The sequence below is a fragment of the Microcoleus sp. T2B6 genome (assembly GCF_036700475.1).
Classification (GTDB): domain Bacteria; phylum Cyanobacteriota; class Cyanobacteriia; order Cyanobacteriales; family Microcoleaceae; genus Microcoleus.
The window spans coordinates 1-57,671 of the sequence record NZ_JAUBOZ010000033.1; the positions used below are offsets into that span (position 1 = coordinate 1).

Consider the following 57,671-nt stretch of genomic DNA (forward strand, 5'->3'; position numbering starts at 1 on the left):
CAATTGCTGAAATCAGCATTTTATAGGATTCGTATGTCTATTTTCAGAATCCTATCAATAAGCGTTCAACACTTCTGCCTCAACGCGGCTGAACTCGCGGGTATTGTGAGTTACAAGAATTAGGTTGTTGGCAAGAGCAATAGAGGCAATCAAGAGGTCATTAGGGCCGATAGGTGTCCCAGATGCAGCTAGCCCGGCGCGAATTTGACCGTAAATTAGGGCAGACTGGTCATCAAAAGGCAAACTTACAAACTCATTGAAAAAACGTTCTAGTCTAGCTAGATTGCTATCTTGACGAGAACTTTTAAAAGCACCCCAGTAAAGTTCTGCTTTAACTACAGAGCATATTGCTACATCACCTGACCGAATCATTGCTAGTCGGCGAGATACCGATGAGTTGCGGTCTGGATTTAACAAACGGATGCAAGTATTGGTGTCTAAAAGATAAATCACAGCAATTCTTCCCGGATTTCATATTCCAACTGATCGGGACGAACAAGCGGTTCTCCTTCCCAACTTCCTATTACTGTCTCAAAAAAACCGGGAGACCAGCCTAAATCTTCCGGTTTTTTAGCCTCAGTTGCTGGTGTTATGCGCTGGAAAACTACAATAACTTCTAAATCTGTATCTTTTATCCCAACCGGGACTTGCAAATGCAACATCCCGTCTGATCCGACGTGCGATCGTACTTTAATGCTTTGCATAACTCTTGCCTCCTTAAGTTTGTAGTGAAAATTAATCTTGTCAGGACTTACGCATCTATGCCCAAGAAACCGGGTTTTTTACCGAATCTGTGGGTGAGTGCGAAAGATTTTCGTAAAAAAACCCGGTTTCTGACCACCCGTGCGTAATTCCTACTTGTAATAACCTCAATCTTCATCCCACTTATCTTTAACTGCTTTGCCTTTTAGATTGAGAAACTCAACTGACTACAATACTTCTAATCCGGGCATTCAGGCTACCTCTATGTTAATGATAGGATAACTTTTGCTATCCATTCTAACTGATATCTTGCACCATTCTCAATTAGGCCTTTATGAACAGGCAAGATGCCTGTTCCACAAGAACATTGAATTTTTGTGGAACAGGCATCTTGCCTGTTCTTGAGAATGGTGCAAGATATGAGTTCTAATCAATTTGCTTCTCGCTTGCTGCGCCAAACCGTATGGAAAAAAGGTCGATCGCACCCAGCCAACCCCAGCAACCTGAACCGCAGGTGAGGCAATCCCCCCGCAGCCCCCGCTTCTCGACGCGGTACAATAAGTGCAATCATACTTAACGCTTATATTGAAAAAGTTACACACAACGCCACAGGAGACAACTGACGCATGGGTAAAGTAGTTGGCATTGACCTCGGAACAACAAACTCAGTAGTAGCCGTCATGGAAGGCGGCAAACCGGTTGTGATTGCCAATGCAGAAGGGATGCGGACAACTCCCTCGGTAGTCGCTTTCACAAAGGAAGGAGAACGCCTTGTGGGACAGATGGCCAGACGCCAGACTGTTCTCAATCCGCAAAACACCTTTTACGCCGTCAAGCGGTACATCGGACGCAAATATACCGAACTGACTCCAGAATCAAAGCGCGTCCCTTACACAACTCGCCGCGACGAAAACGGGAACATCAAAATCAAGTGTCCCCGCCTGAAAAAAGATTTTGCCCCAGAGGAAATTTCGGCGATGGTTTTGCGGAAACTGGCTGATGAAGCCAGCCGCTATCTGGGACAAGAGGTGACGGGGGCTGTAATTACTGTTCCCGCTTATTTCAACGACTCGCAGCGACAGGCGACGCGGGATGCTGGACGAATTGCCGGACTTGATGTCAAACGGATTTTAAATGAGCCGACGGCGGCTTCTTTAGCTTACGGTTTGGAGAGGCGAGAAAGTCAAACTATTTTAGTGTTTGATTTGGGCGGCGGTACTTTTGATGTGTCGATTTTAGACGTGGGAGACGGAGTATTTGAAGTCAAAGCAACTAGCGGCGACACTCAATTGGGCGGCAATGATTTTGACTCCAAAATTGTGGATTGGTTGGCAGAACAATTCTTAGAAAAAGAAGGAATTGATTTGCGACGCAACCGGCAAGCTTTGCAGCGCTTGATCGAAGCGGCCGAAAAAGCCAAGATTGAACTGTCGGGAGTCGGTGTCACCGAGATTAATTTGCCATTTATCGATGCGAATGAAGACGGGCCTTTGCATCTGGAAACGCGACTAACTCGCGGTCAATTTGAGGGGCTGTGCACAGATTTGGTGCAGCGGCTACGGCGGCCGGTGAAACAAGCTTTGGCTGATGCAAGTTTGAGTCCTTCTCGCATTGATGAAGTTGTGCTAGTCGGCGGTTCGACTCGCATTCCTTTGGTGCAGGAAGTTGTTCGCAGTTTGATCGATCGAGAACCGAATCAAAATGTGAATCCCGATGAAGTTGTGGCGGTGGGTGCGGCAATTCAAGCGGGTATTTTGGGTGGGGATGTCCGCGATGTGCTGCTGTTGGATGTGACGCCGCTGTCGCTGGGTTTGGAAACTATCGGCGGGGTGATGAAAAAACTGATTCCTCGCAATACTACTATTCCCGTCAGGCGATCGGACATTTTTTCCACTGCTGAAAACAACCAAACTGTGGTAGAAATTCACGTCATCCAAGGGGAACGGGAATTAGGCAGAGATAATAAGTCTTTGGGACGGTTTAAACTAACTGGAATTCCGCCGGCACCGCGAGGGATTCCGCAGGTGCAAGTAGCTTTTGATATTGATGCTAACGGGATGCTGTTGGTGACAGCTTTGGACAAAACTACCGGCAGGGAACAAAGCATTACTGTGCAAGGTGCTTCGACGCTGAGTCAGCAGGAAGTGAATCAAATGATTCGCGATGCGGAACAGTTTGCTCAAGCTGATAAGTTGCAGCGGGAAAGGGTAGAAAAACGCAATCGCGCTGAAGCTTTAGCTTATCAAGCTGAGCGGCAGTTGCGAGAAGTTGCGCTCGATCGCGGAATGCAGTTTGCTCAAAGAAGCCGCCAGCGAATTGAAACTTTAATTCGGGAATTGCGAGACAGTTTGGAACGCAATGATGAGCGGGGAGTTGACCAAGTTGGTTCGGATTTGCAAGATGCTCTTTACGATTTGAGCCGGGAAGTTTCAGCTTTTGCTGATGATGACGATGATGATGATTTCTTTGAGTCTGTGAAGCGGACTTTTACGGGCGACGGTACCAAGCGGCGCAGCGATGACAACAGCTATTATCAAAATGCTAAACCGTACAGGCGATCGACTGTCGATCCAATTCCCGATCGTCCCTACGATCGCACCGGCGATCGCATGGGCGATCGCACCGGCGATCGAATGGGCGATCGAATGGGCGATCGTATGGGCGATCGTAGAAGCAGTGCTAATCGCCCCACTCGCCCTTATCAAAATCAAAGCGACGATTGGGATGATGACGACGATTGGCTCTAATTAGTGGTTAGTCATTAGTCCCTAGTCATTAGTCCCTAGTTTGAAGCAGGGAAGCAGCATGACTAATGACTAATGACTAATAATTAATGACTAATGACTAATGACTAATAACTAATGACTAATGACTAAATATGCAGAATTTTCGCAATTACTATCTAATTTTGGGAGTGCCCAAAGATGCCACGGCAGATGAGATAAAAAAAGCCTATCGACGGCTAGCCAGACAGTTGCACCCTGACGTAAATCCAGGGGATCAATCTGCTGAAGATAAGTTTAAGGATATTAATGAAGCTTATGATATTCTTTCCGATATCGAGAAGCGCGCTCAATACGATCAGTTTAGTAAATTCTGGAAACAAAAGGGATTTCAAGGAAAGCAAGGGGTGCGACTTCCCAATTTCAAAACTTGGGGAAACACTAAAAATACTCGCAAAAAACCGACCGAAGATGTCGATTTTAGTGATTACTCGGATTTTAATAAATTTCTCGATCAAGTGCTCGGAAGGCGCCGAGAAGTGAGGATGGCGACAGCGAATGATACACAGGGAGTAGCCTCCTCGGAACCGTGGAGTACGGCTTCTAAGAAAACGAGTTATGTGGCTAATTCTCGCCCACCTAGAAGGGATTTTGACGATCGCGAAATGCGACGAGAAACAGACGATCGCGAAATGCGACGGGAAGCAGTCGATCGCGAAATGCGACGGGATATGGACGATCGCGAAATGCGACGGGAAGCAGTCGATCGCGAAATGCGACGGGAAACAGTCGATCGCGAACCCAGAAGAGACATTGAGGCCAGACTAACTCTGCCTTTGGAAAGGGCTTATTCGGGCGGTACCGAGCGAATTCGTCTGGAAGATGGGCGAGCGATCGAGGTGACTCTGCCTCCTGCTATGGTATCAGGCCAGCGGATTCGCTTGCGAAATCAAGGTATTGCTGGCGGGGATTTATATTTGAAAATCACAGTTTCTCCCCATCCATTTTTTCGCTTGGAAATGTCGGATATTTGCTGCGAATTGCCACTGACTCCCAGCGAAGCGGTGTTGGGGGGAGATATTGAAGTACCGACGCTAGACGGCTTGGTAAAGATGAAATTGCCGCCGGGAGTAACGTCTGGAAAGCGGTTGCGGCTGGCTAACAAAGGCTATCCGACAGGAAATGGCGATCGGGGCGATCAATTGGTAGAAATTCAGGTGTTAATCCCCAAGGAAATTAGCGAGGAGGAACGGGAATTGTACGAAAAATTGCGGCAGATAGAATTTTTTAAACCGCGTCAAAATTTGTCGGTTTAATTCTGTAGCGTGCAATGCACACCAGAAGTTTGGTTGCTATAATCTAGTAGGGTGCGCCTCCCGCACCTGAAGACTTAACTATTACAAATTTACCCTTACCAATATGTTCACATTCATCAATCCTAAAACTGATTTTGCTTTCAAAAAAATATTCGGTTCTGAAAATAGCAAAGACATTCTCAAGAGTTTTTTGAATGCCTTGCTGTATGACAGTCAGCCCACCATCGAAAGTTTGCAAATCCTCGATCCTCATTCACTACCGCTAATTCGAGGTCTTAAGGATACTTACGTCGATATTAGAGCTCAGTTAAATGACGGCACAAATGTAATTATCGAGATGCAGGTTTTGAACGTAGAGGCTTTTGAAAAGCGGATTTTGTACAATGCAGCCAAAGCTTATTCAACGCAATTAGAAACAGCAGAACAATATGTAATGTTGAATCCAGTGATTGCCTTGACCATCACTGATTTTGAGATGTTTGAGGATTTTAGGAAAGTAATTTCGCGGTTTGTCCTGAAAGAAAGAGAGTTCTTGAGCGATTATCCTATTTTCGATTGTGAATTGGTTTTTGTTGAGTTACCCAAGTTCCAAAAAAGTTTGAACGAGTTAGAAACATTAACCGATAAGTGGATTTATTTTCTCAAAACTGCTAGGGACTTAAACGCAGTACCTGCAACAATGGAAGAGGTGCCAGAGATTAGTCAAGCATTTGCAATAGCGACTAAAGCTAATTTGAGCTATGACGAATTAAGCGAGTTGCAAAAACAGGAAATTTACATCCAAGACCGTCGGGGAGCAATCACTAAAGCCGTCAGCATAGCAACAGAAAAAGGCAGACAAGAAGGAATTAAGGAAGGACAAATAGCACTGATTGTTCGTCTGTTGGAACGCCGTGTAGGTGCTGTCACTCCCGAAGTTCAAAGTCTAATTGGGGAATTGTCGATCGACCAATTGGAAAACTTAGGAGAAGCCTTGTTAAATTTTAACGACATATCAGATTTAACAGCTTGGCTGCAAACACAAGATTTACCCGCAGAATAGCCGTTAGCGGAGCCCTCGAAGAGGATCGCACTTTCAGCAATCCCGGATCGCATAAGTAAAATTACTGTTGTGATTATTCCTGAACTAGCAGAGAATTAAGACTAAGGTAATTTTCCCACAATCAGGAGCAGTCTGCCGCGATGACTCAAATGCCCCCTCAATGCAACAATCTGCAAGAGCAAGTTGACTCTTTACTGCAACTGCTGCGTCAGGAATCCTCTTTGCGACAACAAGATATCACGGCGGTACAAGCTTCTCTGAAAAAGGCAATTTCTCCTGAGTTTGAAATTGTGTTTGCTGGCGCTTTCAGTGCGGGAAAATCTATGTTAATTAATGCTTTGCTGGAGCGGGAATTGCTCTACAGTGCAGAAGGGCACGCGACAGGTACTGAATGTTATATCGCCTTTGCTGAGCCGGAAAAAGAGCGCGTGGTTCTCACTTTTTTGAGCGAGTTTGAGATTAGCCAGCAAGCTTCTGTGCTTTGCCATCAGTTAGGTTTAACTACTGAACTTAATATTAATCAAACAGATGTAGTGTCGCTGTTGTCTCAGGGATGTAACATAATTATTGAAACGGAAGGCGGCGAAAATAAATCCGAACTCGCCAAAAAAGCTAAGGCTTTGATGCTGCTGTTAGAAGGTTTTGAGGCAAATCGCGATCGCATCCAAACTCTCGAAAATGCTACCTACTCGATGGAACAGTTTAACTTTTCCAATCTCAAGGAAGCTGCTAGTTATGCCCGTCGCGGTAGTAACAGTGCTGTACTCAAGCGAGTTGAATATTACTGTTATCACCCGCTGCTGCAAGATGGCAATATTATTATCGATACGCCGGGAATTGATGCGCCGGTGCAGCGGGATGCAGAATTGACTTATGATAAGATTGAAAGCCCGGATACTTCGGCGGTTGTGTGCGTTTTGAAAGCGGCTTCGTCTGGGGAAATGACGACGGAAGAGACGGAGTTGATGGAAAAGACACGGGGAAATCCGGGAATTCGCGATCGACTGTTTTACATTTTTAACCGCATTGACGAAACTTGGTACAACACGCAACTGCGACAGCGCTTAGAAAATCTGATTAATTCCGACTTTCGCGATACTGCCAGAGTTTACAAAACTAGCGGATTGTTGGGATTTTACGGGAGTTTGATTCGAGGGACAACAGGGCGCGATCGCTTTGGTTTAAATACAATCTTTGCCAGCAGTCAAGGGCGAGTTTCGGGAGATGATAAATTAGATTCAGATTTTTTTAGTAATAGTGAAGAAACTCCGCAATTTGTTAGTGAATTTAATCGCTACTGTGCGAATTCCGGCAAACTGTCTCCGAGCAAATTTCGCATTTCAGTGAACAGCTACGAAACACCCAATGAAAACTACGTGCGGATTCTTGCAGAACAAGGACAACCATTAATTGCTCAATTAATTCAAGATAGCGGCATCGAAGATTTTCGCACATCCATCACCCGTTACCTCACAGAAGAAAAACGCCCGCAACTGTTCAAAAATTTAGCTGACGATTTAGAAGATTTGTGCATTCAACTGCGGAAACATTACCAAACAATTCAGCGGAATTTGGACAGCCAGCCCCGCGAAATTGAAGCAATGAAAGCACAGGAACTTTTGCGACTAAATCAAGAGTTGCAGCAAGTCGGACAGGATTTTCGGGAACATATCGCCGAAGAAGTCAATGAAATGATTATGAACAGATGCGATATTTTCGATATAGACTTTCGGCAACTGCAATCTCGGATGATCCGGCGCTTGGATGAATTGTTAGACGGATTTTCTGTTGAGGCGGCTTACGGACGCACTTTGCGGAATCATCCCCGCAATGCCACAGCACCTTTAATTGCTGTTTTAGTTGAAGCGCTTTATTATTTAGCGAATCAGTTGGAAGATATTTTAGTAGAGGCTACTAAGTCACTGGTTGATAATTATTTTCAGTATTTGAAAGATAGCGTTCGCAAGTCGGAATACTATCGATTACTCTATCGGTTGTTAGGGAACGACGGGGGAATTGAACAGCAGTTAGAGGAGTTATCAAAGCGGGTTTCTGATGCTTTGGTAAATGCGGCGGGCGTTGAGTGCGATCGCTACGTGCGAGAAAGTCCCCGTTTTTACGACGAAGGCACATTTTCAATTTATCAATTCCGGGAAACTTTGCAGCAAACTTCTCAAGGTTTCGACTGCGAAAACATGGTGGACGCCCAACCGGCAATTAGGCAATTATTGCGGCTAGATTTTGAGCCAAAAGTATCTAGAACTATTCGGCAAACTTTCCGCCAAACTGTCAACCAAACCCTGAAAGAGCATTTGTTGCCGCTGGCCCAAAAGCAAGCTGATGATATTTTACAGAAATACAGTCAAGCCCGCGATTATTTGGAGCAAACTTTGGCACAGGAAGCGGAGGAAAAGATTGCTGGGAATCTGCGGCGGCAAGCTGAGAATGAGCAGAAGATTCAAGAGTACGATCGGGCAGTTTCTGGGATTAATAGTTGTTTGCAGGCGATGAAGTTGCACGAGCATTTGTTGCCTGTAATTGCACAAAATGATAGTGTTTCGCTGGATGGTGAATAATTGCAATTTTGGCGATCGGAATTACGGCGATTGGAAATCGCGGCTACACAGACAAAACCCGCCTTCGCGGGTTGAAAAAAAACATTCTTAGTCCGCGCAGGCGGACATTGTTTGTGTAGACGCGAATTCTATTCGCCCGGTTCTTGCCAAAAATGAGGCGATACCCGATAATCGTTAATAGAGTCTTTTGAAAAAATCAACCATCAATATGCAAAAACATATTTTTCTCGAAAATTACGGAAATGATGATGTTTTTTCCTTTGAATCTAAGATATTTAAAGTAAGTACGCTTAGGGCAGAAATGAGCAACTCATTTTTGCCTCGGCTAGAATCTGCACTTCAGGAGTTATGTAAGACTCCTGGATTACAAATAAATACCAGTAAATATGATCCGCATTTTAACCGTACCCACCAACAACAATGGTTTCGTGACGGGATAGACTGTGAAGCCTTAAAAATAGGGGCTAAAGGTTGGCAAAAAGGTAAAGTTAGAATCAGAGTCACTATAGAATTTTGCCCCGACGAACCCGAAGTCGAAGAAACACCAGAAAACAACGAGTCAGAAACTAGCCAACCAGAATCCCCCCTCGATGATTTGCGTCGCCAACTTCTCAATCAAGAAAATCAACCGAACAATTCATGAGCAAAACCCCTAGAATCCCCATTCCCCCCGAAGTCAGAAAATACGTATTCGATCGCAATAAATACCAGTGCCAAAGCTGCGGCCAAACCAAGCTAGAAACCCAACTGACGATCGATCATATCATCCCCCTAGCGCGCGGCGGCAGCAACGACATCAGCAACTTGCAAACCCTCTGCAGCGCCTGCAACCAAAAGAAAACCGACAAACTAGACCCGCGCTTCCGCCGTCACTTTGACCTTTGATTTTTAACAGTATTAGGACTTACGCACCGGACTCCAGAAACCGGGTTTTTTTACGAAAATACTTCGTTGCAAACCACAGATTTAGTAAAAAACCCGGTTTCTTCGATGATCGAAATGCGTCCCGGACTAAATTATTCATCTCTCTCTTCTCTTCCTCTGCGTCCTCTGTGCCCTCTGCGGTTAAAAAATCCTACCATCTATAATACCGATAAGGATCATCCCCCTTCTCAAAATCCGTTCTGTAATCCCAGTGATAAAACTCCCGACTCGAACCGCTAAACACAGATCCATCCGCCTTAAAACTAGCCCCTAAATTAGCCAAAATCTGAGCATTTGCCCTGGTTTGCCGCCAGCGAGTAAAACGCAAATAAGTCTTAGTATCAGCATTCAAACTATCCGGTTCAATCTGAGAAAAAATCGCCACACCCTTGCCAACTTTGACCCGACTTAACAAACCGTCAGCACCGATTTCTCCCCCAGACTTAATCAACCAAGTATCATAAAAAGAGCGCGATCGCAAATCTGAGGCACTAACCCCCTTCACCTCATCCCAACTCGGAACCGCCAGCGAACCCCCAAAATCCTGCGCTTGCTGCAAACCCACGCCCAAACCCGCAGCAGGCACTTGACGCGGCAAGAAAAACGCCTTCCCACCAGCATTCAAATAACCGCGCAAATCTGCATCTTTCAGATTCGATTCTCTCCCCACAATCACCAAACCAACATCATTAGAAAGCGAACTAGCGCGCTGATAAATTACCCCCAAACTGTCCAACTTTTGGGCATCTTCATCTCCCCCAATTAAAACCACTTGTTCCGGCTTTCCAAGTACCGGAGAATTTATCCCGTAACTCACAATTTTTTGCACTAACAGCGCCGCCCCAGCATCTACAGAATAATGGTCTTCCAAATCCAACTCGTTTAAAATCAGTCGCCCTTTTCCGTAATCCAATTCCATCAGCGGCGAATAAGCTAAATCAAACTCAGATTCCAAAATGGGGCGCCAACCGCTGCGGTGCGGCTTCTCAATAGAAGCGCTACTGACACCGCCGCGATTTCCCCAACGCCAGCCGTACCAATGTTTATTTGCCTGAGTCAAATTAGGGCCAGTTTGGATCGTATTTGGATAAGCTTCAAGCAGCGTGCTTTCCCCCACCCAATCCCGCAAATCTTCACTGTCTAAACCGCTAATTGCGGGATGGTTGCTGTCAACTGGAAAAGCGCGGCGGCTGACGTGGGCAGCAACCCGGAAACCCGTATTTTCCAGCCAGTCCCGGCGCTGAGGAAACACAATGGCTTTGCCGCCGTTTCGGACAAAACTTTCTACACTTCCCGGCAAATTTTCCCCGCTAGAAAATGCTTCCCTACCGATAATTAATAGCGAGGAGACTTGCGAACCATTCCACGGTACAAGCTGATAACCTAATTGTTTTAACATTGCCGATGTTTTGCCCGCTGGATCGAAAATTGTCACCGAATCTTTGATGTTGGATTGTTTGGGAAAAACGCGGAAAGCAAATGTATCAGAATGCGATCGCTCGCCCACTCGCGCAGTCAAGCGAATTTCGCCGTCAGCCTTGCTAGAAATGGTATTTGGCAATTTTACGTCTATTGGGAAAAACAGCGTTCCTGCCGCCTCAATCCTGCCTTTTCTATCGCCTTTTTTTACTTCTTTACCCCCCACCAAAACCCGCCAATTAAACGAAAATTCTTGCGCCGTCCGCGTATCGTTAATTAACACTACTTGCTTGGCCAGTTTTCCGCCCACAAATAAATTGTGATCTTTCGCAGTAAAAACCGGGCTAGCACCAGCAATCCAAGCCAAAGTCGAGCTATTATTATTCATAATTGCCTCGCCCCCAGGATGAACCGTATAAGCTTCTGGCTGGTAATAATTCAAAAGATTATTCGATACTTGCTTCAAATAAACTCCCCGGCGGCCCGGTTGAAATGCCCCAATATCCACCTTTTTTCTGCCAGCTTCGGAAACTTCCCAACCATGTCCGTCATTCCAAGGAATCATCCCCCCAGACATTCCAAAAGTCCGCCAACTCCGCCAAGTATTTGTACTGAATAACTGCTGCAACTTTTGAAAAGCTGGTGCAAAATCTAACTCGTTTTTAAAATGCCAGCTTTGATATTCCTGACCCTTGACAAATTGCTGGCGAATTGTAGTTTTATAAGCGGCAGTTTCCAACTCGTAAGCCTGCTTGCCAAAATAAATTGCCGCAAACTCAGTCATCCAAGGTTCGCTGAGAATTGCCTGACCAAAACCTTTGCGGCCCCGCATCATCGTTGCGTGCAGAGGAGTGCCAAACTCGACTGCCATGTAGGGCTTTTCCCCGGTTTTGCTCCACTCAGAAATCCACTCTTCCCGTTCTTGCAAGGGAATCATATTTAAATAAGAATTCAGCGCATAAACATCGCCGAACTGTGCGCCTTGGTGTACCATTACAGGTCTGGTGGGGTCAGCGGATTTAATCGTCGCTATAGCGTCATTTCCTAGGGGAGTGTTGACCCGCAAACGCTCGTTGTCCGGCGGACTGAGAGTTCCTTCTACTTTAGTTTGGCCGATGCGACGGGGATTTTGGTCGTCACCGTTGCCGAAAAAATTAGGACTTGTCGCCCACATTAATACTGATGGATGATTGCGGTAGCGGCGCATTTCAGTCACCATTCGGTCTTTCCAGCGGTTTTTCCACAGGGGGTTCTTCCACTTGCCGTTCCAAGCGATAGGACGAATGTCTAAGGCGGGAGCCATAATTGGAAAACCTTTGAGGTCTGCTCTTTCCGAAAATAACTCTCGGAAGTGCCACTTACCCCGTTCGTCGTGATTCCAAGGCCACATTTCTGTTATGTTAAAACCTGCTTTTACGTAGCCATCAATTAGCCTGTCAGCAACTTCAACTGTCCCGGTTTGCCAAGACTCGGAGTGCAAGTTTGGTCGCAGCCGCAATTCGGTTCCGTTTAAGAAAAATTTGCGCCCTTCTATCCAAAATTCGCGGAAGCCAAAAGGTTGGTTGTATTGCGTGTCAATGCCGCTGCCTTTTACTTCTAATTTCAGGGTGTAAAGGTTTGGTTGCCCGACATCCCAAAGACGGGGATTTGACCAATTCCACTGAACTTGTACGGTTTGAATGGGTTTAGCTTGAACCTTGGCAGTGCCTGTAAATTTTTGTTCTACTTTGCCTTTTTCGTCGAGCATTTGCGCGATTATTTCTACTTGACCGCTTTGGGCAACGTCTTTGAGTTCTACATCTAATTTAACTTGCTTCTTTCGGGTGGAAGTTTGGACGAATACGTCCCTAATTAACGGGCCTGGGGGAAGGATCAGAAGCCTTACCTCGCCGATGATTCCCCGCGATTCCAATTTGGATTTTTCTGTGTATATTTCTGTGGGGCCCATGATGACGGCTTTTTCCTTTTCATCAGATACTGCGACCACTAAAATAGATAGGGTGTTTTGACCTGGTTTTGCTGCTTTGGTAATTTCAATAGTGCCGTAGGGCCAGGGGATTTGACCGCAGTTAATGCCGTTGACAAAGATGACTGCATCGGTGCTGACTCTGGCTAAGTCGAGAAAAATTCGGCGGTTTGTCCAGTCGCCGGGAATTTCTATATTTCTCTGATACCAAGCTTTTGATAGTTGTTTACTGTTGAAGTTTTCCCAATCTTTGCCGCTGCCGCGAGTGATGATTCCGGGTACGGATTGGTGGTTTTCTTTTTGCCAGTCTCCCGGCACCCAGATGGAACCCCAATTTGGGGAGAGGGGGGGGTTTTGGGGGTTGCCAACTGCAGGGACAAATTGCCAAGTTCCGTTAAGATAGATTTGGGAGCGTTTGTTGTCGATCGCCCCGACGGCCGCGGTGGTAAGATTGGGGAAGCCGATCGATATCGCTGAGCTGCTGGCGAAGTCGGGATTTTGAAGCGCGTAACCGACGAATCCAAAGAGGGTGGCGGCTGCGAAAAATAATCCGATAATTTTGGCCAGCTTGTGATTCACTCGCTTATTTCTCCCAGAAATTAGATAATCTAATTTGTCCCTGGCTCTATGATAGCAGTTGATTCAGCAGAAATCCCCCTCCCAATCTGCCTCTGGGAAGATGGCACAGAGCCGACAAATGTGGTTTTGTATAGAAAAAATAAATACTTAGTTTTAACTAAGTTTTAAAAAGGTTGTTTCATCGACATAAGCAATAGTGCGATCGCGCCATCGCTACAGGTCAACAAAAATGAGCCAGTTTGAGGTCTTGCCCTTACCCCTTAAATCTTACAGTATTGCTACATTTAGTGCCGGCACGGCTTTACTGCTGACAACTCTGTTACTGTTTTCCTTCCAGGCAACTCCTGCAATCTTACTGTTGGCCGCTGCCGTTATCGCTTGGTATGCTGGCTTAAAGTCTGCACAACAAGAACTAGAAATAGAACGTAATATTATTTCAAAAGTAATTGACACGACAGCTTGCTTGATTGTAGTTCTCGACAGCCAAGGACGGATTCTCCGGTTTAACCAAGCTTGCGAAAAAACTACAGGCTACTCGGCAGCAGAAGTTGTTAATAAATATGTTTGGGATTTGTTCTTAATTCCCGAAGAAATAGAGCCAGTTAAAACAATTTTCACCCAGCTAAAAGTCGAACATTTTAACAGCGAATATCAAAACTATTGGCGCACTAAAAACGGCTCTAAGCGCTTAATTTCTTGGTCGAATACTGTGACGACCAATAGCGATGGTTTGGTAGAATATGTGATAGGAACTGGTATAGATATTACTGACCGCCACAAAGCAGAAATAGCCCTGGCTTTATCCTACACCAAACTAGAAAGCCGCGTCAAACAGCGGACAGCAGAACTGACAGTAGCTAAAGAAGCGCTGCAAGCTCAAGAAGAACGATTTCGCTGTTTAAGTTCCTGTTCGCCGGTCGGCATTTTTATGGCTGATTTTGAGGGGCGCTACACCTATGCAAACCCACGCTGTCAGGCTATTTGCGGCTTGAGTTTGACAGAACTTTTAGGAGACGGTTGGGAGAATTGCATTCACCCGGAAGACTGCGATCGCGTATTGAGCCGATGGCTAGATTATACTCGGCAAGGTGGGGAATATGCGATCGAGTATCGCCTGCAAACACCAGAAGGGATTGTGCGCTGGATTAACGTTTGTTCCTCGCCGATGTTCTCGGACTCCGGCGAACTCATCGGATATGTGGGCACGGTGCGAGATGTCACCGAAAGACAACAAGCGCAAGCAGCTTTGGCAAACAGCGAACAGCAACTGAGAACGCTGCTAGAAAATACGCCAGATATCATTATCCGCACTGACCAAAATCTGCGTTATATTTATGTCAATCAAGCAGTTGAAAGAAGCCAAGGAAAACCAATTTCATTCTTCCTCGGTAAAACCAGTCAAGAAATAGGAATACCGCCGGAACAGTGCCAGATGTGGGATGAAACCCTGCACAAAGTGTTAGAAACCGGTTGCGAAGAAATTATCGAATTTCAGGCTTTATCAATCAACGGCATCCGAAGTTATCAATCCCGCGTAGTTCCAGAATTTGACAAAAATGGCGTACCAGAATCAGCCTTAATTGTCGCCCGCGATATCACAGAAATAAAACTTGCCGAAACTCAAAGATTGCAGTTAACAATCGAGCAAACAGCAAGGGAAAAAGCGGAAAGAGAACAGCAGCGCTCGGCATTTTTAGCTGAAGTCAGCAAAATGCTGGCTGATGCGTTTGACGGGGAAACGGTGCTGCAAAAGGTAGCAGAATTAGCAGTAAATTCGATCGCCGACGGGTGCTGCATTCATTTGACCGAAACGGGGTCAAAAGTGCGTCTAGTCGCTGTGGCTCACGCAGAACCCTCTATGGTTGAGACTATTAATAACTTCAGCATCCGAAGTTCGATCGCCGACAATGCTGTTAACGGCTATCCGCTGGTAATCCGCACCGGAAAATCCGAACTAATTGCCGAAGTGGATGAGGAAATTTTAGCAGCACTCGCCGAAAATGCAGCAGAAAAGGAAAAATTGCGCTCGCTCAATATCGGATCTCACGCTTGCGTACCGCTGAGAGCTCGCGGGCGGGTAATGGGTTCCATCACTTGCTTTACCTCAAAGTTGGGCCGCCGCTACAGTGCAGAAGACATGGCAATGCTAGAAGATTTAGCATATCGCGTGGCGATCGCCCTAGACAACGCCAGACTTTACGCAGAAGCGCAGCAAGCACTATCTCAAACATCGCAATCCTTCGCCTTAATTGACTCGCTGTTAGAAGCATCTCCCCTAGCGATTTGCTTTATGGATCGCGAAATGCGCTTCATTCGTATCAATCAAGTATTAGCAGAACTCAACGGTTTGCCGATAGAACAGCATCTCGGCCAAGACTTCCGGCAATTGTTGCCAGAACATGCAGCCAAATTTGCGCCGATAATTCAGCAAGTTTTAGAAACCGGCGAGCCTGTTTTAAACTTAGAAATGAGTGGCGAACCTGATGGGAAACCGGGATATTTCGGTTACTGGCTAGCCAACTACTACCCAGTAAAAAATGAAAGAGGAGAAATAATCGGAGTCGGCCTAATTATCACAGATATTACCGCAGCCAAACAAACCGAATTAGCTTTGCGGGAAAGCGAAATGCGCTTCCGCAGTGTGGTAGAATCTAACATGATCGGCATCGGTTTCTGGGATGGCAACGGGGAAGTTACGGACGCTAACGACGCCTTGCTGGAAATGATCGGATATACGAGGGAAGACTTAGTTTCGGGACATATCCGATGGCTCGATATCACGCCGCCGGAATACGGAGAACTAGATCGCGCCGCCCTAAAGCAAGTCGCAGCATCAGGAAGTTGCGCGCCTTATGAAAAAGAATTCATCCGCTCTGACGGTACGCGCTTCCCAGTTTTAGTCGGTGGCGGAAACTTCCAAGGATGCCAAGACAAAGGAGCATTCTTCGTACTAGATATCACCGATCGCAAACAAGCCCAAAACCAACTTCGAGAAAACGAAATACGCCTTCGCCGCCAACTAGCAGAACTCGACTTAGTTTACAAAACCACACCAGTCGGGCTGTGCTTTGTCGATACCAATTTGCGCTACATCCGCCTGAACGAATGCCTCGCTGCGATCAACGGCCGATCGATCGCAGAGCACATCGGGCGCACCGCTAGAGAAGTAATTCCCGAAATGGCCGATATGGTAGAGCGGATTTACCGCCAAGTGCTGGCGACGCAAACCCCCGTGCTCGACTTGGAAGTTAAGGCTGAAACCAAGCAACAGCCGGGAGTTTTGCGGGATTGGCAAATCAGCTTTTACCCAGTGATCGATGAATCAGGAACACTGCTGGGAGTCAGCACCGTGGTAGCCGAAATCACCGATCGCAACCAAGCAAAACGAGTAATACAGCAAAGCGAAAGCATATTCCGGCGGCTGTTCGAGTCAAATATTTTCGGAGTCGCGATCGGTGATTTTAGCGGCCGCATCGCCTACGCCAACCAATCCCTGCTCAACATGGTCGGCTACACCCGCTCAGACTGGCTCTCCGGTAAAATGCGGTGGGACAGAATGACCCCCTCCGAATACCTGCACCTGGACGCCTTAGCAGCCCAAGAACTGCGGGATAAGGGAGTCGCAACTCCTTTCAAGAAAGAGTACATCCGCAAAGATGGCAGCCGCGTGCCGATTCTGATGGGCGGAACCACCCTGTGCCCGGACGATCGCGAACCAGAGACGATCGTCGCATTCTACATCGACTTGACCGAGATATCGCGGGTGGAAGCAGAACTCAAACACAATCAAGAACGGCTGCAAATCGCTCAGCAAGCAGGCAAAATCGGAACTTTTGAATGGAACGTCCAAACCGGCGAGGTCGCGTGTACGCCGGAGTTTGAGGCTTTGTACGGGCTGCCTGCAGGCGGTATCGACAGCTATCAAAGTTGGGTGGAAATGGTGCATCCAGACGATCGCGCTGTTACCGAACTGCAGGTGCAAGCTGCGAGGGCTTCCGGGGAGGAATTAAACATTGAGTTCCGCATTTGCCGCCCGGACAAAAGCGTGGGCTGGATTGCTTGCAGGGCTAAGATGTTTCCCGACGATCGGGGTTTGCCTTTGCGGATGATCGGGGTGAACGTTGATATCAGCGATCGCAAACAAGCAGAAGCAGCGCGATCGCACATCCATCAAACTTTAGAAGCCTTGATTGAGGCTTGTCCCCTAGCAATTACCGTTTTGGACTGCGACGACGGGACTGTGAAAATGTGGAACCCAGCCGCCGAGAGGATTTTTGGCTGGCATGAATCAGAAGCGGTAGGTCAATTTGTGCCCTGCGTTCCCGCAGACAAGCGGGAGGAATTCACGGCTAATTTGAAAAAAATTCGCAAAGGAAAGGCGATCGCCGGCATGGAAACCCAGCGCCAAAAGAAAGACGGCAGCTCGATCGACATCAGTTTGTGGGCAACTCCAGTCCGCGACAGCAACGGCAATATCAACTGTATGTCGATCATCGCCGACATCAGCGATCGCAAGCAAGTCGAGGCCCAACGCGCTCAGTTGCTCGATCGCGAACAAGCCGCGCGGGCGGAAGCAGAAGCTATCAGTCGCCGGAAAGACGAGTTTCTAGACTCTCTTTCCCACGAATTGCGAACGCCTTTAAATGTGATTCATGGGTGGGCACAGGTCCTGCGCGCCCACCCCTACAACGAAGATAAATTAGCTTCGGGTTTGGAAGCCATTGAGCGTCAGTCGAAGGTGCAAAGCCAGCTAGTGGAAGATTTGCTTGACGTTTCCCGGATTATTCAAGGCAAGCTGATCCTGAAACCCGGCTGGTTCTACATGGTAAAGACGATCGAGGCGGCTCATAATTCAGTTCGTTTGGCAGCCGAGGCCAAGTCTGTCACCGTTTCGTTAGAACTTGACCCCTCAGTCAGCTTGATGTGGGGCGATGCTCAGAGGTTGCAGCAGGTAGTGTGGAATTTGCTGACTAACGCCGTCAAGTTTACGCCTTCGGGGGGAAATGTGCAAGTGCGCTTGTCTGCGGTAGCTGTTAGCGATTCCTCATCACCCAATTACGTGCAAATTACTGTCAGCGATACCGGAAAGGGCATTCCTGCTGAGTTTCTGCCCTTTGTGTTCGATCGCTTCCGACAAGCAGACGCCTCGAAAACTAGGGCTGACAGCGGTTTGGGACTGGGATTGGCGATCGTCGAGCACTTGGTGCAACTCCACGGGGGCACTGTGACGGCGGAAAGCCCCGGTAAAGACCAGGGTGCGACATTTACGGTGACACTGCCACTCAAACAGCCTCGGAGTAAGAAGGGGCACTTGAGATGAGTCGCCGCCGGATATTTTAGTCCGTGATATCGCTATGCCCGTTGAGGACGGCTACTCGCCGATCCGCAAAGTGCGATCGTCCGCATCCGACAAAATCAAGCGCTTGCCGGCCGTGGCGCTGACAGCTTATGCTAGCGAAGAAGACCGCGATCGGGCGATCGCCGCTGGTTACAACTCACATCTTGCACCATTCTCAAGAACAGGCAAGATGCCCGTTCCACAAAGAGTAGATTTTCTTGTGGAACAGGCATCTTGCCTGTTCCTAAACAAGTAATTGAGAATGGTGCAAGATGTCAGTTACAACTCACATCTTGCACCATTGTCAAGAACGGGCAAGATGCCCGTTCCACAAAGAATGAGTTTTCTTGTGGAACAGGCATCTTGCCTGTTCCTAGACAAGTAATTGAGAATGGTGCAAGATGTGAGTTACAACGAACACTTAACAAAGCCGATCGAACCCGCTCTCTTCGCCACCGTTTTAGCCAAGTTAACAAATTTGCATTAGGGCGATCCGCGAGATACTGCAAACTCTGACTGCTGTATACTAAACAACAAAGAGTGTGAGAGTGAAGGAGCAAAGATTATTCCTACAGCAGCGCAGTTACTCAAATGCTTTGTAGTTTGCTACGAGTTAACAAATATGTATCAGCCTATCTACATAGTGCGGCTCGATGAACGCACAAATAACGTCTACATTTTGGCTGGTGAAACTATCGAAATAGAGATTTATCCTAACGGGCAATGGAGATACTCTGATGAACCGACCTAATTTTCAAACTATGAGCAGAAAGGAATTGCGAGCTTACGTACTTGCTCACCGAGAAGATAATGAGGCTTTCTATGCTTTTGTCGATCGGCTGCATGAATCTGTAGCCGTAACAGAGGCAGCAGTTGTTAAATGGTTGCACTTCCAGCACCCGAATCAAACTATTAATAAACTTCCCGAAAGCTACTCTAGCTGGGCTTTGACAGATTCAGAGGGAAATCAAACAGAAGTTAAAATTCAAAATATGGGCAGTTCTCTGCCAACCAATAAGCCATTTATAGAGCTTTTAATTAACGACATGATTGCCGAGAGACACAAAGAAATTAGAAAAGTTATCACAGTTTTTGTAAGTAAAAATGAATCAAATGCCAAACAGCTAGAAACAGAACTGACAGAAGCAAATTTTGACAGCAGGGCCCAATCTTCGCTGATAGTTGGCTATATTGAACCCGGAGGAACATTTCAGAGCCTGTAGGGCGCGCCAATTGCCGGGGGTAAAGGCAGACTATAGCAGTTAAAATACGATCGCCAGCACAATTGGTTCACACCCATGCCCATTTATCACTTCAACCGCCTAACCGCCAAATTTTTTAGCAAGCTGCCGCTGCGAACGGTTCTGATTGTGCCGTTTGTTTTGCAAACGGTAAGTGTAGTTGGGCTAGTGGGCTTTCTTTCTTTCAAAAGTGGTCAGGAATCAGTCGAGGATGTAGCGCATCAGTTAATCGAACAAGTAGGAGAACGTACCCGCGATCGCCTCACGGATAATGATGGGCCCTCGGCAATCAATACCTTTCTGGCTAGGCTGCAATTCTCGGCTTCAGGACAAGCTTTTATTATGGATCGATCGGGCAATCTGATTGCCACATCCACACTAGAAACACCCTTGGTGACACCAGCCAAAAAGCAACCGACGCCATTGCTAGCCACCAACAGCAAGGATGCGCCAACGCGAGATATTGCTCGACAACTGGCCAACCGATTTGGCAACTTCCGCACGCTGCAAACAACCCAGCGATTTACCTTGGCGAACAAGGGCGATAGGCAGTTTGTCCGTGTCACTCCCTATCGAGATTTCCGTGGCTTGGATTGGTTGATTGTGGTGGTGGTGCCAGAGTCGGATTTCATGGCTCCGATTCAAGCAAATACGCGCAATACATTCTGGTTATTGACGGGTACACTGCCGCTGGCGATCGCGATCGGATTGTTGACTTCCCGTTGGGTAACAAAGCCAATTATGCGTTTGAATACGGCAGCCAAAAATGTTGCCAAAGGAAAATGGGAGCAACCTTTAGAAAATAAACGCTGGGATGAAGTCGGAGAACTCGCCAATTCCTTCAATTTTATGGCCGCGCAACTGCAACAGGCTTTTGCAGACCAAAAATCTTTAAATGAAGCTTTAGCGCAAAGAGAGAGCCAACTCAAGCAATTTATCGAAGCCATACCTGCGGGAGTATCTATCCACGATGCCTCCGGTAAAGTCGTGTACTTCAACGAAACTGCCAAGCATTGGCTGGGCGTAGAAACTATTCCCGATTCGACTTTAGAAGAAGCAGTAGAAGTTTATCAAATCTACCGCCAAAACCAGCTTTATCCCACTGAAGAACTGCCCGCATTCCGAGCACTGCGCGGGGAAACGGTATTCCTTGAAGATGTAGAACTTTATCGAGATGGGAAATTTATTCCTTTTGAGGTGCGCGCCACACCAATTTTCGACGAAGGCAGAAACATTATTTATGCCATCACTGCTTTTTCTAACATCGCACAGCGCAAACAAGCTGAAAAAATATTAACTGACTACAATCGCACTTTAGAAGCCGAAGTGGTCGAACGTACCTGCGCCTTAGCTCGTGCGAACGAACTATTACAATCTGAAATTGCCGAGCGCAAATTGCTCGAACAAAAACTTTCCACTTCTACTGAGCAAGTTGTGAAAATATTTGAGTCAATTACAGATATTGTATTGATTTTTGATATTCAAGAAGAAACTATCCAAATTATACCCACCAAGGGAATTTTTCAATACAACTATCAGACGAATCAGATCGACTCCATCATCGAACAATTTTTTCATGAGCCAAGAGAGGAGATTTATTTTGCTCGAGTTCGACAGGCATTGGAAACCCAACAAACTATTAGTTTTGATTACAGTCTGCCGATTAATAACCAAGAAGTTTGGTTTGCTGCTAAAATTTCGCCACTGTCGGATAGCTCTGCTGTTTGGGTAGCGCGCGACATTAGCGATCGCCAGTTAGCCGAATCCCGACTGCTGGAAGCCCAAAAAATTGCCCGTATTGGCAGTTGGGAATACGATATCGCCACAGAAACAACCACTTGGAGTCAAGAACTATATCGCATTTATGAACTCGATCCGACTCAAAAACCGCTGCCAAACGAACAATTAATCGAGCGCTTTCATCCAGAAGATCGATCGCGCTATCTGACAATGGTGCGCGATCGAGCTATGTCGGGGCAAAGCTTTGAAATTGATCTGCGGCTAATCCGAAGAGATGGCTCGATCGGTTACATTGAAGTTCGAGGGAAACCGGTTTATGATGAAAAAGGGCAGTTGCTCCGTTTGTTGGGCACTGTTTTGGATATTAGCGATCGCAAAGAAGCCGAGTCAGCTTTGCGAGAAAGCGCCCAGGGAGAACAAGCCATCGCCCGATCGATCGATCGCATCCGTCAATCCTTAGATATTGACACAATATTCAAAACCACAACATTTGAACTGCGACAAACCCTAAAATGCGATCGAGTCGGTATCTATCGCTTTAATCCTGATTGGAGTGGGGAATTTGTTGCCGAGTCAATGGCTGCGGGCTGGATATCTCTGATGCAACAACCCGACGATTTTAATGTGCCAAACAATCTCGTCGAAGACTCTCGCTGTACCGTGAAAACTATGCAAGCCTCCGGTGAACCAGTGCTGGATACCTATCTACAAAGAAATCAAGGTGGTATGTATGCTAGAGGCGTTCCTTACCGCATAATTGAAGACATATACACCGCTGGGTTGAGTCCTTGTTACCTAGAACTGTTAGAGCAATTTCAAGCTAGAGCCTACGTTATTTTTCCCATATTTTGCGGCAGTAAACTTTGGGGTTTGCTCGCCAGCTATCAAAATTCTGCACCCCGCAGTTGGCGCGAAGCAGAAATCAATATTGGGCTGCAAATTAGCACTCAACTAGGAGTCGCCTTACAACAAGCTCAATTGCTCGAAGCCACTCAACAGCAAGCAGTACAGCTTCAACAAGCCGCCTGGGCTGCAGAAGCCGCCAACCTTGCCAAAAGCACTTTCCTGGCAAATATGAGCCACGAACTTCGCACCCCGCTAAACGCCATTCTGGGATTCTCCCAATTGATGCAGCGCTCTACCAACCTCACTCGCGAACAACAGGAAAATATCCGCATTATCAACCGCAGCGGAGAACACTTGCTAGCTCTGATCAATCAAATATTAGATTTAGCCAAAATAGAGGCGGGACGCATTACAATCAACCCAACAAAATTTCAATTAAGCAGCCTGTTGAACGATCTAGCAGAGATGTTTCAGCTCCAGGCAAAGGAGCGACAATTGCAGTTAATATTTGACTGCTCTAGCGAAACTCCCGAATACGTGCAAACAGATCAAATGAAGTTGCGCCAAGTTTTAATTAATCTGCTTTCTAACGCCATTAAGTTTACTAAACAAGGAGTAATTTGGTTAAGAGTAAGTGCATTTATAGACCGTGGAAATCAGGATTTACCAATCAGTAATTACCAATTACATTTTGAAATAGAAGACACGGGTGCCGGCATAGCTGCTGATGAGTTAGATAAGCTTTTTCAAGCCTTTGTGCAAACCAAAACAGGAACAAAATCTCAGCAAGGAACAGGCTTGGGGCTGGCTATCAGCCAACAGTTTGTCAAGCTGATGGGCGGCGTGATTACTGTACGCAGTGAAGTTGGACGCGGCACCACCTTCGCGTTTGATATCCCCGTCAGCGCCGTTGATGCCCCGGCGACTCAACCCGTACAGCCACCGCGTCGGGTGATAGCCCTCGAACGCAATCAGCCACGCTATCGTATTTTGATTGTGGACGATCGAGCCGACAACCGCCAACTGCTGATCAAACTCCTCGCTGGCTTTAACTTTGAACTCGAAGAAGCCACCAATGGCATGGAAGCTATTGAAATGTGGTCGAGTTTTGAGCCACACTTAATTTTTATGGATATGTGGATGCCCGTGATGGATGGACATGAAGCTACCAAACGCATTAAAGCCACCCTTAAAGGTCAAGCTACGGCAATTATTGCCGTGAGTGCCGGTAACGCCGAGGAAGCGCAAACCGTTACTGTCTCAGATGATTGCGATGACTTTATTCACAAACCCTTTCGAGATACAGAAATTTTTGCCACCCTCCACAAACATCTGGGAGTGCGTTACATTTACGATGAACCGGAGAGTGTTCCCGAGTCAACTCAAATCGAGCCTCCGACTCCAGAGACTCTGGCAGCTTTACCCGCAGATTGGCTGGCAGCTTTAGAGAAAGCCACAATTGAGTGCGATTTAGAGTTAATTCTGATCCAAATTGAGCAAATTCGCGATCGCAATGACGCTTTAGCTAGCGCCCTAGCCGCATTGGCTAACGAGTTTCAGTTCAATCAAATACTAGCTCTCATCCATCCCGAAACGAAAGAGAATTGATATTACAGCAGATAGCAGGTTTATGAAGTACACCCCAGATATATCTTATATATCTATCCCCCCGTAGGGACACCGCACCGTGCCCATTGGTGTCCATTTAAGGTAAAACCAATAGTCCCACAGGGATTGAAACTCCTGCCTCAAAGCGAAAGTCTTCGCTATGAGGACTTAGAAGAAGAATTTTTAAACTCATTAGTCGTCTTTGAGAGGACTTTCGCTATAAGCCCCGTGGAATTCATTCCCGCTAAGGACTGCCGGGTAGGCGGAAGGACTGGCGGACAAAAAGCTTAAGTTAACACCTATGGGCACGGTGCGGTGTCCCTACTTCATAAACCTGGGATACTACAAACCTATAAAGGTTATTTAACCAAACTAGATATGAATTACGAACCAACTCCCGTCTTAAAAGGGAATATTTTAATTGTTGATGATATTCCGACTAATTTGCAACTTTTAGCTCAAATACTCTCGCAGCAAGGGTACAAAACACGCACCGCACCCGACGGCCAACTAGCGCTACGGTCGATCGAGTTAACTCCTCCTGACTTAATTTTGCTCGACATCATGATGCCCGGTATGGACGGCTACCAAGTCTGCCAAGCCTTGAAAAATTCTCCCAAAACCAAGGACATTCCAATTATTTTTATCAGTGCTTTGAATGAAGTATTAGATAAAGTCAAAGCCTTTGAAGTTGGTGGTATAGATTATATCACAAAACCGTTTCACGAACAAGAAGTTCTCGCCCGCGTCTCAAACCAACTCGTGCAGCGGCAGTTGTTCCAGCAAACACAATCCTACGCCAAGCAACTCGAACAAACCGTAACTGAACTAAAGAAAACTCAAGCTCAGTTAATACAGAAGGAAAAAATGGCTTCTTTAGGTCAGCTAGCGGCAGGAATTGCTCACGAAATCAACAATCCCGTCAGCTTTATCTACGGCAATATTGCTCTAGCGGCGGACTATGCACGAGATTTGCTTCGCCTCGTCGAATTGTACCGACATTACTACCCGCAGCCCGTTGCAGAAATTATCGGCCAATTGAACGAGATTCAACCCGAATTCATCGCAGAGGATTATCCAAAACTGCTGAATTCGATGACAGAGGGTGCTTCTCGGATTAGCGAAATAGTGATGTCTTTGCGGAAATTCTCCCGCCTTGGCGAACAAAAGTACAAGCCAGTGGATATCCATGAAGGCATTGACAATACTTTAGTTATTTTGCAGCACCGGCTGAAGGGAACAAACAAAGCTGGTGAGATAGAGGTCATTAAAGACTACAGCCAACTGCCCAGAGTCACCTGTTACGCCAGTGAATTAAATCAGGTGTTCATGAACCTGCTAAGTAATGCTATTGATGCCCTGGAAACTCAACCATCTCCCCGAAAAATTACCATCAGCACTTCAGTAAGTTGTGTGTCAGAATCGGCCCTGCACAATCAAGATTCAAAATTAGCCACTCACCACTATAAATCCGTTGTTATTCACATTGCCGATAACGGTTGTGGGATGAGTGAGGAAGTGCGCCACCAGATATTTGACCCATTTTTTACAACGAAGCCTGTAGGCCGTGGTATTGGATTAGGGTTGGCAATCAGTCACGATATTGTAGTGGAAAAACATCGAGGTCAAATCAGTTGTATTTCTGCTCCGGCTCGAGGAACCAAGTTAATTGTGCAGATTCCGATATCTGTTAAATTTTAATAAATTTCAACATTTTAAAATTTAACAGACCCAGAGGATATATCAGATAGATTGTACGCAAGCATCTGTTTAAGGTAAAACCGATAATCCGTCAGTCCGTCAGGGGTTGAAACCCCTGCCTCAAAGCGAAAGTCCTCTAAAAGAGGACTGAATAATTTATTAGTCCTCTTTTAGAGGACTTTTGCTATTAGACAGGGAATTCATTCCCTGGCGGACTGCCGGGTGAGCGGGAGGACTGGCGGACTAAAATCTTAAGTTGAGACTAATGGGCGCGGCGCCGTCTCGAAAGCTGTGGGTAATATTAATTACCATGCTACGGGATTTGATAGAAGTCCTCATTACAAACCGGGGCTGATTGTGGGGAATTGACCAGAGAGCGTATTTACTTTAAATCCAACAATCCGCTCGTTTTCAGCTTGGGATTAAACCGGATTTCTTCAGTTACGCCGCGAGCTTTCAGCAGCGCGAAAATTTCATTTTCCACGCGCCGCGCGACATTTTTCAACAATTTATCTTTGGCAATTTCATCGGCGAAGATACCTTCATAATTTGCCGTTTCTTGGGCAGTCATTACAGTTTTGGTGTCGATGGGATCGTTCCACTTGCCAGCATCGGCACCGTTACCCTGGGGTTGGGAACCGTTTTCGGCAATCCAACTTTCTCTAATGCTTTCTAGGATAGTGCGGCTGGGCTTGTCAATAGTTTGGACTTTCAGCCAGTAGCAATATTGGGTTTGGCGTACCAAATGCTGTTTAAGGCTGAGGTAAATGTCGCGAGAATAGCCGACAAATTGCAGGACTTTCTCGCTGTCAAAAATCGCGTAAACGCCGATTTTTCCCTGTACAAAATCGGGCAATTTCCCCTCGGAGTCTATGTAGGGAATGAATTCTAAGCTGGCGAGAGATTGAATGTCTTCTGTCATCCGATTTTAGATTTTAGATTTTAGATTTTAGATTTTAGATTAAACCACAGATTAACCAGCCTTTACCTAACTCTTGAAAACTCGATAAACGGCACAGAGGCGACTGGGTTTAAATATTTTGGCTTGGAACATGAAATTAGGCGGGACGTTGACGATCGCAAAATCGGTCGATTGATGATACTTTTCAAATTCCGCAGGCATTCCCTTGGGCGTCTCGCTGCTGTAAGGGACTGGCTGGAAAAGTAACTCGGCAAACTCAATGCGGGAGCATTGCAATTGTAGCGCTACTTGTTTGACAAAGCTTTCACCGGTTAATAAACCGAACAGTGCAGTTTTAGCATCGGGTTCGAGGACAAAACTGCTATCGTAGCTTTCAATAATCTTAAGACCCATTTTCTGTATACTCCTGACAGACGGCGGTGAACGCTTATTGGTTAACTGTTGAGCGATCGACTTAATCCTGAATTTTACCTGAGACTGACCGTTTTAAACGCACAAGGTATCCGGCAGGAGGTCAATCGATTTTAGATTTTAGATTTTAGATTAAAGAATTGAAGCATTGACCCCACGGATGAATCCGGGGGCTTGTATCCTGGATGCTTTCGGTCAATAAAAATACCACAATCAGGAAATTTTGACCACTAGCCCTGATTTATTTGCCGATCGCTTTTATCATGTCGGTATCGCCATCTATCCGACTACGACTAAAAGGCTATGCAGAAGATTGAAAAAGCATCATTCCCAGCTTCCAGAAGTGCCCCGAACCAGCCGGACTGGCTAGAATTGGTAGAATACGCCTCAGTTGCTGGTTCAGCTATTGGCACAATTGCTGCAGGATTGTCGGGCCAAATTGTCTACGCTGCCGCCCCCTTAACCGCAGCACTCTCCATAAATCTCGCCAATCGCCAGCGTTTCGAGCAACAAATGCAACAAAAGGCAAATTCTGCGATCGCGGAGGTACAGGCCTCCGTAGAACCTCGCTCGCAGCAAGTTCAGATACTACCTGGAGAACCTGCGGAACTCTACACCGCCGTCTCCGACTTGCAGCAAAAACTCCTGGGCTTGGAATCCGGCGTCATCGCCGAGGTACAAGCTGCCGTAGCCTCCCTCGAACGCCAAGCCCAGGCGCTGCCTGCCGACTCTCAGGATTTCCACACGCAACTGTCAGATTTGCAGCAAAAACTCCGCATTTTGGAAAATAGCGCCCTCAGAGAGCATGATTGGGAAAATGTCAACGTCCGATTTTTATTGATGGGCGAACAGTTAACTGAAGTTAAAACTATTACGGCTCAGTTACAGGAGCGATCGAACGAAGTAGACTTGGATCAAATCCAAGGTTCTCTCAAGCAATTGCAGGACTTGCTCGATCGACCCACAATAGACACAGGGATGCTGCAAACCGAGATTCAGAATTTGCAGCAGCAAGTGTCCGAGTTGCAGAGACAAAATCAAGAAATTGTCAAGCCTTATTTGCAGCGTCTGACTCGTGCCGTGAAGAAACTGAGTCAGTAGTCAGTAGTCAGTAGTCAGTAGTCAGTAGTCAGTAGTCATTAGTTAGTAGTCAACTGTCAACTGTCAACTTCAACTGTCAACTGTCATTGTAGCCTTAACCTTGTTCCCAGGCTCTGCCTGGGAATACATACCCGGAGGCTCTGCCTCAATTACCAATTACCCGTTAATAAATTTTTGCCAAGCTTGCCAGAAAACATAAATCGATAACACTGCCAAGAGCGATCGAAAAGCTAAACTAACAATACGATCGGGCAATCTCGGCAAAAACCGCGTACTCACCTGCGCGCCCAACAAACCGCCGCCGCCAAGAATTAACCCCACAACCCACAAAACATTCCCGCGCGCCGCGTGTCCCGCCGTCGCAGAAATTGCCGTGATGACGATGACGCCCAAGCTGGTTTGAATTGCGGTTTTAATGCTTTCTCCTAACAGCAAAATTTGCAGGGGAACCATAATCACGCCGCCACCTACGCCGAACAAACCCGCTAATAAACCCGCCGCACTGCCAGTAGCAATTTTAGCAAAAGTTGGATGGAATATAATATTTGAATTATTGGGTAATTCGTGATTGGTAATTGGTAATTGAGCATTTTCTCCTTGTCCCGCTTGTCCTCCCAGTTCCCCTTGTTCTAGTTCCGCTTTCTTCTTAGCTGTCAGGCGCTTGCGAACTTCAATCAAATAAATATTCAGCCACAGCAACAGCCCAAAAGTAACTAGCACCAAGTAAGGCGGAAATATCGTCGCCCAATAAACACCGATTTGTGCTGTAATGACGGCAGGAAATCCGATGCCGGCGACTTGGCTCAAGCTGAGGTAGCCCATGCGCCAATTCTGGATGCTGCCAGAAATAGCTGTAATGACGATCGACAAACCGCTAGTAGCAACCGCTTGCACCGGAGCGTAATTGAGAGCCACCAATAAAGGCACGAGCACCGTACCGCCGCCGATACCCAAAAATCCAGCTAGAATTCCCGCAAAAATTCCCGCCGCACCCAACATCAATAATTCAGTGATACTCATTAGTCAGTAGTCAGTAGTCAGTAGTCAGTAGTCATTAGTCAGTAGTCAGTAGTCAGTAGTCAGTAGTCAGTAGTCAGTAGTCATTAGTGAACAGTGAACAGTCAACAGTGAACAGTCAACAGTGAACAGTCAACAATCACCAATCACCAATCAAATTTTAAGAATCATTAGTCGTGCCGTCTGGCATAATTGCCCGCCTCAAATCTGCATCGCGGAAGTTAGTTCGATTGAGATTAGCATCAATCAAAACCGCTTCCACCAAAACAGCCCCGCTGAAATTAGACCAGCACAGCTTTGCCCGGTACAAATTAGCACCGCTCAAATTAGCTCTTGCCAGCGTTGACCAACTCACATTAGCAACTCTCAAATTAGCATTGCTCAGATTAGCGTCGGTGAGATTAGCTCCAACCATCGTTACTTGGCGCAAGTCTGCACCAGCCAAGTTGGCCCCGCTCACCATCGCCCCGCTGAGAATTGCCTGAGTCAGATTAGCTCTTTCTAAAAGCGACTCGCTGAGGATGGCATTTGTCAGGTTTACCGCCTTGAGAGTTGACCAACTCAAATTTGCCTTCATCAAATTAATACGAATCATGCTAGCGTCGGTTAAGTTGGCCGCAAACAAATTCGCTTGGGTAAAGTTGGCTTCGGTCAAGTTAGCTTCCGTCAAATTAGCCTTGGTCATGTTGACTTCTCTCGCCATTGAGCCGCGCAGGTTGGCTCCCATCAGGTTAGCCCCGCTGAGATTGGCGCCGCTCAAATCGGTACCGATGAGATTTGCTTCGCTGAGGTTGGCTTCCGTCAAGTCCACCCCTGCCAATTTCACCTCGCGCAAGTTCGCTCCCGTCAGGTTAGCGCCTTTGAGGTTTGCGTCTTGGAAATTCGATCTGGTAAAGTTAGCCTCGCTGAGGTTTACCCCTTTTAAGTCGGCCCCGGCGAGGTTAATTTCTCGAAAAATTCTTTCTCCGGCCGCATATTGCCTCAGAATTCGATCGGCCTCCATGTCATTCGCCTCGCAATTTTTTTTAAACGTTAGAGTGATGGGTGTTACCACATCATCCCAGATAACCACGGTATTCACTCTGCACGCTGTAGTATCTGTAGAATCTTTGCATTGCTTTCCGGGCACTGCTGTGCCACTCCCTCTTAAAGGGCCTGACCGAAGAACGAGACGCAAGCCCCCGGCCCGGGCCGTGGGGATAAGTCGGTAGCGGTTTCAACCGCCTTCAGTGTTTGATATAATTTGAGTAGCAAGTAAGAACAACCATCTACGTGAGGAATCATTCTAGTACGGAGGAATCCCGGCAACGGAGATATCCGCCTTTGATGCGGAATACTTAAAGGGCAAATAATGGCAGAGTGAGGAGCGTACCTATCTGGCTTTTGTGGTGGACTCAGAAAGCGAAAAAAATTTGAAAGTAAGCGCAATTGCAACACCGCTGGTGCTGGTAGTTGTTTTGAGCGTCTAGGGGGACTTTTGCCTGTCCCTTTCAACTTCGTCTTGAAGAATCCCCCGGCCCCGGCCGTGGGGAGTGTCAAAAATATCAACGCTTCTGAGAAAATTAAAATAGCGTAAAACTCTCGGCACTGGGCAGTCAACAGCCAGCAGCAAAGAAAAACAGACAACAGACAACTGACAAAGGAAATTTTAAAATGCCTGAAAATTTGAGAAGCCAAGCTGTGACTGGAGGCGTGCAGCGCGCGCCCAACCGAGCAATGCTGCGGGCAGTCGGTTTTGGTGACGGCGATTTCACTAAGCCGATTGTGGGGATTGCCAACGGGTACAGCACGATTACGCCCTGCAATATGGGATTGAACGAGCTCGCTTTGCGGGCTATTGCGGGTGCAAGGGAAGCCGGCGCCATGCCGCAGATGTTCGGTACGATTACTATCAGCGACGGGATCTCGATGGGAACTCAAGGGATGAAATATTCTCTGGTGTCGAGAGATGTGATTGCGGATTCGATAGAAACAGTTTGCAACGGCCAAAGTATGGACGGGGTGCTGGCTGTCGGCGGTTGCGATAAAAATATGCCGGGGGCGATGATTGCGATCGCCCGCATGAACATTCCTGCTATTTTTGTTTACGGCGGCACGATCAAACCCGGACACCACAACGGACAGGATTTAACTGTTGTCAGCGCTTTTGAAGCAGTCGGCCAATTCAGCGCGGGCAAAATTGACGAAACAGAACTCAATGCAGTCGAACAAAAAGCTTGTCCGGGTGCGGGTTCTTGCGGCGGAATGTTCACCGCAAATACGATGTCTAGCGCTTTTGAAGCGATGGGCATGAGTTTGCCTTATTCTTCGACAATGGCTGCTGAGGATGCCGAAAAAGCTGACAGCGCTGCCGAATCTGCAAAAGTTATGGTGGAAGCTGTCCGCAAACAGTTGTTACCGAGCCAAATTTTGACTCGCAAGGCCTTTGAAAATGCGATCGCGGTCATCATGGCAGTCGGCGGTTCAACCAACGCTGTGCTGCATTTATTAGCCATTTCCAATGCGATCGGCGTTGAGTTGTCCCTCGACGATTTTGAAACTATTCGAGCAAAAGTACCGGTGCTGTGCGACCTCAAACCCAGCGGCAAATACGTAGCAACCGATTTGCACAAAGCCGGCGGCATTCCTCAAGTAATGAAAATGCTGCTAGAACAGGGTTTGCTGCACGGAGACGCGCTGACAATTACCGGTCAAACTGTTGCCGAAGTGTTAGCAGATATTCCAGCCGAACCCCGCACCGACCAAGATGTCATCCGCCCTTGGAACAACCCGCTTTACGCCCAAGGACATTTAGCAATTCTCAGGGGAAATCTGGCAACAGAAGGAGCCGTTGCTAAAATTACCGGCGTTAAAAAACCACAAATTACCGGCCCAGCGCGCGTATTTGAATCTGAAGAAGATTGTTTGGATGCAATTCTAGCGGGCAAAATTCAAGCCGGAGATGTGATTATCATCCGCTACGAAGGGCCCAAAGGCGGGCCGGGAATGCGCGAAATGTTAGCACCAACTTCGGCAATTATTGGCGCTGGTTTAGGCGATTCTGTCGGGTTAATTACTGACGGCCGCTTCTCTGGCGGAACTTACGGCATGGTTGTCGGTCACGTTGCACCAGAAGCACAAGTTGGCGGGACAATTGCTTTGGTAAAAGAGGGCGATTCGATTACGATTGATGCTCAAAATCGCTTGTTGCAGCTCAATGTTTCTGATGCAGAATTGGAGCAGCGGCGGGCTCTTTGGCAGCCTCCTAAACCTCGCTATACTAGGGGCGTTTTGGCTAAATATGCTAAGTTGGTTTCTTCTAGCAGTATCGGTGCTGTTACTGATTTGGGTTTGGGTTGATAATTCTTGTGATATCCCCGACTTCTTAAAGAAGTCGGGGATATGCGTATTATGTTTTTAGGTTGTGCTTACCGTAAAGGTGGTTGTTTCCTACAAAATACGATATGATTTAGTTTTTGGTAACTCACATGAAAAATAAATGATCAGAGATCCAGAAGATCCAGATTTAAGTTGGGAAGATTACGAAAAATTACTTGCAGCCAATCCAGACAGACCGTTTTATGTCCCTGGCAAAACCTTTATAGAACAGTTTTATAAAGCTCAAGAGCGCTGCGACAAATACGAACGCCGAGCACAACATCACAGTGATTGTACACTCGGAATTTACTGGACTTGTGAAGAGGATAAAACTGATGAATAAACAACAATACAGACTACGTTCGCTGCCAAAAGACCACTGGATACTGGCACTGTGCCTAAACCTAGTGTACAAACGAGAAATGACCCCAGATAAGGCGATTGGTTGCATAACTGAAGCCAATATCCCATTCGATTTGATGTACCAGTGGAGTGCCAAACGGGAGGAGATTGATGTTTTGGCAGTATTTTATATGGCTCGACTTGAAGATATTCCACTTACAGACGAGCAACATCTGTTTCTGTGGGATTTGTTTGGGAATGAAAGCTTGTTAGGCATGGGAGCGGGTAGTATTCGAGACTACGAAAATATTTCGGTTCGCGCTCACATAGAAAAAGTCAATGATGCGCCGCCAAAACCGAACTGGTATGTCAACCTTGGAAAATCCCCGCAAACTGTATCCTCACACTAACAATACCATAAGGTGACGAGAAGGAACGGATTTAATCAATTTATAAAATTGGTATATAGCAACCTTCTTGGTAATTAGGATGTTTTTAATTGCTGAAACCATTGATTTGATTGCTTCTTCCTTATTCCTTTAAATCCCCGATTTCTTCAAGAAGTCGGGGATTTGGGTGTTATGTTTTGTCAACCATCAACAATTAACTACGCTGATTCAAAAAGCGGCCTGCCATCGACATGGCGTCAGTAATATCTACATCGCCGTCTCCATCTGAATCTAAAAACGTATTCAAAACGGGATTGCTGCCTTGGGCTGGGTTTTGGGCGTTGCCGCCGGTTTGTAGCAAATTCAGTATGAGCGGCACCAACACAGGTATCATCGCCTGCACTGTGGCGTTATTCAAACCGGTTCTGTGGGCGATATCGTTCACTATCTGCGTCAGTTGGCCTGCGCCGAACAAACTCTGTACCGCTTGCGGATTGGGATTTGTGCCGCTAAATTGGTTGACAACTTGTTGAGCTTGTGCGTCTCCTGACTGCGATCGCACGTTTTGCAATGCCGATCGCACGTATCCGCCCAAAACCGACATTGCTAGCTGAGTCGTACCCGCATCGACGCCCTGGTTGCCGCTCAACTGCTCTACCGCACCGATAATGTTGCCCAACTGATTGGGATTTGCTTGTTGGTTGGGATTGTCGATCGCGCTCAAAATTTGGTCAAATAGTCCCATAATTTTCGCTCCGTACAGTTGTTTCTCAACTTTAAATTATAGCAACTCCTGTTTTTCAAGATTACGGAAAATAGTTGTGATTTGGGTATTGTCACTCATTTAGTGGGGTAGCGACAGCCAGTCAATCGATTTTAGATTTTAGATTTTAGATTTTAGATTTTAGAATTGAAGCATTGAAGCATTGACTTGCGCGAGATAAATTCGGGGGCTCCTTTATCGGATACAGGTTTTTTATTTCTGGGCCCTGAGTCTGCGCGTTGGAATGAATCACGTGGCGGGTATCCTTGATGCTTTCGGTCAGTAAGCAATCTCATACAATTTTAGATTTTTGATGTGAGATTTTTGATTTGGCATGAATTATGACATCAGAGTTTAGATTGCGGGCTGAGAGTGATCTTCTTTTTTGAAACTGATATAAAAACTGAGAATTTTTAAGTTTTTACAGTTCCTCTATCCTCGGACTTGGTTGGCGTTCCCGTTGCAGAGCGAATTATAATCGCGAGAAATTGGAGGTTTTACCTGCGTATTTTGCATCAAATCCTCATGCTTAATCGGCAGGGCGATCGAAAATTCCGTCCCCGTTCCCACCTCAGACCAAAAGTTAATTGTCCCCCCGTGTTTATTAACGATAATTTCGCGACCAATTGCCAATCCCAAACCAGTACCTACACCTCTGGGTTTAGTAGTAAAGAATGTTTCAAACATTTTTTCTTGGCTCTCTGGTGCTATTCCCGTACCGTTATCAGAAATTCGCACTACCACTGAGTCGTCGTCCAAGTATTCTGTCGCAATCACAATTCTCGGCGAAAAACTCGGTGTTTTCTGTTGGCTTGAGTCCGAAGCCGATTGTTTTTTCGCATCCTCAGAGCTGGTTTTATCAATTTTTGCTTTCTCTTCCACAGCATCTAGTGCATTGTTGAGAAGGTTCACAAACACCTGGTAAAGCAAACCCATATAGCCTTCAACAGTCGGAATGTTTCCGTAATTTCGCACCACTTCAATGCCCTGTTTGATGCGGCTGTTGAGAATCAGCAAACTGCTGTCTATGCAGGCGTGCAAATCGACGGGATGAGGGGCTGCCTCATCGAGGCGAGAAAAATCTTTCAAACTTAAGATAATAGCTTTTGCTCTTTCAGATCCTACTTGCATCGAGTCAAATATTTTGATCAAATCTTCTTTGAGAAAATCGATGTCTATTTCTTCGCCTTTCTCGATCACTGCCGCAGGCGGGTTGGCAATTTCTGTTTCGTAAGTTTTGAGCAAATCTAAAATATCTTCAACATAATTTCTGGCTGGGTCTATATTGGCATAGATAAAATTGATTGGGTTGTTAACTTCGTGAGCAACACCGGCTAACATCCGCCCCAAAGTTGCCATTTTCTCATTTTGAAGTATCTGGCTTTCTTGTTCAGATTTCAATTCTTGAAGCAACTGATTTACTTTCTGAATCAGTTGATTCAGCGAAGCTGCTAATACTCCCACTTCATCGGTGCTGGTAACTGGTACTTGCAACTGAAAATTAGATTCTTCAGTGACTCGCTGAGCAATTTTAGTTACAGCGGCGAGGGGTTTGGCGATCGCCCGACTGGTGAAGCCCGCCAGCACTGCTGCAACGACGATCGACAGTACCATGCTACCCAAAATTATTTGCACCCGCAGCGCCTGGGCTCGCAGCAGATCCTCCCGCCCTGCATCTTCTTGTTGTTGGGCGCGATCGATAATTGCTGCTATATCATTGACAGCCCTATCTAGTTCCAACCCTATTTTATCTCGATCTAAATTCGACAGCAACTTACGTTTTACACGTTGTTGAGCGGGGTTATTTGGCAATTTACTGATTTTTTTATTAACTATTTCTAATCGAAAAAGATAATTAGACAATAGCGAATCGCAAGTTTTTTTAAATTGTTCTATGCCTTCTATGTCTTCCATGTATTTAGATTTTTTGACTTCAGATAGCAAAACCTTCAAACTGTAAATATTATTTTGTAGCTGTTGGTATTTGGTGTCAAAAATTTTGGGCTTTTCGAGCCAGTTAATCAGCCCCTCTTGGGTGTTTTGCGTTCGCAGTAAAGCCACCTGCAACTTATTTAAAAGCTGACTTTCTCGATCGATGTGTACTTGATTGTTAGTTCTGCGATAGTAATGAGTACCCACCAACATCCCGACAGTCGTTCCCCCAATCGCAACACAAAGAGCCAATGCGTACCCACTGCTGATTTTGTCGCGAATACTGAAGTTGCCCAAGGAACGGGCTATGTGAGCGAAATAATTGGGCTTTGGTGGCTGGCTGTCTTTGATGTTATGCTCGCAAGAGGTAGAGAGTTCTTGTGAAGGCTGATTTAGAGGTTTGAGCTGCATAGATGCTAACCTGTGAATAATTCACGCACTGACAATTCAGTCTAACTTAACTCGCGGCTGATTTGAGAGTACCGCATGGATACTTAATTTGATAATTTTTGTAAATTAGGACGCTTTTACCCTGCCTAAGAAACCCGGTTTCTCGTTTCGCCTTTCAGAGCTTCCAAGACGCACTTACGTTAAGAAACCGGGTTCCTGACTACTTAATGTGATATTTGTTTCTTAATAAAAAAGTATGGCTCGAATTGCGAGGGAATAAATCACCGAATAAATAAGTATAGTCTTTCTCAGAAAGATCAGGTACTATAGGGCATAGGGTATAGGGCCTCTGGCATACCTCACCACGCTTGAGAACCGCTGTAGTTCGGTTTTTTCACGCCGATTTACTAAAACTATATTTGAGTGTTGACCTCGTTGAACATAATCGGTTGTATTCCCTTTCTTGGGATTTCATAATTAATCAACAATAATTATAAAAATTTATTGTCCGGCTAGTTCTTGTAGGGGAGCATCTCATATTTGTAAAAACACTTCTTCTGGCTCCTTCCTTCTTCCTTCTTCCTTCTGACTCTTTTCTCCTGGCTCCTGACTCCTGACTCCTAACTCGAATTTCTAGCGGAGGGCGGCTTTCATTGAGATGCTCTCTCTTGTAGAATAAGGTTTAACCTAGCTCTTTCAAGCCTTCTAATTTTCAAGTAATTCGCTTAGAAAATACCAGAGTTTTTGTTCATTGCTTAATCCCACTACACGAGATATTGCTGGTAGTGTTTTACGCTTCATATTAGAAAATTCCCACATGAAAGTAATTAAAAGCCTCACAACTTCTCACTTATGGAAATAGTATTTGGTAGGCTTTGTATAAATCACAGTAATCGTCGATCCTCAACAAATTTTATCGTTACGGCGGGTTCTCCGAGCTTCAACATAGTCGTAAAGGGTTTACGGCACTTTCTATTTTTATGATCTCAGGAAAGTGATGAAAGAGCGTTACCTTAGAGTCGCCGAATATCCCTAACTAATTTTATGCAGGAGCCAACAGTAAGTAAATATAATATTTAGAGAATAATGTCGTGCACCTAAGTAACTATTCTCGTTAGTATGGCTGACGCCAGGCTAGGCTATCAGCTCATGTGTTTAAGGCGAAGTGTTAAAAAAAAAATCAGCAATAAAACCCTATAAACTCATGTTCATGCGTACTACGGCTCTCACTCCAATAGAACTCAGGACTGCGATCGTCCGGCACCCCTTGGTGGTTTCGCTCGATACGACGGTGATGGATGCGATCGCCCAAATGAGCGGCGTGCGATCGCTCTGCAACACCGCTAGAACGGCGGATGGTCAACTCGACGACCTCCACAAGGAGGCGCGATCGAGTTGCGTGTTGGTAGTGGAAAACGAGCAATTGGTCGGCGTACTGACCGAGCGAGACGTGGTGCGGCTGAGTGCCCAGCAGCGTTCCTTGGAGAATTTGGTGATCCGGGAGGTGATGGCACACCCCGTCGTCACCCTCCGCGAGTCCGCCTTCACCGATTTATTTTTTGCGATTAATCTGCTCCTGCAGCACCACATTCGCCATTTGCCCATCGTGGACGAGCTCGATCGCCTAGTGGGCCTAGTGACTCACGAAAGTCTGCGCCAAATATCTCGACCGATCGACCTGCTGCGGTTGCGTATCGTAGCAGAAGTGATGACCCGCGAAGTGATTTGTGCTGCGCCAGATACTTCCCTACTGGCCATCGCTCAACTTATGGCAGAGCATCGCGTCAGTTCCGTGATGATTGTGCACCCAGGCGGAATCTCTGCTGAACCGCTACAAATGCCAGTGGGGATTCTCACCGAGCGGGATATTGTGCAATTTCAGACATTGGGCTTGAACCTGGAAACCTGTCTAGCTCAGGCGGTAATGAGTACGCCGATTTTTGGCGTTAGATCCGACGATTCGCTCTGGACTGTGCAGCAGATCATGGAGCAGCGATCGATCCGTCGGTTGGCGGTGACAGGGGAGCTAGGAGAACTATTAGGCATCGTCACCCAGACCAGTTTGCTGCAAGCCCTCAACCCGCTGGAGCTATACAAGCTGGTCCAGAAGTGGGAAGAGAAGGTGGTGCGCCTAGAGGCGGAAAAGGTAGCGCTGCTAGCAAATCGCAACCTTGAGCTCGAGCAACAGGTGGAAGCTCGGACAGCCGCTCTCAACACCAAGGTACAACGAGAGAAATTACTCGCAGACTTGGCCACCCAAATTCGCTCGTCCCTAAGCCTGCAAACGATTTTGGATACGACTGTGCAGCAGGTGCGGCAAGTGATCGGCTGCGATCGCGTCAATATTTGGCGGTTTGAAGCCAATAGGGAAATCATTGTCGTGGCAGAATCCACCGACTCGTCCCTGTCTCTGTTGGGCGAACGGGTCAATGAGACCTGCTATAAGCAAGACAATCCTGAGATTTATCGTCAGGGATATGTTCGCGTCGTACCAGATATCTCCACAGCCAACATATCAGACTGTCATCGGCAGATGCTGAGCCGCCTCCAGACAAAAGCCAAACTTTTGGTGCCGCTACTGTGTGGCGATGAGTTATGGGGCTTGCTCAATGCCAGCGAAAGCCAGCACGCCCGCGCCTGGCAACCGGAAGAAGTCGAACTGGTACAAGCCTTATCAGTGCATCTGGCGATCGCCATTGGGCAAGCCACGATCCACCAAAAATTGCAGAAGGAACTGGTAAAGCGACAGCGGATCGAAGCCACCCTGATCGAGAGCGAAGAACGCTACGCCGCCCTTGCCGCAGCCGCTCCGGTGGGGATTTTTCGCACCGATGCGGAGGGGCTATGCACCTATGTCAACGATCGCTACTTTCAGATCAGCGGACTCACACCAGGAGCCACTATCGGACAGGGATGGCAACGAGGAGTGCACCCCGACGATCGCGATTGGATCATTGCCCAATGGGAGCAATTCATCCAAGGTAACGACTCTTTTGAACTCGAATATCGCTTTCAACGTCCCGACGGTGAAGTAAGGTGGGTTTATGGGCAGTGCGTCGCCGAACTCGATGCCAATGGACATCGGAGCGGCTCTATAGGCACCATTACCGACATTAGCGATCGCAAACGAACAGAAGCCTTCCTGCAAGAGAGCGAAGAACGCTACGCCACCCTCGTGGAAGTCGCACCAGTGGGGATTTTCCGCACCGATCCTGGGGGCAACTGCATCTATGTTAACGATCGCTGGTGTCTGATCACCGGACTCAGCCCAAAGGCCGCCATCGGGGAAGGATGGCGACAAGGGCTGCACCCCGAAGATCGCGACTCGATCGCGGTCGAATGGCAAAAATCTGTCCAAGAAAATCGCCCTTTCGGGCTCGAATATCGCTTTCAACGTCCCGACGGTGCTGTGGCTTGGGTATATGGGCAGTCCGTTGCCGAACTGGATGCAGACGGGCAAGTAGTTGGCTATGTAGGCGCTATTACAGACATTAGCGATCGCAAACTTGCCGAAACCGCCCTGATCCAGAGCGAAGCCCAGAGCCGAGCCATATTAGCAGCAGTTCCAGACTTCATGTTTCGCATGGGTGCCGATGGTATTTATCGGGGGAGGGTGACAGCCCATCGTCCGCTCGACTTCCTGGGTACAGATTTCGATAGGCCTGGTGTGGCGATGGTGGATCTTATTTCAGGAGAAATTGCGACCCGACATCTACACCACCTAGAGCAAGCCTTACGCACAGGAGAACTGCAAGTTTATGAACAGCAGGTGCACATTGGCCCGCGCCTGCAATATGAAGAGGTCAGAATTGTCAAGAGCGGCGAAGATGAAGCCTTGTTTATGATTCGAGACGTTACGGATCGCAAACAGGCCGAGCGACAACTGTACCAACTAAACCAACAGCTAGAAGCCAAAGTCGAAGAACGCACCCAAGAGCTTTGGCAAGTCAACAGCCTGCAACGCGCCATCCTCGATGGTGCTGATTACTCCATCATCTCCACTAACCCAACAGGCATCATCCAGACCTTTAATGCTGGAGCCGAAAGGATGCTCGGTTACAGTGCAGCAGAAGTGGTCGGCAAAGGTACGCCCGAACTCATCCACGATGCAAATGAGGTAATTGACCGGGCAGCATCACTCTCTGCCGAACTAGGGCAAAATATTCCCCCCGGCTTTGAAGTTTTTGTTGCCAAAGCACGCCAAGGTGTTCTCAGCGAAGAAGAGTGGAGCTATATCCGCAAAGATGGCTCTCGATTTCCTGTGTCGCTATCCATCAGCGCCCTCAAGGATGTCAATCAGCAAATTATCGGCTTTTTAGGTATCGCCAAAGATATTAGCGATCGCAAACGTGCAGAAGCAGAACTACAGAAAGTATCGGATCGCCTCGCTTTGGCCCTCAAATCAGGGGCGCTCGGCTGTTGGGACTTCGATCTTGTACACAACACCGTCTTGTGGGATGAGCGGATGTACGAACTGTACGGTGTCACAAAACAATCTGATTCCCTTGTGGTTTACGACATTTGGGCAAGCCGGCTACATCCCGAAGACCGCACCGCCACCGAAACATTGCTCCAGCAAGCCGTCTTAGGAGAGGCAGAATTTGATACCGAGTTTCGAGTGTTGCATCCCGATGGCAGCCTCCACTTTATTAAAGCCTATGCTGTCGTCGTGCGAGATGCCCAAGGCAATCCCCAGAGCATGATTGGGCTCAACTTTGATATTAGCGATCGCAAACAAGCTGAACTCGAACGACAGCAGTTAATTCAAGAATTATCAGCCTTTAAACAGGCCTTGGATCAGTCTGCCATCGTGGTCATCACCGATCGCGAAGGGGTGATATCCTACGTCAACGATCGCTTCTGTGTAGTCTCTGGCTACTCCCGCGATGAACTCATGGGCAAAACCCATCGCCTAGTCAACTCTGGCTATCATCCCCCTGCGTTTTTCCAAGACCTGTGGCAGACCATTGCTAGCGGTCATGTTTGGCGCGGTGAAATTTGCAACCAGGCAAAAAACGGTAGCCTGTACTGGGTTGCCAGCACCATTGTCCCCTTTTTGGACGAAGGCGGGCGACCTTTTCAGTATCTAGCCATTCGCTTCGACATTACCGATCGCAAGTTGGCCGAAGCAACGCTTCGGCAGGAAAATACTTTCCGTCAACAAATTGTAGAAAACATGACAGAAGGGCTGTGCGTTTTCTATGAAGTTGAGGAGTTTCCCTTTCTGTGCTTCACAGTCTGGAATCAGCAAATGCAAGCGATTACGGGTTACACCTTAGAAGAAATTAACCGTCTGGGGTGGTATCACAGCTTGTACCTGGATAATCAAGAATCTCAAAAACAGACGATTGCCGACCTGAAAAAGATGCGACAAAGGGGCAACTTAATCGCTCTGGAAAGGGAAATCCGGCGCCAAGATGGACAGTGCCGTACTATCTCCATTTCCACCTCTATCCTATCGATGGATGATAAACATCTCTATGTGCTTGGCCTGATCCAAGACATTACTGAGCGTCAACAGACAGAGCGAGAAAATCGCCTGTTGAAAGAACGCCTCGAATTTCTTCTAGCCTCCAGTCCCGCCATGATCTATAGCTGTAAGCCCTATGGGGACTATGGAGCAACCTTCATGAGCAAAAATATCGAAGCCATTTTGGGCTACAAACCAGAAGAATTTTTATCGGAATCTGGCTTCTGGGCTAACCATATTCACCCAGAAGATGCCCCTAGGGTTTTTGCACATATATCCGCTCTCTTTGAACACAACACTCATCAGCATGAATATCGATTTTTGCATCGCGATGGTCACTACGTTTGGCTACGGGATGAGCTGCGCCTGGTGCGAGATGAACAAGGCAAGCCAACCGAGATTATTGGCTATTTTGCAGATATTAGCGATCTCAAACAAACCCAAGAAACCCTAAAAAGACAACTGGCGGCAATTGAGGCGGCGATCGACGGCATTGCGATTATCCAAGGAGAGACCTACCTCTATGTGAATCAAGCCCATCTAACACTGTTTGGCTACGAACATCCCCAAGAACTGCTGGGCAAAACCTGGAAACTTTTGTATTCCCAACAGGAGTTAGAACGGTTTGATCGGGAAGTCTTTCCGGTGCTGATGCGCGATCGTGCTTGGGAGGGAGAGGCGATCGCCACCCGCAAAGATGGCTCTACCTTTGCCGAAGGGCTATCCCTCACCCTCACAGACGATGGATTATTGATTTGTGTATGCCGGGATATCAGCGATCGCAAACAGATCGAAGCCGAATTAGCAGAGAGTGAAGCTAAATTCCGGCGGCTGGTAGAAGGGGCTAATGATTTGATCTGGTCATGTGAACCCGATGGCATACTCACTTATGTGTCACCGCAATTCACGACCATGTTTGGCTGGGATGAGCGTGCATGGATTGGTGAGTCGTTTCTACATCTGGTGCATCCAGACGATCGCTCTTTGCTGGTTACATATTATCGGGAGAATCTCAAATGTGGTAAAAAGTCAAGTGATTATGAGTTCCGAGTTCGCCACCGAGATGGCAATTATGTCTGGGTGAGAAGCAGTCCCACACCCGTTATAAATGCTGAAGGGGAATTGATTAGCATCCAGGGAATTTTATCGGATATCAGCGATCGCAAACAAGCTGAACTCGCCAGGGAAAGCAGTGAAATCCGCTTCCGCCGGGTGTTTGAGTCCAGTGTGAGCGGCATGATATTTGCCGATTTTCAGGGGAACATTATCGATGCCAACGATCGCTTCTTACAGATGGTTGGCTACACGAGGGAGGAACTAAATGCGGGGCTAATTCATTGGGATGCCATGACCCCCCCCGAATATGTCCACGCTGATGTTGTAGCGATGGAGCGCGTGATGCAGGATGGCACGAGCGAGCCCTGGGAAAAGGAATACTACCGTAAGGATGGCAGCCGGATTTCTGTCCTGATGGGAGCCGCACTCCTCCCAGACTCAGACGATCAAACTATTTGTGTATTAGTAGACATCACCGATCGCAAACAGGCCCAGAAGGCTTTGCAGGAATCTCAGCAGTTTCTGCAAACGGTACTCGATACCATCCCGCTTTCGGTGTTTTGGAAGAATCGAGAGTCTGTTTTTTTAGGATGCAATCAGCAGTTTGCCAAAACTCTAGGCTTGCCATCTACGACTGAAAGTATAGGTAAAACAGATTTAGATATTTGCCACGCAGAAGTCGAGGCGAACGGTTATTGTGCGATGGATCGGCGGTTAATCGAAACGGGTGAAGCTATATTAGGGATCGAAGAAACGCTAACCCTACCCAATGGTAAACCAATATTTCTCGAAACCCACAAGGCTCCCCTGCGAGACTGCTCAGGTAATATTATTGGTCTGGTAGGCACGTTTCAGGATATCACCCATCGCAAAGAATCCGAACTGAGATTGCAACAACAAGCAAAACAGGAGCGTTTGCTGGGAGCGATTACTAAACGGATGCGATCGTCTCTGCATCTGGAGGAGATTCTCAATAGCACTGTTGAGGAAATCCATCAGGTATTGCAATCAGACCGAACCCTGGTTTATCGGGTTTATCCTGAAGGGACGGGGGCTGCCATTGCTGAATCTGTTTCGCCAAATACGTCTAAGCTCTTGGATATCCTCTTCCCTGAAGAGGTTTTCCCCGAAGAGAACTACGATCGCTATATCCAAGGAAAAGTTTATGCCCTCAACGATAGGGAAGATGAAAACGAGTCAATCTTACCCTGCTTGGTTGAATTCCTCGCAGAAATCCAGGTCAGAGCCAAACTCGTAGTTCCAATTATTCAGAATCAAATCCTCTGGGGATTGCTGATTGTTCATCAATGCGATCGTCCGCGCCAATGGCAAGAGTGGGAAATCAATTTACTTAAACAAATTGCTAATCAATTAGCGATCGCCATTCAGCAATCTTACCTCTACGAACAGGTACAATCAGAGCTGGCTATCCGCAAGGAAACAGAAAAGGCGATCGCTTTACAACTGCAACGGCAGCGAACTTTGGGAGCGATCGCCCAGCAAATTCGCGAATCGTTGGATATTAACGAAATTTTGGCGACTGTGACACAGCAAGTCAAAGAAATCTTGCAAGGCGATCGAATCATCGTAATCCGGCTATTTGACAATGGCAGAAGTCAAATAGTTGAAGAATCTGTGTTGACCGAGTTTCCCGCGCTCAAAAACCTTTACTGGGACGACCAACTGTGGTCTCAAGAAATCCTCAACCACTATTGCCAGGGCAATCCCCGTATCGTCCCCGATATAATCACCGATATGGGGACTAATTGCTTGGTGGAATACGCAAGCGTTGGTCAAGTCAAGTCCAAAATGGTTGCACCTATCCTGCAAGAAGTCCGAAGCAGCGAAAGCCATAGAGGGGTTGCCCCCGGGCAAACCAACAAGCTCTGGGGGGTTTTAGTTGTCCATGCTTGCCGAGAAAAGCGAGTCTGGCAAGAGTCGGAAGCACAACTCCTGCAACAAATTGCTAACCAGTTGGCGATCGCGGTTCAACAAGCTAGCCTATTTGAGCAGTTGCAGCAACAACTCACCGAACGGCAACAAGCCCAGCAGCAACTCACCGAGCGCAACCAACAACTGGGAGCCTCTAACGAAGAACTGGCCCGTGCTACCCGTCTCAAAGACGAATTTCTTGCCAACATGAGCCACGAACTCCGCACGCCCCTTAACGCCATTCTGGGCATGAGCGAGGGGCTACAAGAGCAAGTATTTGGCATCGTCAACCAACAACAAATCAAAGCTTTACAAACCATTGAGCGCAGTAGCTCTCACTTGCTAGAGTTAATCAACGACATTTTGGATGTCGCCAAAATTGAATCCGGTCAAATGGAGCTCGATTGCACCCCAGTTTCAATCAATCATCTCTGTCAATCCAGTCTGCCATTTATTAAACAACAAGCCCTGCAAAAACGCATCCAACTAGAGATTAAAGTGCCACTCAATCTGCCCGACTTATTGATGGATGAACGGCGGATGCGCCAAGTCTTGATCAACCTGCTCAACAACGCGGTAAAATTCACTCCTAGCGGAGGACGCATCACCCTAGAAGTCAGCCGTCAACAGCGCCGGGCCGACCCAGATTCTGCCGATTCCCCACCCCATTTTTTGGTCAAAGAGACTCTGCGAATTGCCGTCATCGATACAGGTATTGGTATTGCCCCAGAACATATCAACAAACTGTTTCAGCCCTTTATCCAAATCGATGGCGCCCTGAATCGTCAATATCAGGGGACAGGCTTGGGGCTTGCCCTGGTGAAACGCATTGTCGAACTCCACGGCGGGCAGGTGTTGCTCACCAGCGAGGTGGGTGTAGGAAGTTGCTTCACGATCGAACTCGAGGGCAGGCACGGGGGCATCGAATTGGAGGGCAGGCACGGGGGCATCGAATTGGAGGGCAGGCACGGGGGCATCGAATTGGAGGGCAGGCACGGGGGCACTGCCCCTACTGGTGCGCCCTCCTCTGTTGCCCTGGAATCCCAGACAGAGCCCCGCATCGAACCCAGCGGGCCCCAACAGCAGGGAGGCTCTCCCTTAATCTTGCTGGCGGAAGACAATGAAGCCAATATCACTACGATTTCGAGCTACCTGAAAGCTAAAGGCTATCGCATTCTCTTGGCTAAGAATGGAGAGGAGGCGATCGCCCTGGCCAAGTCGGAAAACCCCAATCTAATTCTGATGGACATTCAAATGCCTGGTATGGATGGTCTAGAAGCTATGCAGCAGATTCGCTGCGATCCAAACTTAGTTGATCTGCCGATCGTTGCCCTAACTGCCTTAGCCATGACGGGCGATCGCGATCGTTGCCTTGCCGCCGGAGCCAATGATTACCTCACCAAACCCGTCAAGCTGAAGCAATTGGCAAGCACTATTCAACAACTTTTAGCTTCTAAGTAAGGATAACCCGTGAATAGACCATCCGTTTTAATCATTGACGACGAACCCAATAATTTTGATGTAATTGAAACCCTCTTGAGTGAGCAAGACTATCAATTGCATTACGCTGCCAGCGGGCAAGAAGCGATCGCATCCCTCGACATATTTGATCCCGATCTTATTTTGCTGGATGTGATGATGCCAGGAATAGATGGTATCGAAGTTTGTCGGCAAATCAAAGCCATGTCAAAATGGCAAGCCGTTCCCATCATTATGGTGACAGCATTAAACTCAAAATCAGACCTTGCCCGTTGTCTCACTGCCGGCGCTGACGACTTCATTAGTAAACCTGTAACTGCTCTTGAACTGCGTGCCCGAGTTCACTCCATGCTGCGAATTAAGCACCAGTATGACGACCTGCAAAGCTTACTAAAATTGCGGGAAGATATGGTTAAAATGGTAGTCCACGATTTACGCAATCCCCTGGCTGGTATCTTGCTTGGCTTGGAACTCCTAAAAAGCATAGAGTATCCTAGAGAACAACAACAAACCCAACTGGAGCGACTTTACTCATCAGCACAAGCTATACAGCTATTAATTGATGATTTATTGCAAATGGCTTTACTCGAAGCAGGTGAAAATCGTCTCAATTACGCAGAGGTTTATTTGTGCGATATCATAGAGTCTGCCATATCAAACTTTGAAGTAATCGCTGCTAAAAAAAATCAGTTGCTGGTCGCTCAGTTACCTGAAGAAACCAGTAGGAAAGTCTCGGTTGATGCCACCCTGATACATCGAGCGCTGGATAATCTCCTCTCGAATGCCATTAAGTTTTCCCCACGCAATAGTCAAATCATAGTGAATGTAGAATTCCTCACATCTGGCCATGCAAAAATCCAGGTTATCGACTCTGGACCGGGTGTTCCTGATACATTGCGACACAAGATTTTTGAGAAATACGAGATTGGAAATCTGATGTCGGAGGTCTCTCAAATAGGGTTGGGTTTAGCTTTCTGCAAAATGGTCGTTGAGGCACATGGGGGCGAAATTGGTGTGAGAAGCAACCAACCAAAAGGTGCCATTTTTGAAATCACTTTGGCAGCCTAGCTGACGGGTATCACCTGAACTCATAAAACTTTCTACATTATTGGAGTCGTTAAAATTATGTCTCAATTCTCTATCTTAATTGTTGATGATGAGCCGGATAACTTTGATGTGATTGAAACCCTGTTATCAGAGCAGGATTATCAATTGCATTATGCTGCCAGCGGGCAAGAAGCGATCGCATCCCTCGATATATTTGATCCGGCTCTTATTTTGCTGGATGTGATGATGCCGGGAATAGACGGCATCGAGATTTGCCGGCAAATCAAAGCCATGCCAAAATGGCAAGCCGTTCCCATCATTATGGTGACAGCATTAAACAGAAAGTCAGACCTTGCCAACTGTCTAACTGCCGGAGCCGACGACTTCATCAGTAAACCTGTAAATGCTATTGAAATGCGTGCTCGCGTGCATTCCATGCTCAGAATCAAGCAACAGTATGATAATATCCAGAACTTATACCACATCCAAGAAAATACCATCAATGCCTTGGAAAGCACCCTCAATGAGCTGCGTGGGAACTTAGCTTCTAGTCTATCCCACGAACTGAATACGCCCCTCAATGGCATCTTAGCCACGATCGGGTTGCTCAAGGACGATATCGAAGACATGGATATCGCCGAAATCCGTGAGATGTTAGGGTGGGCCGATGAATCTGGCCGTCGCCTAGAAAAATTAACGAAAAAATTCCTGATTTATTTAGAATTAGAACTATCCGCAAGTCGCCAGCACAAGATCGAATCTGCCCAAACTCTATTTTCAGCTTCCGCCATTGAAGCCGAGTTGAAATACCAGGCTCAGAGCGTCAATCGTAGCAACGATATGTTGTTCACTCTTGAGGAAGCGGAGATCGCTCTATCAGAGCGATATCTATCAACGATTCTCCATGAATTAATTGATAATGCACTGAAATTCTCCTCACCAGAGACAACCATTAAAGTTAGTAGTCAAGTCCTAGGGGAGATGCTGCATTTATCTGTACATGACTCCGGGCAGGGCATGACAGAAGAGCAAATTGCTAAAATTGGTGCCTTCATGCAGTTTGAGCGCAAGAGCTATGAGCAGCAGGGTACCGGTATCGGCTTAAAAATTGTCCAGAAAATTGTCGAACTGGCAGGAGGAGAGTTCTCAATTACCAGCATCTATAAAAAGGAAACAACGGTACATCTCACTCTGCCGATTGTCGGCAAATAGCAATCGATTCCGGTGCAACCGGAATCATTGTTGACTGTTGACTGTTGACGGTTGACTGTTGACGGTTGACTGTTGACGGTGAGTCAAAAAAATGAAAATTGCGCGAATTATTTGTTGGCATCGGGATTCGACTTTACGCCCGACGATGAAGGGCGGATTTGATATCATATCATGTCCGATTGATTAACCATAATATCCCGGTCGGGGCGGGTTTTTGAGATTGTCAATTCTTGGCAAGTATTGTTGGTGAACCCGCCCCTACGAAAATCGCGGTCGATCAACCGGATTTGATATCATTCCGGCGCAGCCGGAATTGATATGAGAAGGAATAAATTTGCTTTGCCTGGGAATGGCAACACATCAAAAAAGATGAACGAGCAGGACAAATATTTGACTCGGAATTAGAGCTTGCTTCTGCGGTAATTCATGGGGTGGAAGGTAAAGAAAAAACCGTACACAACCTTACACAACCTATTAAATTTAACTCGAATCACCCTACTTAATCTTTTGTTACATACGGGCGAATTTTCCCAGCGACTTACTTAGTTCTGGTGCAAGCTACAATTGCAGCAAGAGGGCGATCGCACTTTATCTGCACCCGCTACCACTAAAACCGTTCGTAAAAACCTACCCAAATCTGGACAGAAGTAGAAACTTCTACCCCGAGTAACGAACGTGCAGGTTAAGGCTTTCCGAAGCCTACGTTGGGAGGGTCATGACACCAGAAAATAAACGCCAGTTTTCTGCCCTGTCGAACTAGGTTAAAAAGTCGTGGTGAAAGGTTTATAAGCCCGTGCCTAGTTCCGAACAAGCCCTCTCAACATTACCGAGGCAAACATTACTTAATTGGATGACAGAAGATGTCAAACTACGTTTTTCTCATTGACGCTCAAAAAACACCGATGAATCCAATTCATCCAGTACAGGCAAGGAAATTATTAGAGCAGGGTAAAGCTGCTGTTTTTCGCAGATATCCCTTTACTCTAATTCTGAAACGAGCTATCGATATTCCAGTTGTTCATCCTCTTACTCTCAAAATCGATCCGGGTTCAAAAGTTACGGGATTTGCTCTTGTAACCGACCGGGATGAGGTTATTTGGGGGATGGAATTGAAGCATCGCGGGCAACAAATTAAACTAGCTCTTGACTCTCGTAGGTCTTTACGGAGAGGTCGGAGAAACCGCAATACACGCTACCGCCAGCCGCGTTTTCTGAACCGTTCGCGCCCTCAAGGGTGGCTAGCACCAAGTTTAAGGCATCGGGTTTTAACCACAGAAACTTGGGTCAAGCGTCTGTGTAAATTTGCTCCTATTGGTGAAATCAGACAGGAGTTAGTTAAGTTTGACACGCAAGCGCTAGAAAATCCAGAGATTAGCGGGTGCGAATACCAACAAGGCACTTTGTTTGGGTACGAGAGCCGCGAGTATTTATTAGAAAAGTGGCAAAGAAACTGTGCTTATTGCGGGATTGAAAATGTTCCTTTACAGATCGAGCATATTCACCCTAGAGCGAAAGGAGGTAGCAACCGTATCTCTAATCTGTGCTTAGCTTGTGAGAAATGCAACATCAAGAAAGGAACCAAATTAATTGAGCAGTTTCTCTCAAAAAAGCCCGATTTACTAAAGCGGATCTTAGGTCAAGCCAAGCGACCTTGTTTGGATGCAGCAGCCGTTAATGCTACCCGATGGGCATTGTTTAATCAACTCAAAAAAACAGGTTTGCCAGTCACAACAGGTACAGGAGGACAAACCAAATACAACAGGACTCGGTTGGGATTGCAAAAAACTCACTGGCTGGATGCAGCTTGTGTGGGTATCACCCAAACGCTGCAAGTCTTAACAGAGCGCATTCTCAATGTCACTGCAACTGGTTTTGGTGGAAGGCAGCGCTGCCAAACGGATAAATATGGCTATCCAGTCAAGCATCGCCCGCTGCGTCCAATTTTTGGCTTTTGTACTGGCGATATTGTTCGAGCCGATGTGCCGAAAGGTAAGTATCAAGGAACATTTACAACTAGAGTCTGCCCTATGTCGGATGGAAGAGGTGAGTTCATTATCAACAAAAAACGGTTTTCAGTAAGGCTCGATTACTGTAAAGCCATCCATCGCAAAGATGGTTACAGTTATGTCTGATATCTGAACAAAAACGGTAGTAATGTCCAGGTATGGGTAGAGATTATCGAGCAGTTCTTAACCCCGAAAGCTGCCAATACGCTACAATAACAACAGCAAAACTTCACTTATTGAAAATGTCCCAAGTTCTTACAGTCTCTTGCAAATTGGAAGTATCGCAGCAGCAGGTTGAAAAGCTGAATGCGGTACTGACTGCCTTTGCAAAATGCTGTGAGTACGTGAACACCCATACACCCGAAAAGCTGACGAATCAGATTGCTGTTCAGTCCTTGATTTACAAGGAAGCGCGATCGCATTCTGGGCTGTCTGCTCAAATGACGATTCACGCAATTCGTAGAGTTTGCGCTAATCGCAAAACGGCAAAGCAAAAGGGTAAGCCCGTTAAGAAGTTTGCCCCCACTTCTGCCACTTACGACGCGAGAACTTTCACATAGAGGCGAATCGGATTGGTTGGTCAGCTTGACCATGCTCAAGGGCAGAGAAAAGTTTAAGCTGCACATTGGTAATTACCAAAAACACTTGCTGCAAGGACAAGACCCCAAAACGGCAACTTTGGTAAAGCGCAACGATGGTAGCTTTTATCTGAACATTCAGCTTGAGTCTGAGCCACCAGAGAAACAAAAGACTGATGATGTCTTGGGTGTTGATTTGGGACGCACAGACATTGCTTGTACATCTGCTGGAGAGAAATTCAGTGGCAAACAGGTAACACAAGCCAGAGACAGATATAGCCGTGTACGGGCTTCGTTACAGCGTCAAGCGTCCAAAGGCACAAGGTCTACTCGTAGAAGGGCGAGACAGATTTTGCAACGGTTGAGTGGACGAGAACGGAGATTCCAGACATGGCTGAACCATACCATCAGCTATCGACTGATCCAGCAAGCCAAGACATCAAATCAGGCTATTACCCTGGAAGACTTGACCGGAATCAGAGAGCGTACCAATGAACTGCCACGGTCTAAAACAGAACGGAGACGCAGCAATAGTTGGGCGTTCTACCAGTTGCGCCAATTCCTGACCTATAAAGGCGTGAAATTTGGCGTTGATGTAAGACTGGTTGATCCGCGCTATACCTCCAAAACTTGTCACTGTTGCAAGGTGATTGGCAATCGCCAAGGTAAGCGGTTTGAGTGCCTGAATGAGCGATGCGGATGGATTGGCGATGCCGATGTGAATGGAGCAAGAAATATTGCTACATTGGGGCAGATCGTAAACCTGCCCGGAGGTTCCGAGATAATGTCCTGCTCTTTGCAGGAAGTTGTCTTGAGGGCTACTGAAAGCCCGCACTCTATGCAAAGCATGAGTGTCGGGTAGTTTACAGCATAACCCTTTTATTTGCCACTCCCCTCATGCCTTTGCCGCGCCTGTTAACCTTAATTGCTGCTTTCTGCCTCACCCTGGGGCTGATTATTGGGCTGGTGAGTTCCTTAACAGGGCTTTACAGTCAAGTTGCGTGGTCTGCTTCTCCGCTGCTGGCTAATTTGCTAATTTTCCTGATAATTGTACTTTTGGGAACGCTAATTTTTGCGCTGGTTTACTATTTTAGGCTGCTGCAACGCCCTCAGAAAGTTAAGGGAAAACGGCCGATTACTCCGAAGATTCCTGTTGTGAAAAGTGAAGCAGCTTCGGAAAATCTCAAAGCAATCAGGCAACAAGTCGATCGCATTCAAGATGAAGTAGCGCGGCAAGCTTTGCTGTTGAGAGCCCGCGAAATTGAAGCTAGCATGGCTCGTGGCAGCGTTCGAGTAGTGGTTTTCGGCACCGGTTCTGCGGGCAAAACTTCCGCTGTGAATGCGCTGGTGGGGCGGATGGCGGGACAGGTGGGCGCGCCGATGGGAACTACCGAAGTTGGGGAAACTTACACTCTGAAATTGAAAGGAATCGATCGAGAATTAGCAATTACCGATACCCCAGGCATCTTGGAAGCGGGAGTTGCGGGAACTTACAGAGAGGAATTGGCGAGGCAGTTGGCGGCGAGGGCAGATTTGATCTTATTTGTTTTGGACGGCGATTTACGCAAATCCGAGTACGAACCGCTGCGGACTTTGGCGGAAATTGGCAAAAGGTCGATCGTGGTTTTTAATAAAGTTGACCTTTATCCCGACACCGACAGAGATGAAATTCTCGATCGACTGCGGCAGCGAGTCAAAGGTTTTGTATCAGCAATGGATGTAGTAGCCATTAGCGCCAATCCGCAAAAAGTTGTACTAGAAGACGGCACAATTTTTCAGCCAGACCCGGATATTATGCCATTAATTCGGCGCGTCGCTGCGATTTTGCGAGCCGAAGGCGAAGACTTAATTGCGGACAATATTTTGCTGCAATCTCAGCACTTGGGAGACCAAGCGCGCAAGTTAATTGATGCTCAAAGAAGGCGGCAAGCTGATAAAGCAGTAGAGCGCTTTCAGTGGATCGGAGCCGGAGTAATTGCTGTAACGCCTTTGCCAGTTGTGGATTTGTTAGCGACAGCAGCAGTTAACGCTCAAATGGTAGTAGAAATTGCTAAGATTTACGGCTGCGAATTAAACATCGATCGCGCGAAAGAACTGGCCTTGTCTCTAGCAAAAACCCTAGCAAGTTTGGGAATAGTTGAAGGCGTAATTCAAGTAGTGTCAAGGGCGCTGCAGTTAAGCGTAGCCGGGTTTGTACTTGGCAAAGCAATTCAAGCAGTCAGTGCGGCTTATTTAACCAGAATTGCCGGTAAAAGTTTTATTGAATATTTCCGCCATGACCAAGATTGGGGCGATGGTGGCATTGCCGAAGTCGTGCAAAGGCAGTTTCAGTTAAATCGGAAAGACGAGTTTGTCAAAGCATTTGTCAAAGATGCGATCGCCCGCGTTGTCGAACCTCTGAACATTTATCAGCAGGAATCGGAACCCGAATTAGAAATGTCAGCGGAATTGGAACCAGAAATAGAACCAGAATCCTTGTATCAGCCGCCGCAACAAGACGATTGGGAAACTTACAGCAACAAACGCAACGATGAGTGGTAATTGGGAATGGGGAATTGGGAATGGGGAATTGGGAATTGGGCATTGTCAACTGTCAACTGTCAACTAAGAGGGCGGGCACAGGGGCACCGCCCCTACCAACTGTCAACTGTCAACTGACTAATTTCGCGCCCCTAACAAATAAACCATCATTTCTCCTTTACCTTTAATCTCAACAGCACCGCGCTTTTTAAACCAAAATTTATCTTTCAAACGATCGTAAACCGCAGCAGTCACCTGAATTTCCCCCGGAATACCGCTTGATTCCATGCGCTGAGCAACATTTACTGTATCCCCCCACAAATCGTAACTAAATTTAGTTAAACCAATGACTCCCGCCACTACCCCACCAATATTTATCCCAATGCGGAGACTAAAGTTGTGATTGTTTTCGACATTGAAGCTAGTGAGAGCAGCTTGCATATCTAGTGCCATTTGGGCAATGGCAAAAGCGTGATTTTCCTGCGGTTCCGGCAAACCGCCAACTACCATGTAAGCGTCACCCATAGTTTTGATTTTCTCCAAACCGTGCCCTAACGATAACTCGTCAAATAGACTAAAAATTTGATTCAGAACTTTCACCGTTTCTGCCGCAGTTTTTTGAGAGGCAAAATTCGTAAATCCCACCAAATCGGCGAATAAAACACTGACATCCGAAAAGCTGTCAGCAATTATGCTTTGCCCCTCCTGCAAGCGCTCTGCAATCGATTTTGGCAAAATATTTAATAGCAATTCTTCAATTTTTTCTTTCTGAGACTTGGTTGTTTCCAAAAGCAACCGCGTTTCCCTTTCTGCCTGTTCCCGATAGGCGATTTCCTGCTGCAACATCAGATTGTTCTCCCTCAGTTGCAACTCTAGTTCCCGCAGCCGCAATTGATTTTCTACCCTAGCGATTACCTCTACGGTTTGAAAAGGTTTAGTAATGTAGTCCGCCCCGCCAGCATTAAAGGCTTTCACCTTCTCAGAAGCTTGTACCACAGCACTCAGAAAAATAATGGGAATGCCACGAGTGCGATCGCTCGCTTTCAAGCGACTGCAAACTTCATAGCCATCCATATCGGGCATCATAATATCCAGCAAAATCAAGTCAGGCTGAGCCAAATCCACAGCATCGAGTGCCAGTTGACCGCTAGATGCAGCTTCTACTTTATAGCCTTTCCTGGATAAGATCAGCTCCAGTAACAATAAATTGTTAAGACTGTCGTCCACAATTAAAATACTGCCCCTTAATTTTTCTGAAGATGGTTGATTCATCGGCTTGCTACGGGCTTAGTTAAACTTAAAATTTGTTTTAATTTATAAATTACGCACGGATGCGTCCAAACCTATTTTTTTCACGGAAAGACGCATTGCTGAAGGCAAGCAAGAGGAAAAGAAAACAGGTTTGTGATTGCATGATCGCCTCCTGAACTCACATTTATTATACTAATTTGTCAAAACAGCGAAAGCTGGGGCTAAAACTTCATATTGCGGATAAATTCGATCGCCCTGGGCGTCGATTGATTGACTGGCGAATTGATGCACTGCTTGCTGGCTGGTTTTGAAACCAAAAATATCCCACAAGCCCCACCGCTGCAATTGGCACTACAAAAGACAAAAGAGACTACCCGGACACTTTGCAGGGATAATTTGCGCGAAATTCTGACAAGAGTTGGATTCAAAAGTACGATCGACATCTTGGGCGGTTGAGAAATGGGCGTGATTTTTTAATCAGATGCTCCCTGAGTCTCCGGTGCCGCATTATATTAAGAAATATAACAATAATTTTACAGATTGGGGAGACTCCGGGGGGGATCAAGTCAATCGATTTTAGATTTTAGATTGTAGATTTTAGATTTGAAGCATTGACCCCACGGATAAATTCGGGGGCTCCTTTATCGGATACAGGTTTTTTATTTCTCCACAGATGAATCCGGGGGCTTGTATCCTGGATGCTTTCGGTCGAACCGAGCGATCGGATCGAACACAACTTTGATAAGATGTAAGATTGACAACAAAATTTGCTATTGTGCGTCCGGGTAAAAACAATGAGCGATCGACCAATTATTCTCGGTATTGTCGGAGACAGCGCAGCGGGCAAAACCACCCTGACGCGGGGAATTGCCCAAGTATTGGGGCCAGAAAATGTCACTGTGATTTGCACTGACGACTATCATCGCTACGACAGAAAGCAGCGGGCAGAAATCGGAATCACAGCATTGCATCCCGACTGCAATTACCTCGACATCATGCAGCAGCATCTCAGCCTGCTGCGTACCGGACAAGCAATTCTCAAACCCATCTACAACCACACCACAGGTACATTCGACCCACCGGAATACATCAAGCCCAGCAAATTTGTCATAGTTGAAGGTTTGCTGGGTTACGCAACCCGAACAATCCGCGATTCTTACGACGTAAAAGTGTATCTTGCTCCTCCCGAAGAGTTGCGAAGTCAGTGGAAAGTTAAGCGCGATGTCATGAAGCGCGGTTATACTGAAGAACAGGTGCTTGCAGAAATAAAAAAACGGGAACCGGACTCTGAAGACTTCATTCGTCCTCAGCGCAAATCGGCCGATGTTGTAGTTAGTTTTTACCCGCCCGAAGCGGACAATGAATCGAATTTGAGCGTCCGTTTAGTGCTCAGACCTACAATTCCTCACCCTGATTTTACTGAAATTTTAGGTCGAGGCAGCGAGAGTTTTAAACCTGCAATTCGCTTGGGACTCGATCGGGATATGGGCAAACCTGTTGACGTTTTGGAAGTAGACTCCCACGCTACCAGCGAGCAAGTAAACGAACTGGAAATGATGTTGTGTAGCGAGTTGCCACACCTGCGGGGATTTTGCTCCGCCCAAGGCAACCCGGAAATTGGCAAACTTATCGGCACAACGGGCGAAGTTTTGCAAAGTTACCCGCTAGCTTTGACGCAGTTGCTAGTTGCATATCACATGATGAAAGCAATTCATGTCTATTAGTTAGTTGGCAGTTGTTGGTTGTTAGTTGTTGGTTGTTATTGCAAGGATTAATAACCAATAACCAATAACCAATAACTAATGTAGTCGCAAAGTCGGGTTAGTAGTGCCTAATTGCTGAAGTGGCATGGAGACTGGCAACTGACTTTGAGGTGCGGGCAGCATTTCGCCTCGGAAGTCAAGGAGGGTGACGAGCAGCAGGTAGGCAACTGCTAAAACTATAGAAATCACCCCAGTGATAATAGCAATAATTTTTGAACGATCCATATTTAGCAAATTTTAACTACAGCTAATATTAGTTTAACATTAAAAATAGCAATTATTACTTAACTTGTGCAATAGAATATAATCAGGTGCTAGTTATTTCTGTGACAAAAATGGAACCTCTTGTAGATGCGCCAAATCCCATAGAGATGCCCAGAGCTACCCCAGTGGTGGAAACATTTAATCTGGGGAAGTTCTACCGTACCGGCTTCTGGATGAATGAAAAAATTGAATCGCTCAAAAATTGCACTCTGACTGTCTCTGAGGGGGAAACTTTTGGGTTATTAGGGCAAAATGGAGCGGGGAAAACTACGCTGCTGAAAACTTTGCTGGGTATAGTGCGCCCCACTTCTGGCCGGGCGCTGCTGTTGGGGAAGCCTTTGGGCGATCGCACTGTGAAGCAGCGAGTCGGCTATTTGCCAGAAAATCCCTATTTTTACGATTATCTCACGGGCTGGGAATTCTTGCAATTTGCGGCGGGGTTATTTCAAATTCCCCCCTCGATTCAGCGGCAGCGAATTCCGAATTTGCTAGATTTAGTTGGGCTATCTCAATCGGCGGCAATTAAAAAACAGTTGCGCCAGTATTCTAAGGGAATGCTGCAACGGATCGGCATGGCTCAAGCTTTGATTAACAATCCCGATGTGGTATTTTTAGATGAGCCGATGTCGGGTTTAGATCCGATGGGGCGCTATCAGATGCGGGAGATAATTTTATCGCTGAAAAATCAAGGAAAAACGATTTTTTTTAATTCGCATATATTGTCTGATGTGGAGAAGATTTGCGATCG

The 57,671-nt window shown here is 46.8% G+C and carries 39 protein-coding genes (1 of these 39 running past the window's edge); 26 read left to right on the forward strand and 13 right to left on the reverse strand.

The features are described 5' to 3' along the window. Nucleotides 1–54: 54 nt before the first annotated feature. The 3 genes from QUA00_RS16160 to QUA00_RS16170 form a co-directional block, all read right to left on the reverse strand. The gene (locus tag QUA00_RS16160; protein WP_333410216.1) at nucleotides 55–453 is read right to left on the reverse strand and encodes a type II toxin-antitoxin system VapC family toxin; all 399 of its coding nucleotides are present in this window, start codon (nucleotides 451–453) and stop codon (nucleotides 55–57) included. Next, nucleotides 450–704 carry a hypothetical protein gene (locus tag QUA00_RS16165; protein ID WP_333138313.1) on the reverse strand — a complete coding sequence of 85 codons (255 nt, stop codon included), beginning with the start codon at nucleotides 702–704 and terminating at the stop codon, nucleotides 450–452. The genes QUA00_RS16160 and QUA00_RS16165 overlap by 4 nt, the downstream gene beginning before the upstream one ends. A gap of 428 nt (nucleotides 705–1,132) precedes the next feature. Beyond that, nucleotides 1,133–1,273, reverse strand: a complete 141-nt coding sequence (locus tag QUA00_RS16170; RefSeq protein ID WP_333410217.1) for a hypothetical protein — start codon at nucleotides 1,271–1,273, stop codon at nucleotides 1,133–1,135. 55 nt (nucleotides 1,274–1,328) lie between these two features. On the opposite strand from QUA00_RS16170, the gene dnaK reads away from it, so the two are divergent. The 6 genes from dnaK to QUA00_RS16200 all read left to right on the forward strand — a co-directional run bounded on the left by dnaK (nucleotide 1,329) and on the right by QUA00_RS16200 (nucleotide 9,244). Further along, a complete protein-coding gene (gene dnaK / locus QUA00_RS16175; protein WP_333410218.1) occupies nucleotides 1,329–3,449 on the forward strand; it encodes a molecular chaperone DnaK in 2,121 nt (706 codons plus the stop codon). A 131-nt stretch (nucleotides 3,450–3,580) separates the two neighbouring features. Next, a complete protein-coding gene (locus QUA00_RS16180) occupies nucleotides 3,581–4,741 on the forward strand; it encodes a J domain-containing protein (protein ID WP_333410219.1) in 1,161 nt (386 codons plus the stop codon). Nucleotides 4,742–4,844: 103 nt separating this feature from the next. Further along, the gene (locus QUA00_RS16185) at nucleotides 4,845–5,783 is read left to right on the forward strand and encodes an Rpn family recombination-promoting nuclease/putative transposase (RefSeq protein ID WP_333410220.1); all 939 of its coding nucleotides are present in this window, start codon (nucleotides 4,845–4,847) and stop codon (nucleotides 5,781–5,783) included. Between the two features lie 140 nt (nucleotides 5,784–5,923). After that, a complete protein-coding gene (locus QUA00_RS16190; RefSeq protein WP_333410221.1) occupies nucleotides 5,924–8,359 on the forward strand; it encodes a dynamin-like GTPase family protein in 2,436 nt (811 codons plus the stop codon). A 208-nt stretch (nucleotides 8,360–8,567) separates the two neighbouring features. Further along, entirely contained in the window at nucleotides 8,568–9,002 is a 435-nt protein-coding gene (locus QUA00_RS16195) for a KGK domain-containing protein (protein ID WP_333410222.1), read from the forward strand. Next, nucleotides 8,999–9,244: an HNH endonuclease gene (locus tag QUA00_RS16200; RefSeq protein WP_333410223.1), complete on the forward strand. Its 246-nt coding sequence runs from the start codon at nucleotides 8,999–9,001 to the stop codon at nucleotides 9,242–9,244. Before QUA00_RS16195 ends, QUA00_RS16200 begins: the two co-directional genes overlap by 4 nt. 190 nt (nucleotides 9,245–9,434) lie before the next feature. On the opposite strand, the gene QUA00_RS16205 is transcribed toward QUA00_RS16200, so the two are convergent. Next, a complete protein-coding gene (locus QUA00_RS16205) occupies nucleotides 9,435–13,247 on the reverse strand; it encodes a glycoside hydrolase family 2 TIM barrel-domain containing protein (protein ID WP_333410224.1) in 3,813 nt (1,270 codons plus the stop codon). A 229-nt stretch (nucleotides 13,248–13,476) separates the two neighbouring features. On the opposite strand from QUA00_RS16205, the gene QUA00_RS16210 reads away from it, so the two are divergent. The 7 genes from QUA00_RS16210 to QUA00_RS16235 all read left to right on the forward strand — a co-directional run bounded on the left by QUA00_RS16210 (nucleotide 13,477) and on the right by QUA00_RS16235 (nucleotide 25,721). Further along, the gene (locus QUA00_RS16210) at nucleotides 13,477–18,567 is read left to right on the forward strand and encodes a PAS domain S-box protein (RefSeq protein WP_333410225.1); all 5,091 of its coding nucleotides are present in this window, start codon (nucleotides 13,477–13,479) and stop codon (nucleotides 18,565–18,567) included. A gap of 34 nt (nucleotides 18,568–18,601) precedes the next feature. Beyond that, nucleotides 18,602–18,841, forward strand: a complete 240-nt coding sequence (locus QUA00_RS16215) for a hypothetical protein (protein ID WP_333305813.1) — start codon at nucleotides 18,602–18,604, stop codon at nucleotides 18,839–18,841. Next, entirely contained in the window at nucleotides 18,820–19,101 is a 282-nt protein-coding gene (locus QUA00_RS16220; RefSeq protein ID WP_333410226.1) for a hypothetical protein, read from the forward strand. The genes QUA00_RS16215 and QUA00_RS16220 overlap by 22 nt, the downstream gene beginning before the upstream one ends. Before the next feature lie 49 nt (nucleotides 19,102–19,150). Further along, nucleotides 19,151–19,336 carry a DUF6888 family protein gene (locus tag QUA00_RS36850; protein ID WP_445305748.1) on the forward strand — a complete coding sequence of 62 codons (186 nt, stop codon included), beginning with the start codon at nucleotides 19,151–19,153 and terminating at the stop codon, nucleotides 19,334–19,336. Then, the gene (locus QUA00_RS16225; protein ID WP_333305815.1) at nucleotides 19,323–19,808 is read left to right on the forward strand and encodes a DUF6887 family protein; all 486 of its coding nucleotides are present in this window, start codon (nucleotides 19,323–19,325) and stop codon (nucleotides 19,806–19,808) included. Before QUA00_RS36850 ends, QUA00_RS16225 begins: the two co-directional genes overlap by 14 nt. A gap of 75 nt (nucleotides 19,809–19,883) precedes the next feature. Continuing rightward, nucleotides 19,884–24,020, forward strand: a complete 4,137-nt coding sequence (locus QUA00_RS16230; protein WP_333410227.1) for an ATP-binding protein — start codon at nucleotides 19,884–19,886, stop codon at nucleotides 24,018–24,020. A 378-nt stretch (nucleotides 24,021–24,398) separates the two neighbouring features. Next, a complete protein-coding gene (locus QUA00_RS16235; protein ID WP_333410228.1) occupies nucleotides 24,399–25,721 on the forward strand; it encodes a response regulator in 1,323 nt (440 codons plus the stop codon). Between the two features lie 382 nt (nucleotides 25,722–26,103). Here the strand turns inward: QUA00_RS16235 and QUA00_RS16240 are convergent, their stop codons facing one another. Both QUA00_RS16240 and QUA00_RS16245 read right to left on the reverse strand, forming a co-directional pair. After that, nucleotides 26,104–26,643: a GIY-YIG nuclease family protein gene (locus QUA00_RS16240; protein WP_333410229.1), complete on the reverse strand. Its 540-nt coding sequence runs from the start codon at nucleotides 26,641–26,643 to the stop codon at nucleotides 26,104–26,106. Nucleotides 26,644–26,709: 66 nt separating this feature from the next. After that, nucleotides 26,710–27,036 carry a hypothetical protein gene (locus QUA00_RS16245; RefSeq protein ID WP_333305821.1) on the reverse strand — a complete coding sequence of 109 codons (327 nt, stop codon included), beginning with the start codon at nucleotides 27,034–27,036 and terminating at the stop codon, nucleotides 26,710–26,712. A 321-nt stretch (nucleotides 27,037–27,357) separates the two neighbouring features. Between QUA00_RS16245 and QUA00_RS16250 the strand changes: the two genes are divergently transcribed. Then, nucleotides 27,358–28,155: a hypothetical protein gene (locus QUA00_RS16250; protein ID WP_333410230.1), complete on the forward strand. Its 798-nt coding sequence runs from the start codon at nucleotides 27,358–27,360 to the stop codon at nucleotides 28,153–28,155. Nucleotides 28,156–28,311: 156 nt separating this feature from the next. On the opposite strand, the gene QUA00_RS16255 is transcribed toward QUA00_RS16250, so the two are convergent. Both QUA00_RS16255 and QUA00_RS16260 read right to left on the reverse strand, forming a co-directional pair. Beyond that, on the reverse strand, nucleotides 28,312–29,175 hold the full coding sequence (locus QUA00_RS16255) for a sulfite exporter TauE/SafE family protein (protein WP_333305823.1): 864 nt from the start codon (nucleotides 29,173–29,175) through the stop codon (nucleotides 28,312–28,314). A gap of 157 nt (nucleotides 29,176–29,332) precedes the next feature. Continuing rightward, the gene (locus QUA00_RS16260) at nucleotides 29,333–30,175 is read right to left on the reverse strand and encodes a pentapeptide repeat-containing protein (protein WP_333410246.1); all 843 of its coding nucleotides are present in this window, start codon (nucleotides 30,173–30,175) and stop codon (nucleotides 29,333–29,335) included. 650 nt (nucleotides 30,176–30,825) lie between these two features. Between QUA00_RS16260 and ilvD the strand changes: the two genes are divergently transcribed. The 3 genes from ilvD to QUA00_RS16275 all read left to right on the forward strand — a co-directional run bounded on the left by ilvD (nucleotide 30,826) and on the right by QUA00_RS16275 (nucleotide 33,281). Further along, a complete protein-coding gene (gene ilvD / locus QUA00_RS16265; RefSeq protein ID WP_333410231.1) occupies nucleotides 30,826–32,511 on the forward strand; it encodes a dihydroxy-acid dehydratase in 1,686 nt (561 codons plus the stop codon). A 139-nt stretch (nucleotides 32,512–32,650) separates the two neighbouring features. Beyond that, nucleotides 32,651–32,872 (forward strand): hypothetical protein, encoded by a 222-nt coding sequence (locus tag QUA00_RS16270; protein WP_106332686.1) that lies wholly within the window; start codon nucleotides 32,651–32,653, stop codon nucleotides 32,870–32,872. Then, a complete protein-coding gene (locus QUA00_RS16275) occupies nucleotides 32,865–33,281 on the forward strand; it encodes a hypothetical protein (protein ID WP_333138275.1) in 417 nt (138 codons plus the stop codon). Before QUA00_RS16270 ends, QUA00_RS16275 begins: the two co-directional genes overlap by 8 nt. A gap of 193 nt (nucleotides 33,282–33,474) precedes the next feature. Here the strand turns inward: QUA00_RS16275 and QUA00_RS16280 are convergent, their stop codons facing one another. Both QUA00_RS16280 and QUA00_RS16285 read right to left on the reverse strand, forming a co-directional pair. After that, nucleotides 33,475–34,005, reverse strand: coding sequence for a hypothetical protein (locus tag QUA00_RS16280; protein WP_333410232.1), 531 nt, complete (start codon nucleotides 34,003–34,005; stop codon nucleotides 33,475–33,477). 450 nt (nucleotides 34,006–34,455) lie between these two features. Further along, complete coding sequence (locus tag QUA00_RS16285; protein ID WP_333410233.1) at nucleotides 34,456–36,366, reverse strand: ATP-binding protein; 1,911 nt, start codon at nucleotides 36,364–36,366, stop codon at nucleotides 34,456–34,458. Nucleotides 36,367–37,549: 1,183 nt separating this feature from the next. On the opposite strand from QUA00_RS16285, the gene QUA00_RS16290 reads away from it, so the two are divergent. The 7 genes from QUA00_RS16290 (at nucleotide 37,550) to QUA00_RS16320 (ending at nucleotide 53,666) form a co-directional block, all read left to right on the forward strand. Next, nucleotides 37,550–46,264 carry a PAS domain S-box protein gene (locus QUA00_RS16290; protein WP_333410234.1) on the forward strand — a complete coding sequence of 2,905 codons (8,715 nt, stop codon included), beginning with the start codon at nucleotides 37,550–37,552 and terminating at the stop codon, nucleotides 46,262–46,264. A 9-nt stretch (nucleotides 46,265–46,273) separates the two neighbouring features. Then, on the forward strand, nucleotides 46,274–47,350 hold the full coding sequence (locus tag QUA00_RS16295; protein ID WP_333138267.1) for a hybrid sensor histidine kinase/response regulator: 1,077 nt from the start codon (nucleotides 46,274–46,276) through the stop codon (nucleotides 47,348–47,350). Nucleotides 47,351–47,407: 57 nt separating this feature from the next. Further along, the gene (locus QUA00_RS16300; protein WP_333138265.1) at nucleotides 47,408–48,541 is read left to right on the forward strand and encodes a hybrid sensor histidine kinase/response regulator; all 1,134 of its coding nucleotides are present in this window, start codon (nucleotides 47,408–47,410) and stop codon (nucleotides 48,539–48,541) included. Between the two features lie 860 nt (nucleotides 48,542–49,401). Then, on the forward strand, nucleotides 49,402–50,673 hold the full coding sequence (gene iscB, locus QUA00_RS16305) for an RNA-guided endonuclease IscB (protein WP_333138263.1): 1,272 nt from the start codon (nucleotides 49,402–49,404) through the stop codon (nucleotides 50,671–50,673). A gap of 116 nt (nucleotides 50,674–50,789) precedes the next feature. Next, nucleotides 50,790–51,107 carry a hypothetical protein gene (locus QUA00_RS16310; RefSeq protein ID WP_333305828.1) on the forward strand — a complete coding sequence of 106 codons (318 nt, stop codon included), beginning with the start codon at nucleotides 50,790–50,792 and terminating at the stop codon, nucleotides 51,105–51,107. Beyond that, nucleotides 51,064–51,987, forward strand: a complete 924-nt coding sequence (locus QUA00_RS16315) for a transposase (protein WP_333138259.1) — start codon at nucleotides 51,064–51,066, stop codon at nucleotides 51,985–51,987. The genes QUA00_RS16310 and QUA00_RS16315 overlap by 44 nt, the downstream gene beginning before the upstream one ends. Nucleotides 51,988–52,022: 35 nt before the next feature. Continuing rightward, complete coding sequence (locus tag QUA00_RS16320; protein ID WP_333305830.1) at nucleotides 52,023–53,666, forward strand: GTP-binding protein; 1,644 nt, start codon at nucleotides 52,023–52,025, stop codon at nucleotides 53,664–53,666. Nucleotides 53,667–53,783: 117 nt separating this feature from the next. Here QUA00_RS16320 and QUA00_RS16325 read toward each other — a convergent pair whose 3' ends face one another. Together QUA00_RS16325 and QUA00_RS16330 are read right to left on the reverse strand one after the other, a co-directional pair. Continuing rightward, nucleotides 53,784–54,917: an adenylate/guanylate cyclase domain-containing protein gene (locus tag QUA00_RS16325; RefSeq protein WP_333410235.1), complete on the reverse strand. Its 1,134-nt coding sequence runs from the start codon at nucleotides 54,915–54,917 to the stop codon at nucleotides 53,784–53,786. Nucleotides 54,918–55,088: 171 nt separating this feature from the next. After that, a complete protein-coding gene (locus QUA00_RS16330; protein ID WP_333410236.1) occupies nucleotides 55,089–55,241 on the reverse strand; it encodes a hypothetical protein in 153 nt (50 codons plus the stop codon). 449 nt (nucleotides 55,242–55,690) lie between these two features. On the opposite strand from QUA00_RS16330, the gene QUA00_RS16335 reads away from it, so the two are divergent. Next, the gene (locus QUA00_RS16335; RefSeq protein ID WP_333138251.1) at nucleotides 55,691–56,620 is read left to right on the forward strand and encodes a phosphoribulokinase; all 930 of its coding nucleotides are present in this window, start codon (nucleotides 55,691–55,693) and stop codon (nucleotides 56,618–56,620) included. Nucleotides 56,621–56,695: 75 nt separating this feature from the next. Here the strand turns inward: QUA00_RS16335 and QUA00_RS16340 are convergent, their stop codons facing one another. Further along, nucleotides 56,696–56,884 (reverse strand): hypothetical protein, encoded by a 189-nt coding sequence (locus QUA00_RS16340; protein ID WP_333138249.1) that lies wholly within the window; start codon nucleotides 56,882–56,884, stop codon nucleotides 56,696–56,698. 110 nt (nucleotides 56,885–56,994) lie between these two features. Here QUA00_RS16340 and QUA00_RS16345 point away from each other — a divergent pair, with 110 nt between their 5' ends. Continuing rightward, nucleotides 56,995–57,671 carry the 5' portion of an ABC transporter ATP-binding protein gene (locus QUA00_RS16345; RefSeq protein ID WP_333138247.1) on the forward strand. It continues 304 nt past the right edge of the window, so 677 of the gene's 981 nt are visible here — the first part of the coding sequence; its start codon is at nucleotides 56,995–56,997; its stop codon lies off the right edge, out of view.

Coding starts and splice junctions, on each gene's coding strand:
- iscB (WP_333138263.1), top strand. CDS start 49,402: ATGTCAAACTACGTTTTTCTCATTGACGCTCAAAAAACACCGATGAAT.
- QUA00_RS16270 (WP_106332686.1), top strand. CDS start 32,651: ATGATCAGAGATCCAGAAGATCCAGATTTAAGTTGGGAAGATTACGAA.
- QUA00_RS16195 (WP_333410222.1), top strand. CDS start 8,568: ATGCAAAAACATATTTTTCTCGAAAATTACGGAAATGATGATGTTTTT.
- QUA00_RS16310 (WP_333305828.1), top strand. CDS start 50,790: ATGTCCCAAGTTCTTACAGTCTCTTGCAAATTGGAAGTATCGCAGCAG.
- QUA00_RS16255 (WP_333305823.1), bottom strand. CDS start 29,175: ATGAGTATCACTGAATTATTGATGTTGGGTGCGGCGGGAATTTTTGCG.
- QUA00_RS16170 (WP_333410217.1), bottom strand. CDS start 1,273: ATGATTGCACTTATTGTACCGCGTCGAGAAGCGGGGGCTGCGGGGGGA.
- QUA00_RS16340 (WP_333138249.1), bottom strand. CDS start 56,884: ATGGATCGTTCAAAAATTATTGCTATTATCACTGGGGTGATTTCTATA.
- QUA00_RS16320 (WP_333305830.1), top strand. CDS start 52,023: ATGCCTTTGCCGCGCCTGTTAACCTTAATTGCTGCTTTCTGCCTCACC.
- QUA00_RS16190 (WP_333410221.1), top strand. CDS start 5,924: ATGACTCAAATGCCCCCTCAATGCAACAATCTGCAAGAGCAAGTTGAC.
- QUA00_RS16180 (WP_333410219.1), top strand. CDS start 3,581: ATGCAGAATTTTCGCAATTACTATCTAATTTTGGGAGTGCCCAAAGAT.
- QUA00_RS16260 (WP_333410246.1), bottom strand. CDS start 30,175: ATGGAGGCCGATCGAATTCTGAGGCAATATGCGGCCGGAGAAAGAATT.
- QUA00_RS16335 (WP_333138251.1), top strand. CDS start 55,691: ATGAGCGATCGACCAATTATTCTCGGTATTGTCGGAGACAGCGCAGCG.
- QUA00_RS16290 (WP_333410234.1), top strand. CDS start 37,550: ATGTTCATGCGTACTACGGCTCTCACTCCAATAGAACTCAGGACTGCG.
- QUA00_RS16225 (WP_333305815.1), top strand. CDS start 19,323: ATGAACCGACCTAATTTTCAAACTATGAGCAGAAAGGAATTGCGAGCT.
- QUA00_RS16245 (WP_333305821.1), bottom strand. CDS start 27,036: ATGGGTCTTAAGATTATTGAAAGCTACGATAGCAGTTTTGTCCTCGAA.
- dnaK (WP_333410218.1), top strand. CDS start 1,329: ATGGGTAAAGTAGTTGGCATTGACCTCGGAACAACAAACTCAGTAGTA.
- QUA00_RS16250 (WP_333410230.1), top strand. CDS start 27,358: ATGCAGAAGATTGAAAAAGCATCATTCCCAGCTTCCAGAAGTGCCCCG.
- ilvD (WP_333410231.1), top strand. CDS start 30,826: ATGCCTGAAAATTTGAGAAGCCAAGCTGTGACTGGAGGCGTGCAGCGC.
- QUA00_RS16285 (WP_333410233.1), bottom strand. CDS start 36,366: ATGCAGCTCAAACCTCTAAATCAGCCTTCACAAGAACTCTCTACCTCT.
- QUA00_RS16300 (WP_333138265.1), top strand. CDS start 47,408: ATGTCTCAATTCTCTATCTTAATTGTTGATGATGAGCCGGATAACTTT.
- QUA00_RS16235 (WP_333410228.1), top strand. CDS start 24,399: ATGAATTACGAACCAACTCCCGTCTTAAAAGGGAATATTTTAATTGTT.
- QUA00_RS16280 (WP_333410232.1), bottom strand. CDS start 34,005: ATGGGACTATTTGACCAAATTTTGAGCGCGATCGACAATCCCAACCAA.
- QUA00_RS16275 (WP_333138275.1), top strand. CDS start 32,865: ATGAATAAACAACAATACAGACTACGTTCGCTGCCAAAAGACCACTGG.
- QUA00_RS16325 (WP_333410235.1), bottom strand. CDS start 54,917: ATGAATCAACCATCTTCAGAAAAATTAAGGGGCAGTATTTTAATTGTG.
- QUA00_RS16240 (WP_333410229.1), bottom strand. CDS start 26,643: ATGACAGAAGACATTCAATCTCTCGCCAGCTTAGAATTCATTCCCTAC.
- QUA00_RS16185 (WP_333410220.1), top strand. CDS start 4,845: ATGTTCACATTCATCAATCCTAAAACTGATTTTGCTTTCAAAAAAATA.
- QUA00_RS16200 (WP_333410223.1), top strand. CDS start 8,999: ATGAGCAAAACCCCTAGAATCCCCATTCCCCCCGAAGTCAGAAAATAC.
- QUA00_RS16230 (WP_333410227.1), top strand. CDS start 19,884: ATGCCCATTTATCACTTCAACCGCCTAACCGCCAAATTTTTTAGCAAG.
- QUA00_RS16165 (WP_333138313.1), bottom strand. CDS start 704: ATGCAAAGCATTAAAGTACGATCGCACGTCGGATCAGACGGGATGTTG.
- QUA00_RS16215 (WP_333305813.1), top strand. CDS start 18,602: ATGCCCGTTGAGGACGGCTACTCGCCGATCCGCAAAGTGCGATCGTCC.
- QUA00_RS16210 (WP_333410225.1), top strand. CDS start 13,477: ATGAGCCAGTTTGAGGTCTTGCCCTTACCCCTTAAATCTTACAGTATT.